The organism is Candidatus Thorarchaeota archaeon, from assembly GCA_021498125.1.
In the GTDB taxonomy this organism is placed as follows: Archaea; Asgardarchaeota; Thorarchaeia; order Thorarchaeales; family Thorarchaeaceae; genus B65-G9.
Genome location: JAIZWL010000005.1, coordinates 1 through 57,671 on the forward strand (window position 1 = coordinate 1; position 57,671 = coordinate 57,671).

The following is a 57,671-nucleotide window of genomic DNA, read 5'->3' on the forward strand; positions in this document are numbered from 1 at the left end:
GTGGGCTACTACAACCTCACCATCATGGTGAAGGTCATATGTGACCTGTGACCGGGAGTATTTAAACTCCTACAAACAATGTCCAAATATGTCCAAGTTTGGCGTAGCTGTTTGCGACCCTCCCGTATATTTTATTTCCGACTCTGAGTAAGCAGTCGGTTTTTCATTCATTGATAAACTGTGGCAACATCGGCCCAATGCATTCTCAGGGAGTAGAGATCGGGAATGCGCCCCACACTAAGAGAATGTAGAGCATCATGATGAAAACGGCGATCATCGTTGCGGACTCAAGCATATTGACCTTGGAATCATCCGTGATGGTCACACGAAGGATGAACAGTGTCGGAAATGCAAAGAACAGCAGTACGACTGAAAACAGATCGATGGGAATGACGTTCGTCACATTGAAGATGAGCGCGATGATCCCACCTGCGAGAAGCGTGTACCCAAAGATGATGAAGAAGACCTGCACGATGCCTCCGAAGGCATTGGAGAGGGCGACCTCGATCTTTTCCTTTTTGTGGCTGCTTGCGACAATGATGTACTCGGGTGCCCCGCCAAAGAGCACGAGAAGCAGTGCAGCATGGATAAAGTTCAGATGTTGTACCTCTGTGGCCCACTCGGCAAATCCGGCCAGCGCCTCACCACCGATCAGCGCACCTATGGCTGCGACGATCATGAAGATGGCGACCTTCTTTGGAGTCATGTCATGGACTGGTAGGGTCGATGACAATGCTTCCTCATCAGACTGTGGTTCAAGTTTGCCGTAGTACTTTGTGATCCGGTAGAGATAGACGATAAAGACTGCAACAAGACACGAGCCAAACATGAGCAGTTCGCCAGCATCGAGGCTCTTCGGGAGTAGTGGATTGGCCATCGCAAACACAAAGAGCATGAGCATTGTGAACCCAACTGCGAGACTGATGACCGCACCCATGCTCAAGAGATCGGAACCGACCCACATGATCGCATCTGGGAGCGTATAGTTTCCATGCTCGTCCTTTGGCAGCACAAGTGTATATATGGCGAAGACCAGAGAGTTGACGAAGATGGTCGAGAGTGCAAGTACCCACGCCATCTCGAAATTACCCGCCAGCAAGAGAAACGTAAGGACGGATAGCTCGGGAATCGTGCTGGCAAGGCTCGCATAGATCCCGGACACATACTCTGTCAGGTTCTTGTGTGTTGAGATCCCTTCTACCGACTGGACAAATGCCTCGCTAGAGCCAGCTATCACAAGGACACCCGCGATCAGTTCTATTATTCGTAATGGTGCTTCTGGGACAATGAGACCTAAACTCTCAATCCCCATAATTGCAAAGATCACAGTAATACCTATTGCAAACGATATCTGCCACAATGCTGGCTTCATAGTTTGGCACCTTGTCCGTATCGAACATGTCCTATTATTAAATCTCTCTGCATGGTCTCCGAGATCTGTTTCATGGGAACGCATGATGGTTCTTGCGCAAGTGTAACGCGGAGCCGGATTTGAACAGAGGCCACGTGTGTGAATACCAGGGCCAGCTCTTTCGGAGATATGCAACTAGTCCAATGCAGAGCAGTAGTCCAGTACCAACAAGCAGGACTGCAAGATTTGGCAGAGTTATCGGATCAAAGCCGACGTATTCATGACCAAGTGCCAAGTCTACCATCATAAGGTTTCCAAGAGTTAATGGGTTAATGCTTACAAACGGTCTCAGCAATTCTGGCAGGTTTGGGTAGGGGATTGCGATACCTATGAAGTAGTTAACGAGCACGATTGCGATCCCGACATGAGACGCTGCTGATTCGCTTTTCACAACGGATGCAAGGATGAGTCCAATACCTGCGGAAGTAATTGTGACAGTCGCTGCTATGAGAAGGATCTTCAGTATGCCAAGGGCACTAACTACAAACTGCGCACCCATGAGCACGCCTAGCAACACAACGACACCTCCCCCAAGGCCTGCATATACTAAGACGGTCAGGATTCGCCCACTACATTCGAGTAGAGGGTTGACTGGCATTGAGGCGATCTTTGCATAGAGCCCATGTTCTCTGTCTGAGGCTATTGATCCTGCCAGATTGCTTATTCCTATCGTCATGATGGTGAGGGTCACGAGGGCAATGACTACGTATCCTTTTACCATTGGCATTACATCTGGGGGCACATCTTGGAACATTACGAGAGGAAGAATGATCAGGAAAAAGATTGAGGTACCTATCGCCGAACCGAAGATCGCCTTGTCTCTCAGAAATATTCTCGTGGACCGTTGGAAAGATATAATTATTTGATTTAATCTACTCATTAGGTACCGCCTCCATCGGATAGTCTGTCAATTTGTAAAAGACATCTTCAAGAGTTGGAGGCCGGGCGTCGAGGCGCACGATCTCAAAACCCGAACTCTTAAGCCGCTCAGCAATTTTAGGAATTATTTCTGCCGGGTTATCACACAGCAGAGAGATTGATTTACCATGATCTACCACACTGCTCCTCTCATCGACACTGGCAAGTGTTGTCACCAATTCGGGTGTCTTGGGACGCGCATCAACAATAATGGAACTCTTCAATCCGCTCAGCGCCTTGAGGGAGTCCGGTGTTCCTTCTGTCACAATCTGCCCGTTGACCATGAGACCTATCCGTGATGCGATCTCCGCGTCCTCCCCGATATGGGTGACCATGAGTATTGCAGTTCCTCTTGCTTTAATCGTAGTGAGCATGGAGAGAAAGTCACGTCTCACTGAGGGATCGAGGCCTGTCAATGGTTCATCAAGCAGCATGACTCGTACGTCTTTCAGGAATGCGGTAGCGACCTCTAGTTTCTTCCGCATTCCTCCACTGTATTCGCCGACTCTTCTATCCGCATCATCTTCGAGTCCTGTTATCTCAAGTAACCATGAGATACGATTTTTCTGTTCTTCTCTCGTGAGACCTAAGAGACCCGCAAAGTATTGTAGATTCTCTCTGCCCGTGAGAAAGTCGGAACAGAAGTTCTCTTGCGGTACATAGCCAATATTGTCCCGTATTGCCCTGAGATCTCTTCGCATTTCGTGACCTGCAATCTGTACTGTGCCCGAGTCAAATGGTCTTGTCCCCGCAATTATGGAGAGAAGTGTGCTCTTGCCTGAACCATTAGGGCCCATGAGTACATAGAACTCTTTAGGATCTATGCTCAGGTTAACATTCTCGAGGACCCGAGTTCCATTATAGCTCTTGTAAAGATTAGTCACACGCACGACCGATTCTTGTTGAGATGTCATACGAATGCAGTGCATTCAAATGCACTTAAGGAATGGACAAGTTCTGTGTTACAGAACAACTGTATTAATTAACATGTCTTGATGCGTATGCTAAAAGTGGGGTAACACAATGGAAGAGATCCAGAAGGTCCTCGAAGCTCTGAGAGTGGTCGAACGTTATGAGGACTATCTATTCAAGAGAGCTTGGGCGAAAGCGTTGATTGCAATTGGAATCGTAATTCCACTTGGTGCGCTAGTCAGCATGAACGCACTCCTTATTGCTACCATCACAGGCGTTGATGAACTCGTCGTGGCCTTATTTGCCCAACTGTTGATAATTATCATCGGCATTGGGTATGTTGTTCTCACCTTCTTTGGGGCTTGGAAGACCTTGAAGGGCCATGTAGACAAAGCCACGAGAAGATCCCACGTTGGTCCATTGATTGGCATTATTTGGTTTGTATCATTTCTCATGGTCAGTTTTGTGCCGGAACGAGTACAAGGCCCCGCTCTACTCTGGGGTGCTAGTGTAGCCTGTATTTTATCATTTTTAATCCTTAGATCGAACGATTCACACTTCTTTGGTCATCTGCTCCTCACTCTCGGGCTCGCTTTGGGAATAGTTTCACTTCCAATTCTTTTCATTGGTGATCTTGCACTTGCAAAGTACACTGCACTCATAGCGTTCTCTGTTGGTTTTATTATTGCAGGATTTCGAATGCATCAAGTTGCAACAACTGCTCTTGCGCCCCCGGATAAAACGGCCTCGTAGGTGAACTCTCTATGAAGGGGCCTCTCGATCTTAGTGATGATGAACGGCTCTTTCAGGCGCAGCCACGTTTCTCAATTATATATTTACTTTTTCTCAAGAGGCGGATTGGTTTTGTAGAGCTTGTCCATCTCCTCGGGCTGACCCCTGGGAATTTGGACCATCATCTGAAGAAATTGGAGAGCGGAGGTCTCATAGAGACAAGGCGGGTCCTGTCATGGAAGCCTCTCGTTATTGTGGAGCTCACTGCAAAAGGTGCTGATGCGTTTCGCAGGTACGTGAGCAAGCTACAACACCTGCTGTCACAGATTCCAGATACTATGCTTACTGATAGGGATTTTCCGTCTTCTCACTCCTCTGATTCGGAAATGTGAATATTATTTAATTTCTCCACGTGTGCTGATCTAATGGTATGACTTGGATCTTGAATGATTGATTGTTGGGCGTGTCACAGTCATCAACAATCGACCATCGTTGTCATGTGTCGAGGGAGATGGCGAGAGAGTATGACCGTATGCATTGAAGCTTTGAAGAGTGGATGTCTGCGGTGTGATAGGCTGTTGTTCGAGTTCTTGATACGAGGACGCGCTGACACCAAGGACAAATGATCCCATCCAGTCGGCCATCGGTGGCATTTCGCCTTTTTCTATCAGTGCCCACCACAACTCATCAGTGAGTCTATTGCTTATTGGAACTGAGAATTCATAGTGAGAGTACATTGCGCCACCTGCAAGGAACGGTGTACCATTCTCATCAGGTACTGCAACTATGATGTACAGCGGGTTCCCTGTCGCCTCTTCTAATGCAAGCCCATAGGTGGGGTCCGTATGCACATCCGCAACTAGAGCAGCTCTTCCCGCTTCCGAATCAGTGCCTTCCAACTCCGCAAGAATCTTGCCGATATCTTTCAAGATCACCCATTCAGAAGTATTGAGTGCAGTACCTGAGAGTTCTTTCTCGGAGATCGTCTTCAGGCTCAATGACAACCACAGAAGATCTTCAGTTCTCGATATGAGTGAGATGTTGTCTATCCCCCGTTCATGGAAACTATCTATCATCATCTTGCATAGCGACGCCAGTCTGGTATAGAGTTCAGGGACTGGCTCAACGTATCCGGGAGGTGGATTGTGACCGCCATAGTAACGCGAGTACGACTCTTTCACAGACAGTATCGTATCATGTCTGAGTTCGGTCCATGTGCCAAGACAGGTCGCTAGCTGTTTATCCTGCCATTGCGGTACCATCATGAACGACGGATTTCCCGCCTTGGGCGTGTCGAGGAGCGTCTTGAAGGAATAGAGCCAGAGCCAGTAGAGGTTACTAGTCCACGTATCTATTGTACAATTTGAGATTTTTTTCTTCAGTAGATCCATCTGAGCAACATAGTTAACATACGACTTCTGATCATCAAGAAGCTCCCATGCTCTTTCCGATCCCAGTGCAGCCATGATGTCCAGTGCCTTAGGCAGATCTCGAAACGGTACCTGGTCGTGAGTGAGTTCGCTGAACACATACGAGTCTGGGACAAACCTTTGGCCCATGAATCTGAGACCTTTTGTTGCATTCATGTCATTAATGTCACTCAAGAAGCTGGAGAGTATCTGGGGATCTCGGCAGGTCTTTGCCGTCTCAATGAAGACTCCTAACTTGTACGGGTCCATCAACTCAGTAAAATTGTGAGGGTCATTGTATAATGCCTCGATGATGACTTGATAATCGTACGGTGTGAGATCATCACTCGTGCCCACAAAGAATGAGGTTGTATCATACACGGTCATCCATTGTTGTGTAGCATTTGCGAGGCCGCCCTTGTACACTGAACTCTGCTGCTGCTGTAATGCAATACATAGGAGGATTGCTTGGGCGGTCTCATTACGACCACGTTCGATATTTTTAGCCTCATACAAAGGCTCGAAGTCTTTTGGTTCAAGGCGGAACGCTACTCGTGAGTACCACATTACTGCTTTGAAATATTGTTTGAGCTTTTCAGAACGGGTGTAGTGACCGCGAGGAATGAACTGGCTCCAGTCGGTCTTTTGGTTCATGAACCACTGATTGTTGAACCCTGATGCACTATTTATCAAATATAATACTGGGTTGACCCATTCTGCTACTACCTCGGGGACTTGCCATGATGAATTCAGAAGTTTGGCTGCTACCGCAAAATAGGCGACATTCTTTTTCGCATAGTCCTTCCATAGCGGTTCAGTGATCGTATTATATTGTTGTAATGACACCTCCACCATATGAAGCGATAAATTGTATAATATACTTTTGAAATGGGTCTCTTCTATTTCTCTGAGTGTGAGGTCGTATAGCACATGATAGGCATGAAGAACAGAGTCAGTTGTGACAAAAGAAGGCCTATTCATTTCATAATTATATTGATAGACGTCGTAGAACATCTGAAATCCGGAGCGGGTCGCCACAAAATAATGATCTGCAATGGCCTGTTTCTCCTCCTCATTGAGATAAAATGAGTCAAGGTTCATCACATTTGACAGATCGGGCGCAAGTTCGTATTGGGGGGCATTGAGTGTATAATTGGTCTTGTATTCTGTGTAGTTTCCAAAGTGCCTATGATCCATCGATATGTTAAGGGGTTCGTAAGTCGTCTTTGAACTGGTAGTGGGCGATGAGGGCGAGGAGCCTACCATTGCACCCATTAGCATTCCTATTGACCCCGATACAAAAAGAATTATAATAATTACGATTGCCCAAGTACGATCAGCTATCTCCTTTTCTGACAAATTAGGACACCTTTCTTTCTTTACCTAGAATATTACCATTACTTTGCTATTAATCTCGTTGTGTATTTGATAATACGTTGTTTGCGCTAATAGTGATTTGGCAATCCTGTTTGGAAAACCTCAATAGATGGGAGGTCATCATTTAGTTGCAGGATGGTGTGGCTATGACAAATTATCTTCGAGATATTCCTCCCGGACCGGATCCCCCCAGTCAGATCAATGTGGTCATTGAAATAACACGGGCCTCCAAGAACAAGTACGAGTACGATACAGAACACAACGTCTTTCGTCTTGACCGTGTGCTGTATACCTTTGCTCCCTTTGACTATGGGTTTATTCCGCAGACTCTCGACTGTGACGGGGACCCTCTTGATGTGATCCTCTTCATTAACGAACCGACATTCACTGGCTGTCTGGTGCATGCCCGACCAATTGGGATTATGGAGATGGATGATAATGGCCGTATCGATGACAAGATCATAGCCGTGCCTGTGAAGGACCCGTATTATCGAGATGTCAAGAGCATTATCGATGTGCCGCGGAGTCTTATTGAGGAGCTCAAACATTTCTACGCTACTTACAAGATACAAGAGGGCGGCCATACCGAGGTTCGAAAGTTCAAAGAGTTGAAGGATGCCTTTGAGACCATCACCCGTTGTATTGCAGATTTTCAGAAGGTCGAGAATGGTGAGAAGCCGGACTGTTGATCCTTCCCCTTGTCGAGCCTGATGCTCCTCGATGGTGCGAACATGAAATTAAATTATATACTCTGTGGAGCCGTCTGTAGTCTCGATTCTCTCCTGAGCAGCAGCAACATATTCCGGATTGATGTCGATCCCCACGTAATGACGACCTAATGACTTTGCTACGACTGCCGTCGTGCCACTTCCTACAAAGGGGTCAAGTACAATCCCATCAGGTGGGCACAACAGCTTCACAAGTTCCCCTATCACGAATTGTGGATAGATGGCGGGATGCTTGATTCCCTTGATGGTTTCGACGGGGCTTTCTATCACATCTCGTTTCAGTCGGTTCCCTAGAATCCTGATGATCGTGAATCCCTTTTGTTCAATCTGGGTCTTACGACCTCCCTCCTGACCACCAAATGCGGGCGCATGAATTCCACGGATCTTCATTCTGAACCCGCTGATCTTACCGCTCTTGACCTCTTGGATCACTTCGTCTAATTTTCTCCGTGCGGTCGCTTTCTCTTTGGGCGAGAGGTCGCTCTGCTCAATGAGCGTATAATACTTCTGCCCTATCCGTGATCCATTCTTTGGTCTTTTCTTGACGAAAGTGTGTTCCGCGAGAAACTCGTCAAGGTTGAAATAATATTTATCGGATTTTACAAAATCAAAGAACGGTTCGGTCGCAGGAACAAGTCGCCGTTTGAACTGACGAGGTGTAGGATTGAGCTTCACCCATGTGATCTCGTTGACAAGCTTCACTGGTTCACTGTCCATCGCCTCGATCGCAAATCTCCACGGGATCAATTTCAACGATTTCTTGACGTACTTATCACCGATATTGAAGACTATGTGCCCGCCGTCATGGATGATTCTGACGCATTCGTGAAAGACTTGCAGCAGCCGTGCTATGTATTTGTCAGGTGAGGTCTCACTCCCGATCTCTTCAGGAACGCCGTAGTCCCTCTGTTGATAGTATGGCGGTGAGGTGATCACAAGGTCGATTGATGCATCTGGGATCTCTCTCAAGACCTCAGTACTATCTCCTACAAGTAATCTGTTCACATACTGATCCCTTTGTTCATATGGCATCATTCGCACCAAAGATTGTACATCTTCACGACATGAATGAACGTGGTTCATTTAATAACTACTATCTTCAGAAGACTGTTCTCTTAGTATTCGCTGTTTTGCAAGTAGGTCCATATTGTTTTATTACGACCTCCCACGTTCATGTTTGCCGTTGGCATGAATTTAAGATCGCCTTACATAATTGATGAGTGTTATCTTGAACTGCCGATCTGGGACTTTCACGACCGAAGCGAAAGCTCTTTAGAGGGGTTACATACTCGACAGAGGCCCTCTTGAAAGGTAATCGATACAGACAGGGCGGATTATTCATGACAGATCAAATTCAATGTAAAGCAGTAATCTTTGACTTCGACGGGACGCTCGCTAATAGTATGCCATTTCTTGAACGCATCGGTGTCAATGTCATGATGAAGTACTATGGGCTTGATCGAGAAGAGGCTACCAACAGATATCGGATCACGACCGGCCTGCCATATGAGCATCAGATCAAGATCAATTTCCCGGACCATCCGAAGAACGAAGAAGCGATCGAGGAGTTCGAGCGACTTAAGATCGAGAAGATATTTGACCAAGAGCTCTTTCCGGATACCGTACGGACTCTCTTCGCCCTGAAGGAAAAAGGCATCAAGATCTTCGTGTCCTCCTCGACATTTCAGTCAACTATTGTCAGTTATTTCGAGCGCCGCAATCTAAGAACTCTGTTCACGGACATTCTTGGTTACAAGCCCGGTTTCGAAAAAGGATCTGATCATTTTAATTACGTCCGCGACCGTCATAGAATTCCTCTTGAGGACGTTATCTTCGTTGGCGATTCGCTCAAAGACTATGAGCGCGCAAAAGGATATTGTCGCTTCATCGCTATGGTGGGACTGTTCTCAGAGCAGGACTTTCGAGATGCTGGTCATAAGGGCCTGATCGTCCGAGAGCTCTCGGCCATACCTCCCGCTCTGGCCCCGGTTGAAGTGACTGCTTAATCTTTGGTCACGCTCAGATTTTTACGACTGTCATCCGTTCGAGTACTTGCTTGATCTTTTCTTGGAGATGTTCGGGCACAGTGACAATGTTTTCCTCAGGAAGATCTTTCAGCACATGGAGGATCTTTTCGAGCGAGTTCTTCTTCATCTGTAGACAGATTGCGCCCTCAAAGGCGGGAATGATCGTCTTGTCCGGATGAGCCTTCTGCAGTTGTTGCACCAGTCCCATCTCTGTTCCAATGATGAATGTCTTCTCTGGCGACTCGGCTACGATGCGTACCATGTTGCCTGTCGAGCCGATCATGTCGGCTGCATCCTGAACTTCAGGGGGGCATTCTGGGTGGACAATTGCTATAGCATCAGGGTGTTCCTCTTTGGCCAACAAGATGTGAGCGGGATCGAATTGTTGATGGACATAGCAGTGACCTTTTGGCTCGATGTCAATAATCTCTATACCTGTCTGACGACGAACGTACTCAGCAAGGTTCTTGTCCGGTCCGAAGAGAACGGTCTTGGCACCTAGTGATTCTACGACCTTGACAGCATTACTGGAAGTACAGATGATATCACATTCTGCTTTTGTCTCTGCTGTTGTGTTAACATAGACAACGACTGGCGCATTAGGATACTCTGCTTTGCGCTTACGTATTTTTTCAGCGGTCAGCCATGCAGCTAATGGACAGAGTGCCTCCGTTGCGGGAATATAGACGGGGATGTCTTTTACTAGGACCGCTGTTGTCTCGGCCATGAACTTGACCCCCGCAAAGATGACCATATCATACCCAGCAACCTCAGCAGATTTGCGAGCAAGCTGAAGTGAATCTCCTACAAAATCAGCGATCTCTTGGATCTCAATTGGTTGGTAGTTATGAGCTAGCAAAAGGGCATTGCGTTTTTCTTTCCATTTCAGGACTTCTCTCTGAATATCACTCAGCTCGTCTGCCAAGATGTGACACCAATCCTCACGCGCAGATTTGATTTATAATGAAGTCTTTAGAGGCAAAGTGCCGATCTTTTCTTCGAGTCTTTCTTATCGGTAGTTGTGCCTTTGCAATCAGTCAAGCTTATCAATCAGTACGCATCCGTTCAACTTGGTGCGACTCATGAGAATTAAGGCCGTGTTACGAGATACTACGATTCTTGGAATGGAGCCCGGTTCACGTGAACGGGTGATTGCTGCTGCTCAAAAGAATACGAATCGGATCGTGAACCTACACAGTCTCCTCAAGATTATGGGTCTCAAACTCAGTGACCGCGTGCAGGTGCTAGAGATACTGGAGAAGGAACATCTCTCCATTTGGCTGGCGAACGAGGGTGATCAGCACGTCATATATCTGAGCGATGGAACTCCCCCTGATGATCCCGACTTCAGTGGCTATAGATGGATCTGATTTAGAAACTGCTCCTTGCATTTTGGGTCGCGAACAACGTATTAACTAGTGCTCCCAGTTTTATAAAATATTGGAGAAAGGTATGATTTATATGTTGAATTTTGTTATTTCTATCCCTCCTCTTAAAAAATAACACTTGATGCGTAAACGCCCTCTCGTATCGCCCCACGAGGTACAACTATGACAATTGAGATAGCCCTGCAGTTGTTATTTCCATTGATCACTTTCTCTCTAGCATTTGTTGTTGTGATTCTTGCAGTCATTAGGTATTTGGTTATCATTCGTGATGTTTTTACTGATTGGCTTCTTGGTTGGCTGACGGTAATTGTTTTTGCCGCACCCGCTATAGTTGTAGTGTCATTTGATTTTAATCTTATTTATATTCCGGGGGCTCTTGGAATGGTGATCGGTTTCACCATTATTTTGAATGGTGTCAGGACCAATGGCTTGAATCGGCTTCCACTTAAGTATTATTTTATAATTTTTGCTGTAGTAGTTGTCTATTCAACGATCTCTTATCTCGCACATTTTTCCGCTGTCTTGTATCTCGTTCCGACTCAATATTATTCGGGCATCGTGGCTATTCTCTCTATTAGATATCTTTTTAAAAATCAGAAGGCAACGCCGACCGTCAGGGCTATCCTCGCTGTTGATCTTGGGGGCTGGGCCGTTTTTTCATTTCTCTTCCCGTTTCTTTTATTATTATTCCCCTCATATGTCGAGATAGTGATCAGTATCCAAGCACTCATTCTGATCAAATTTGGAAGTGTTCTCTTCGGATACATATTGCGAAGATATGACCATGAACTTCGTTCGCAATACAAACTCACCAGTCTCATGGGAAGCATTGTGCGACATGACATTCGTAATTATTTGCAGGTGGCCATGCAGGGGATAGACTTGGCCCGCTCCGATCCTGAAAACATTGAGACATGGTTGACTACGGTTGATGAGAGTCTTCAACGTGCCACCGCATTCGTGAATGACATGCGTAATCTCACAGTCGAGATGACACGAGCAGAGAAGCAGCTTACCGCGATCCATCTGACCGATGTGATCGATGACGTACTACATGTTTCTCATCGGTCACGTACCCTTGAGGGGTTCCAGATGCGCGTGTCTGTGTCGGATGACATATTCGTCTATTCGCATCGACTGGTCAGGCAGATCATTGTCAACATAGTAGATAATGCGATCAAGCATGGGGCCTCCTCACTTGAGATTCATGCAGATGCTTCAAACAATCATGTGGATTTCGTGATCGAAGATAATGCGGGAGGCATCTCATCCGACATCTTGGAGTTCTTTAATGCATCCGAATCGATCTCTCTCTCCTCTGCTCCCGGCTACGGACTGGGAATTATTATTATTCGTGCCCTTGCACCGATCTGCAACGTTCAGTTGCATGTTGAACTGACTGAGGATGGAACTGGGACCCGCTGGATCATGAGATTTGAGAGGATTGCCTCACACATGGAGGTCCCCTCATCTCACTCATGATCATGTTCATCTCAGGCTGTGTTCTCTCCAAGTCGGCACATCTTGATCTCACGTGGGGCGAAATCCAATAAAATTGTATTATTTTCAATTGGAATTTCAGTCAGAGTCGAACCATCAATTTGAACGCTCCTCGCCTCAGAAATTTTTGAGGCCAATGCGATTGATGCTCTCTGAGGTTCTGGTGTGAGATTATAGAACGTGGCGAGAATCGCTCCCTCACGGACACGCAGGGAAGATACTCTTACGGCCGGATTATCGACCGTAATGATCGGTTCGAGTAGACTCGGGTCTGCCTCTTTCTTCTCCAAAGATATGGACAGTACCTCTTCAGCAGACGAGTCAGCATAGTCTGCGCTCAGTGTGATGGGTTGGTCCTTGGAATGAATTACGAGACCATAATGGAATTCGTATTCGGCTCCGAGTTCTTGAGCACCCGGGGTCTCCTCAGCAGGTCCTGCATGGATCGGCCTCTCTGGAAAATCGGACCGCGAGAGCCACCCGACTGAACGGATCATTGTTAGGGCAATACGGTGACCATCCACAAGCTCGACCTCGGGCATACCCTTGTTGAAAATCGTGATGCCGTCAGTACCCTTGGGATCCTCGACGCGGATGAATCGCTTCTGCGGTTGGACTCCGGAGGGCATCTCGGGGTATGAGGAATGTGTTCTGTCCAGTTCGTCTGGTGCCGGAATCTTCTCGGGGTCGCCCTGTCGTTCAATGTACCCGAAATGAGTTGCTGTCTGAGTGACCTCCGAGCGAAACGGAAGATCAAAACAGATCCTTAGCCGATGATCTCTTGCAAGGTTAGTGAGTCTGGTGGTGATGTCTATCCTACGGTCCTCGCTGTAGAATCTGAAGCGTGTATCGATCCTAAGTTCGACCTTGCCCGTGCGCTTCTCACGCTGCTCATCCAACCCGGCGAACACTTCAAGGTCCATCTCTTGTCGGATCTCGGCCACGGCTGGGCCATTGATGGTGATCTCTCGCTTGACTCGCTTCACCTTCGCCTTTTCGGGCAACACACGCCCGAAGGTGTATTCGTCGCCTCGGTCGCCAAAGTCCTCAAAGACATGGAGATGATCGTATCGTTGACCGCTCTCTTTATTGAGCAGGATCAGAGTGCCGTCTTTGTTGAAGTGAACTTCGTAAAATCTGTTAGAGACTCCATCTTCAGTGACCTGCCAGTTCTCATCGGAAACCTGTGGTCTGTCAGCAACTGGCCTAAGGCTCGAGAACGATAGAGCAGGGAGTGGTAGGCATGTGGCATACCTCTTTTGCGTCGGCCGGGCCGCCACAACATGAACTCTCTTGTAGCGTCCACTTCCGATGATCTCACGCGCCTGTCTCTTCATACCCTCTATGTCGAACTCCCCGATCTGTTGCGTGTCTGCGATCAGTCTTAGTTCAAGAAGTCCGGGTTCGTCGCCATCAAAGAATTCTACACCATTGATGTAGAAGCTGGTGAGCTTTCTGCCAGTTATCAGTTTCATACCCATCTTGGCAGTTCGTAGCCCAACTGTCATGTCCATGAAGATGCTGTCGCTTAGTCGTAATGCTTGCACCGGGTAGATCTTGCCATCGGGGCCGCTGATGCCGTTGACTGTCACGTCTCCCGGTTGCGTGAACTCCACATACAGAGGGATATGTGAGACCCCTGTGGGATTAAAGACTATGATGGCCGACTCATCGGAGAGTGTAGAGGTCTCGATGATCTCCCGAGTCGTGCGATCGGTAATGCTCTCGGCGATGGTCTCGGCCCATGAGAACCGGGTCTTCATCTCATCATGAGTGCGATCGATCGAGCATCCGCAGATCGAGTCGTGAGGATGATTTCGTAGCAACCACTTCCATGCGGTCTCAAAGAGTTCGGTGGGATAGTCCGCACCGAGGTGTAACCACAGATATGTGCTGATGGGCTCGACTTTCTTACAGAGTAGATCTTCCACTCTCTGATTCCAGAGCTTGATCCACATCCTTGCAGAATATGTGTCTTGGAGCAACGGCGCTCGTGCAGGAGACCTCATCTCTCCCTCATAGGCGGGAGGCGTGTAGTGCGCCTCGTCGATTGCCTCTCTGAGAGCACCGACAAATTCTTTGAGACCTCCTAGTACGATGTCACGACCTTCTTTTCGAAGTCTTGCGACGTGCTCTTGAACAAACGGTTGAGGAAAGAGATGGTCTGATCCATTCATCAATTGATATATCGGAAACGGAGAGAAAGGTTGCAACTCTTCAATGACCTCATCAACTCTTTCCTTGAACTCGTCATACGCTTCAGGGAGTCTTGACACATTTCCATATCCTCCCGGCATATACACTCCGAGAAGAGAGACCTGAGAGTTGGGATGTGATCTCCACATGAATGGGACTGTCATTATTTCAGGAGGTACTCCCCTCCACAGTACAACCGAACGCAGTGATGTGAGGTCTCCAAAGATTTGTGGGATCGCACTTGTGTGACCGAACTGGTCTGGCAAGTATGCGATGTCCATAAGTGGGATCTCCATGCGCTGAGAGAGGTCGTGACTGTACTCGAGATTTCTTATGAGGCTCTCTCCTCCGACAAGCCATTGATCCGCCAAAACGTACCATGGCCCTATTGCAATCTTGTTCTCGCGGATCGCCTTGAGTAGATCTTCTCTTCTTTCAGGTCGGATCTCAAAATAATCTTCAAGAATGACGGTCTGGCCATCCAACATGAAATGATACTCTTGCTTCTGGAGGATTTCTAAGAGGTTGTCGATGAGATCGATCAGCTTGGCTCGAAATATCTGAAATGGCTGATACCATTCTCTATCCCAATGAGTATGTGGTATGATGACGATCTTCTCTTCCACGATGGAAACCTCGTCTATGATTTTATATTGTGAGTTAAGTTTCTATCCGTTCAGACAAGCTAAAAGTGTAGGCCATTTTTGCCGATATCCTTAAGAATCAAATCTTCACAACTTCCGTTCGTGAATCATTACGATTCATATGCCGGTCTGGCGGAGCAGCTTACGCGAAGGACTGCAGATCCTTTTTACAGGGGTGCAAATCCCCTGGCCGGCTCCATCTATTTTTATTTCCGTCCCGTCCCTTTCAAAGATCATGAGTTCGTGTCTGCACGGTTAATCCCTATTTTAGGGCCGCAAAGAGGTGATATTTAAATTATTACTGAACGCTCTTCTACTATTACGACTTTTAATCGAGCGGTGATCAGCGTGTGCTAAGATTTTAATAACTATCTGAGGAAAATGGAGAATGCACGCTAAATGAATACTTGTCTATTTAGAGTGTAATTCACTATTCGAGGTGTCGCGAGTCTTGGGAGAAGACGTTGAGAACTCGGAATCGAATTCAGAAGAGACCTCTGAAAACGAGGAAGAACACAATAAGATGTTTTTCATTTATGGCGTACACATCAATGATGTGAAGTCAGACATAAGAAAATTCGTACAGCCGGACGCCGAAGAAGAGGCAGAACTGTCGTCAGAACAGACCGGAAATATCTTATTGATCTCTGGTTTCTGGGGCGTTTTTATATTGTTTCTTTTTCTTGTTGGGGCCATGATTGTTGGAGTATTGCAGGGAAATGCTGGAGCGGACATGTTCATCGTCACATTGATAATTTCGGGCTTGTCGATCATTTTATTTCCGATACTCTGGTTGACTGTCACAATAGTATTTTCGATCTTTACAGTTGGTGCCTTTTTCAAGCGTCGTCATTTTAGTATAGTAATAGTCGACCGACGAAACGAAACCTTCGTGTCAAAATTACTGATGGCCGTCGTGATGCGCGGTGGTGTATTTAATGCAACCACCGATGATCCTGAATTTGACGATTGGGTGAGAGGCGCATTGAGGCTCTACTCACGAGTCGCCTATCTTCGTGTGACGGCTGTCATTTTGGCCGTTATCTGGGGAATACTCGAAATCGATCAACGATTTGATCTTCTTCATCTGGTCTATCAAGTCGATCTTTGGCCCTTTAGAATCATTATGCTGTTGCTATTTCTGCCATTGATTCTCTATGGGGATCTCTTGGTATGGAAGATCAGGGGACATTATGCGGAAGGCGATCTGATCATCTATCGACTGAAAGCATCCAGTTCACGGTTTGACCCTGACGTGCCACTCTCGGACACGATGAGTGACTTCTCATTTGGTTAGAAGTACTGGCCGTTGTCGGTCCTCTTGATTGGTGGCAGAAGAAGATTCTGACTGCCACCGCGTATTTTTTAATTCGCGCCTTTACTTTGACAGTAGTTTTTAATAAATAATTCATGCGACATGTATTTGCATGCTATGTTCTTCTAGTTCTAACTGAAAAGACGCCACCATGTAATTGTTTTTTATCTCGGCAGAATGATTATATTGTGCATAGTTTGGTCAGGTTAGTAGAGGAGTGGAGACTGGTAACAGAAAATAGAGAACAACAAGATTTAGAAACCAAAGAATCCGGCGAGTCTGAAAACGTGATCTCTTTCGAGATTCTTGGTGTACCCTCATCAGCAGTACGAGATGACATTAAGAAATTTGCATCACCTATTGAGAACGAGGATGGATCTATGACTTCCGAGTCAGTAGGGGAGATCAATGTGACTTCGGGAATCATTACCATTTTGGCTGGACTTGGTTCGGGACTTGGTGGAAGTGGAGAAGGTATCCTTCTCTTTCTTGTTATTTTATTTATAGTGATGAGCGTCTTTTCGATCGTCTGGGTTTTTGTGATGATCGCCTTCTCAATTTTTACATTGGGCGGCTTTTTCAAGCGACGCCATATCACCGTTGTATCAATTAAAAAAAGAGATGATTCCTTTGTCTCTAAACTTGTTGTGGCTTCGGTTCTTCGAGGTGGGGTGTTATATGAAAATCTGGGCGATCCCGATTTCGATGACTGGCTCCAAAGAGCTCAGAAACTGTATCAAAAGATGGTGCATATTCGTTGGGCTGGATTGCTTGCCGGAACGATCTGGGGCATTGTGGAGATTGCCTTTAAGGGGTATAACATTCTGCATCCTACATTTCACTACGACCTCTGGCCTTTTAGGATTCTAATGGTCTCACTATTCCTCCCGATGATATTCTATAGCGCTTGGATCGAACTGAGACTCAGGCGTCACTATTCCGAGGGCGATCTGGTCGTTCATCGATTAATGGCCTCCGACCCCGTTTTCAATCCCGAACAGCCTCTTCCGGGTGCTGGTCCGTCAGGTCAATTGTCCGCAGATGCTGACAAGCGACTTTAGGGATTGGACTCTGCGGTAGCAGTCATTTCAATGGCTGTTACCGCTTTTCGTCTGATTTAGTAGGGCCTGAAAAGATTAATGTGGACTCAGATATAACACACCATATCTGTGAGCCGTTGCCATCATTGGTTCTAGGAGAGACTGATGATCGCTTGATCGGTCGGCCCGTAGAATATCTCAAGCTTGGTTGGTGATTGTGGGATGGAGAGTACGCCAGTGCATGAAGAACAATTTACGAAGATCTCTGGGACGACCTACCATTGGTACAATATCTTTGGGGTCTCAGGATCAACAGTTCGTGAAATGATCCACGAGTTTACAGGTGGGGAGCAGCATAAAAAATACATTTTAACACGCTGTTGTGGGAAGGTAAGGGCCGGAACTGCACTTGGTCAAGAGTGTCTGGGAGCTGATTGTGGAACAGGCAGTGGCGGTGATTGTGGCGAGGGTCTGTGTTTTTGCCTGCTGTTGAGCATGCTCATGATGGTCGTGGTCACCATTGTCTGGGTGGCCGTCATGGTCGTGTTCTCGTTCGTCACTGTTGGGGGATTTGTGAAGCGTCGATACAGGACTGCAATATTCCTCGAAAAGAAAAGCCATACATTTCTTGCAAAGATCTCATTGGCCGTTGCTCAGCTGGGTGGTGTTCTCGACTATCCAATTGGTGTACCCGACTATGATCATTGGGTTTCAAGGACGGTGCGACTATTCAAGTATCTCAAATATATTCGTCAGCTAAGCCTTTTCTTGGGCACGGTCTGGGGTTTTAACGAAGTGTATTTCAAACTCAAGAACATCTTTGATCCAACTTTCCACTATAATCTCTGGCCCTTCAGATTTGCAATGGTGATCATCTTCATACCTCTCATCTTCAGTAGTCCTATTCTAGAGATTAAGATTCGAGAGGCTATCGATATCGGTGAAGGTCTTATTCATGATGTTATTGCAATGCATCCCGAATACACACCGTCATCTATGGTATCCATATCTCATTCCTATCGGAGCTACTCGATGAGTGATGAATCTGATTCCTATGATGTTGATAAGGAGTGGGATTTGTCGAATTAGCAAGAGCCTCCGCCACGGACACTTGACCTGAGATACCTCTCACCTCACAGGACGAGCCCATAAGACCTAACATTGACGATGTTAGTATGACAGGTCGATGAGCGATCAGATTCCCAATATAGCGACCCAGTTGCTGTCCAGTGTCATTGGTGTACAGCCTCCCATCCCTGATGATCACGATATGCAGCTCGTGAGTATGGAGGCTGTGCGTATTGCAGCCTTAGAGTCCGCAGTGGCTCTCCGAATGAGAGATGCAATGCCAGCTCATCCCTCAGTATTCACACGACTCTCCCATCGTGCGGAGCTTGCTGGCCTTGACACGAAGACGGTTTGCTCCTTGACTGCTGAGATACTTCAACGAATCGACTTGGACAAGTCCGCTCATCAGATTGATCGATTGACTAATCGGAAATTCGCTGATCTCTTGGCCTCGTTACATTCTATAGGGTCTCATCTTCATCCCACACACGGTAAGCAATTAAAATCTCTGAGGCCTCAGGGTCTGTTCTATACTCCTTCTGAGGTGACGGATTTTATTGTTGATCTGGCCTTTGCTCCATTTTCGGCTGAACATTCATCCTCTCTCTTAGACGATGATCCTGATGCGATGGAACAGATGCTCTCCCTATCAATCCTTGATCCAGCATGTGGTTCTGGTGGGTTCCTTGTGTCGGCGTATCTTCATCTTTTTGATCTTATCAGACGGGTTGAACCTCAGTCTGATGATTCCCTGTTGAGAGAGCGCATCCTACCGAATCTGTACGGTGTTGACGTTGATGCCGCAGCGCTTGAGGTTGCAAGGGTTTCCCTGCTCACGATAGCTGGCCTCGATCCTGCAAAGGCCAAGTCTCTCAGACTGAACTTACGACAGGGTGATGCTCTGATCTCAAGATACGGATTGGCTGGGACCTCGGACTATTCCCGATTGATTGAGGCGAGCGACAAATGGTTGCCCTTTGAGTGGCGCAGCGAATTTCCTGAGATCTTTCATAGGTCTCCAGAGGGCTTTGATATTGTTGTTATGAATCCACCATACGAGCGACTGAAACCCAATTTCGCAGAGTTCCTGAGAGAGCGATTGGTTCAAGGAAGCCGCAAGATTCATACTGAAGAATTCGCCCGGTATCGCGAGCAGCTCTCCCGACTCGTCACCTATTTTCGACGATGCTTTGACTATCATCTCACGAATCGTTATACCTTAGACACTCATAGACTATTCATCGAGCGTGCACTCAATCTACTACGACCCGGTGGTCATCTTGCAGTCATTGTTCCCACGAGCATACTTGGAGACCTCTCTTCACAGCCCTTGCGTAGACACTTGCTGTACGATAACTTGCTTGTGGATGTCTTTGAGTTTCCCGAGACCGCTCGTGTCTTTCCGGGAGTGACCCAAGGTGTGACGATCTTTCTTGTGGAACGTGGTAACAGGACCGAGTACACACGCATCCGTGCTGGTCTTGATCGCTTGAAGACGGCTCTTACGGTCGAACCCTTGAGAGTGAGCATCACGGATATCGAGCGGGTGATGGGGCAGTCGGTCAAGATTCCTCTTATCAGTCCACGCACTTGGAATGTGTTCGTTCAGATCCACCATCATCCACCACTCTCCGAATACACGCAGATCCTCAATCTTAGAGGCGAGCTTGATATCACGATCGATCGGGAGTTCATCACGTCACACGATACTGGTGTCCCCCTCATCAGGGGGTCTCATATTGGTCGATTTAGATTAGGTAGGTCGAGCAAGAAGAGACGGGAGTACGTGCAGGTAGACGATTTTGCTTCATCACGTTCTTATTCCCGACGGATGTCACATATTCATCGCTATAGAATTGCAGGACAACAGATCTCAAACCGGGGTCAACGCTGGAGACTGAAGTTTGCTCTCATCGAGCCGGATCGTGTGTTGGCGAACTCATGTAATTATATTATTATTAGAAAAGATGATATGCGTTCATTACTCTATCTTCTTGGAGTGCTGAACTCCTCTCTTCTAAATCTGCGATTCAAGGTCGGAAGTACTAACAATCATGTGTCAAACCGGGAGATTAGCGAGCTTCCCCTAGTTAGCCCATTTGAGACCGATGGTGACACAGCTCAGGTGATCGACTCGATCGTAACAGTAGTCGAGCGTATCCTTAAGGCCGATGACAATCTTTCTCTCTCTGCTGAATTGGACGCGCTGGTCTTCAAGTTATATGGGGTGGCTTCCGGAGATGCAAAGAATGTCCTTCACGATCTCGGGGCTGGTCCTGATGAAGTGTCGCGTGTGACAGGTCTGTTATTGTAGTGTCAATGCATCAGGGATAGCTATATTGCCCACGTGATGCAATGTCTCTTTAGTTGAAGTCTTTGTTGAAGACAAGTCGAGTGTGTCTGTGATGTTGGAGAGCCTTTCCGCTATGAAGAGCAGTGAGTCATTACTGTTCAATCACGTTTCTCCCTCTCTTAGTAGACTCGATCTTGAGATCATCCGTTCTATACCTCCCGGTGGCAACTGGCAGAACATCCCGCTTGAGACCGCAAAGAAGTCCTCCCGGATCATGCAAATTCGTGCGAGCGGCGGCCGTACAACATACTACGGACGACTCAGACCGGACATGCCCTCCTACACGGTGAATACGTATTTTCATAGGCCCGGTAATGGCTCGTTCATCCACTACTCGCAGGATCGGATGATCTCTCTTCGTGAGGCAGCCCGTCTTCAATCGTTCCCTGACGCCTTTGTATTTCAGGGAAGTCTGTCTTCTATTTGCAAACAGATAGGGAATGCAGTCCCTCCCCTCCTTGCTCGTGCTGTGGGCCTGACCTTGAAGACGGGTCTGACCGTTGATCTCTTTGCTGGTTCTGGTGGCCTGTCACACGGTCTCAAGGATGCTGGCCATGACGTTATCGTGGCTGCGGAGATCAATCCGGCAATGTGCGAGACCTATGCGCTCAACCATCCGACTACTCAGATACTTCAAGTAGACCTGTCAAATCACAAGGACTACTCGTTAATGGTCGAGACCGTTGAGAATACTCTCCATGGTCGTTCTCTCTCTCTTCTTGCGGGTGGCCCTCCGTGTCAGGGCTTTTCGACCGCTGGACATTGGAACCGCCTTGACTCGCGTAATGATCTCGTATCTGTGATGTTACAGGCTGTTGCTGATCTTCGTCCTGAGCAGGTCCTCATTGAGAATGTCTTGGGGATCAAGTGGATGGCCAAGGGAGTCTTTCTAAAACATATTCTTGCCACCTTGGCTAACCTTGGATATTCCACTCATTACTCGGTCCTACGAGCGGAACAGTTCGGAGTACCGCAACGCCGGCGTCGTGTTGTCATTATTGCAGATCGTGATGGGGACCTGAACGAGTTTCCCTCACCTCTCTTCCAAGCGGTCCCTAAAGGAATGAGGCGTCTTGAAACACTGCCCGCTTCCGATCTTCCTCCACCCATCTCTGTTGAGGAAGCTATTGGCGATCTCCCTCCGGTAACTCCTGGAGGTGGAGAACATACTATCTCCTATAATTCACTCTGGAGGGTAAGCAACTATCAGCAGTTGATGCGTGGCGAATTATCATTCGAAAAATTCTATGCCTCGAAAATCTAGACGATTATCTATGATCACACGTGTACTAGAGGTGACGTGGTACACGTATGGATCTTGCTAGTACACGTGACGTAGTGCAATGCTCACACAACCGCGAAAATGGAGGGACATACCCTATCACAAATAACAATTTATTGACGGTATCGGTTGAAAAATAGATAACTGCCTTGATGACTGGAGAGAATGACAATTTGATAGTATCCGCAGCGCTCATTGACCTACATGGTCCAAAGATACTAGCTCAAGAGTCATTTTACCAGTCTGCCCCAAGTGTTGAATTGCATAATCGTGTCCTTGAACAGTTCTATGAACTTGCTGTTGCAGTGTCCATGGATGAAGTTCTCGAACTGAATGTTGCGGATCGTCATTGGCTCGTCACACGACTTGATGATGTCTCGGTCATTGTTGTTCAATGTCATGACTCCACTCCCGACACTCAGGATATTACAGCTCTTCGTGCCCTCAAGAAGGCTTTCATGTGGAAGATGGGCGATGGATCAATTCGTGAATACAAGGCGGAGTTTGTCAAACTGGTCCGACGCCATCTTGTGCGCCCGGCCAAGTTTGTGATTATAACTTCAGCGCACATAGGTGTTGAAAATCATTCGGGGAAGGCCACTCTTAGCATGGTTTCTGAACCGGGTGGCACTACTCGCGAACCAATTAGAGTTGGACCATATTTGGTCTCAGTGAAGCATTGTGATTTTGAGACCTTTCAATGGACTGATGATTTTCTTGACGCGACCGGTTTTGGACTTGTGGTCTCTCCTGATGTTGATGAGGGCTTTTATCACAAGACGACCGAGACGATCCGTTCACATCTCCCCTCTGCCCTTGTCTTGGTCATTCCCGGTTCTGACGATGAACTTGAATTTGCTCGGCAGATCGAGGATACTCTGGACGCACAACTCTGTGACTCGGTTTCTGAGGACTCGATCAATCTGCTTCTGACCCTGCTGGCCACTGCAATGCTGACCGATATGCATCCCGAGCTTGCCCGTAAGACATGGGCCATTGAGAAGATCAACTATGAATCACCGATCTCTGAGATCGAGCATCTGGGACATCAGGCGTTTATTGTCACAGAAAAGCAGACTGGCACTGCTGTCTTTACATACTACTACGAGCCGAAGTCAAAGGTCATTGAGAGAGCCCCCAATTTAATCACTGCTATTTCCATGTTCAAATTGGACTATTCTGGATCGAATAAGACCTCGGTCTTCACGACTGGTACTTTGAATTTTATAATGATCGAACACGATGAGCTGGTCTTCACTCTGATCACAGGCAATCGTGATGATGTTGATGAGCTGAGGGAGAAGTTCTCATTTCTGCCGGATCTTTGGAAAGATGAGAATCCGGACGATCTGCAATGTGTTGAAGATGATCTGTACAAGTCCCCACCTTTTACGTTGAAACTGTTAGCAACTCTCCCGCCAGAGTATCTGCTGCCTCGGATGGTCCCGTACCGGGTCAAGGAGATTGAATGGGATCGCTTCTCGTCCGAGATGGTGAAAGATTTTCTTCAGGCCGTATGGAGCAGTCTAGATGGTCATATGGATCTAAAGCGGCTTGCGTATGGTGGTGGTCCTCAGATGACGTTGGGTGCAATACACCTACTTCGCCGTCTTGGTGCCATTGACCTCAAAGTCGTCATTCGCCCCACTGATATTCTGGAGAAGGGACGGCCTCCAACATCTGAGGAGCGCTCGCTCTATTCAAATCTAGACAAGCTACTTGGTGTGGTGGACGGGACACGAACACTCAGTGAGATCGCACAGCAGGCAGGGATAGACAATAATGTTCTTATTACAGTCTTCACTGAATTATACAAGCGTGGTATTATTCGGATTCGTAATTGAACGAGTACGACCCAAAAAGCTTCATAGCCACGTTTTACGCGGTAAGAGTGAAGCAAGTGGTACTGAGACCCTCTTCGTGGTGATTAAGACATGATTCACAATGTGATGCTCGTGCAGAAGAGTACAGGAGAAGTCCTTGCACGAGTTCGTTTCTGGAAGATCGAATTCACAGAACGACATGTCAAAGAATTTCTCATTGGCTACAATGATCTTCTCAATACTGAGGGTCTTGCAGAAGATACTCCCATTTACGTGGAGCAGCACAAAGTGTTCCATAGCCCTGTACGAGATGATATGCTTCTCATCTTTGCGACCGATGGGCGTGATGAGGATCGTACTATTCGATACAAGGTCCGTGAGAGCGCAGCACGTGTTGAGACCAGTCTTCGAGGAAATACCCTGAGTTACATCCGTGACAACCTTGATGACATACTTGGCGAGTTCGTCTTTACTCATTTCAAGGTCTCATTTGTGGGTTCAGGTGGTGTCGGGAAAAGCACACTCCTTCGTCTTCTCTTTGGGAAGGAACCAGCCCCCGGTGGCTACGTTCCCACGATCAATGTGGCCGTTGACTCTTCTGAGACCATCCAGTTCGGTACCTTCTTGGTGACGATCTGGGACTTTGCGGGACAGGCCGTGTTTCATGATCTCTGGGGATTCTATTTCCAAGGTACAGATGTCATCTTTCTCGTCACAGATAGCAGTTTCCGAAATGTCATGCAGACCAAGTCTCTGCTGAGAAATATCAGAAAAGAGGCTCCGGCTGTTCCCTTATTCATCATTGCCAACAAGCAGGATCTCCCCGAGTCAATGCGCGCAGAGAAGATCCAACGATTGCTTGGTGCGCCCACATTCCCGATGGTCGCCACTGATAAGACCCGCAGAGAGGAATTCATCAGATTCATGTTGGAGGTGGCTGCAAAGACCGTAGGGGTCGAGCTTCCAAATAGGCCTCTGAGTGAGATGATCACTGTACGCCGCAGGACTGAGGAGGTCTTTCCGGATCAGTCTGCCTCTCCCACCCATGCCGAGACCGGCTATGAGACCGTACCCTATGAGGAATCCGCTCCACACGATTCACAATCTGCCACTCAATCACAGGGCTCCGCAAGCACTTCAGGCTCGACCACGACACAGGCCACTGAGGCCATGGACGCTTCTGTTCCCGCAGCGGTTGTGAACGAACCGACCGAGGCGGAACTACTCCATCTAATGGTACTTGTTCATCATGAGGGACTCCCACGTATCGCATTTGAGTTCAAGTATACTGATGATGCGATCGAGGGACAATCCGTTGCGTCGCTCATTTCCGCTCTGGACTCGTTTAGTGGAATTGATGCCACTGCGGAACCCGGTGCCAAGACCGATGCTCTTGAGACCATCCAGCACGAAGGCAACCTGATCATGGTCGAGAAGTCTGCGAACTTTCTCATTGCGGTGACGGTGACAAATACCTCCCGCGAGACCGAGACCCGTCAGGCAATGTCCTCGATCCTAATGGACATGGAGTCTGAGCATGCTTCTGTCTGGGATAATTGGGAGGGCGATACAACTGTGTTTGAGACCTCGATCTTCAAGGTCCTCTCGCTCTTTCCCATCAAGGGAGTCGGTCTTGATTATCTTGTTCGTGCGAGAGAGGCTGGCAAACCTCTGCCCTTCAAGAACCGTGAGGTCGGAAAGGCCATTGTCGAGGTCCGATCCGCAGTTGATGGTAACACTACTGTTGGAGGCATTGTCAGAGAATTAGACATGCCACGCGATGTCGTGTTCGGCTGTCTTCAGATACTGGCCAAATACGATTGGATCGACTTCCATGTCGATATCACTCCTCGAACAGTGCTTGTGAAGAAACGGGATGTACCCGTGGACCTGCAAAAGATCTATGGGCCTCCAGTGGTCAAATTCGTAAATCTGTGCGATGGTACTACTGCTCTAGAAGATGTCGTTCGCAAGATTCCCGAGATCAGTCTTGCTCCAATGAAATTCGTCGCACCGAAGTTGGTGCTTCGTGGCGTCTTGGAAATCGTTGCTTGATGCGCGCATGACTGAGAAAATAAGATCTAATTATACACACCTGCTTCTTAAAATAATAAGATTTTATGATGTAGTGAAGTGAGGCTAGAATATATCTTATTTTTCCTTTGTTTTTCTTTTTATTATTATTATTCATGACAGTACTAAGTCTTGATGATGATTCGTTCTGATGGTCTGGGGATCTTAATTCCACGAGGCTCTTGTTCTGTTGGAGTATGAACCATTATCCTCTTCCCGGTGCATTCCTTGACATATGCTTGAAGCTGTGATGCTGACGAATGAGCGCTAAGGCGTGCATACTGAACTCGACATTGATGTTCCTCAAAGCCGTGAAGCAAGTTCCAACCCGGTGTGCGCGGTGCAAGGTATCCACAGAGAACGATCGCCGCTTTCGGATTGTCTCGCTGTTGTTCAAAGTGTTCTCTTGCAAGACCACCATTCATCATTCCTCCGCCGGCCACCAGAATGTCATCCTCATGGAGTTTTGTCTGTCCCGACTTTAAGGCATGCCAATGTCCTTCATACCCGGAGATCTTTGTCACCTTCTCGGCCAGTCCTGCAACAATTACGTTCTTGGACTGTGTGGCACCAATCTGTTCGAGAAGTGTGAGCATCTCTTGAGACCTTCCAACTGCAAACGACGGGATGACGATCGGCCCGTGGTTCTTGACGATCTCCTCCATCTGATGGATGACCTGAGTCCGGTTGAAATCTTCGCGCCCCCAATAGGTCCCATCAAAGATCACATAATCAGGATTAGTTGGTAACGAGGCGCCCGGTAAGATAAGCGACTGGTCGAGATTAAAGTCTCCAGTGTACAAGATCTGGACTCCCTCGATGTCAAAGAGGTATGCTGCGCTTCCCGGGATATGTGAGGCCTCTAATGGTGTCACGACTATGCCGGGTGCGACTTCGCTGCTCTTCCCGATCTCGAGTTCAACATGATTCCTGATTGCCCGATCGATGTTGCGTCGATTGTATCGTGACACGAGATCCGTCTTGTCCCTCTTGCGAGGCGGAAGTGGCGTACCCACATTGAGCGCGTCCTCAAGAAGAAGTCGTGAGATCGCAGCGGTGAGTCCTGTTGAACACCACTTGCCCTCGAACTTGTCGTACAGGATCGGTAGTCCTCCAACATGGTCGAGATGCGCGTGGCTGATCAGAACTGTGTCGATCATCTCCAGCTCTGGCTCCCACCACGGAATCCGTTGATTCGCCACTGACAGACCATAGTCCAGTAGCACGCCCCCAGTGTCCGTCTTGATCAGGATGCCACTGTGGCCGATACGCGGCCCGCCCAGAAAAATGATCTCAATCTGTTTTGTCTTGGTCGAGTATGCAACAGAAGACATGAGGCCAACACGAAGTTTCTGTGGTATCATCTCAAAGATGACCGGATCCATCGCCTCAATAGGCGGAGGCTCGGGGAGGTCTTGCAGCCGGACTGGCAGTATCGTCCCCTCATGTGACTTGAAACCGGTCTCGTCATAGACTTTCTGAACGGTATTGATCGCATCGGCCACGGACATATCGTGAGTGATATGCTTCTGGGCCTCGGTGTTCACTTTTTTCTTGTAGATGCCGTGCAGCTTCTGGGAAATCCCATCTGGGAGCCACTCGCGTGTCAGTTTCCTCACGGTCTCGTAGGTCCGATCTCCAAGAGCCTCTTCCAAGTAGTTTGAGTACTTGCGAAGCGTGGCCACAAAACGGTAATCGTCTTCTTGAAGGATCTCCGTGATGTCCACACCGAACTCCTCGCATGGCTCCTTGAATTTTTCCGGTAGCCAGAGCGGGCTCCCAAGAAATTCGACCCACTCTCTGAACTTGTCAAGTAGTGGTCGCCCCTCATACCCCTCAGCCAGCGAGATGATGACGATCGCCTTTCTCAGCCAGTCTTCGATCGTATGCCTCGAATAGCCCGAAGTGAGTGAGAGTCTGTAGACATGACGGAAGTCCTCTCTATTGTAGGCCCCAAGGATTACACCATAGACAAGCAAGATTGCCGCCTTTACAAATTCGTTCTCTGTGAGACCTTTTGTTGTTCCCCGTAGGACTCTCTCAAGGGCCACGTTCACAGCCCGCGCTTTTTCCAGACCCTCTACCTCTGCGCCCGAGGCCTTGAGGATCTGAAACGGCAAGAGTTCACGGCTCTCACCGAAACAGCCCTCCTCATCAGGTATGGCCCTTCCCGCCAGTGCTGATCGAGCATCCTTGATTCCTTGCTCAAGAATCTCTCTCAGAATCTTGTTCGATACCTTGGGAATAATCTTCTTGTCTATGTCCATAACTCTCACCAAGTCCCTGGCGGTTCGTGGCGTGTGCCTGATGATGCGTTCTGCCTCTTAAATCAAAGGGTCTCAAATGCCCTAACTGGTGATCATGCTATCTTGCGGATCTAATTTCTTATTACTTAATAATCTCAATTGTGGTCGATCCACACGATTTGAGATCTTCTTGACCGCCTTCGACTCATTGGATGATTGGTATATACGTATCGTACATTATCTTATAAAGCAAAAATGGAGAGATTAGTATTGCAGTTCGTCGTCGGATTCTTCCATCAAAGGACGTAAGGATTTGATCCTTTGATGAACCAAGACACGCCAAGTCTAATGTATTCACACTTTCACCACACGGATTTCACGAAGCAGATCGTCGTTGTGGTACAAGTATCATTGAGATATCTGTCACGTGAGAAGATACATTCATACTTGGATGGAGGTTCAGTATTATGAAAAAGACGGCAACACTATTACTTATGGCCATACTTCTACTGAGCGTTTTTGCGGCAACTAATTTTGCCTCTGCTCAGTCGACTGATCCATTCACGAGAGTGACTTGGAAAGTGGTCGATGAAGTCAATGACTTCGAACACACTGAAGAGAACTCTCAATGGATCTTTGGGCCTCAGCCCACCATTGTCATCACGTATGCGGAGAATGGTACGGACATTGCTGACAATGACTATCTTGTCAATGTCGGTACAGATCTGTACGTGAACATCACTATCCCCAGTTCGTTCTTGGGTGAGGGTAACTCTCTCGACTCACTACTGTTCTGGGGATCTGGTCACGCACCAAGGTCTCCGATATTCGTGCTTCAGTACAATGCTACGGCTGATGATTGGAACAAGTTGTGCTTCTCGTACGAGGCAGGTTCCCAAGAACCAACTCCTAGTGAGTTCTTGACCCTGAATGGTACGGATTCAACCTACAAGGCGACCTCGGACGGTTATGTGATCACGTTCGCTATCTCCTTTGTGATCGATGTCGGCCCCAGGATCTTCTGGACTGGTATGCAGGCAACGGATACTGATGGTCGGCCTGTGACCCTCTCATGGCTCTCCCGAATTCAACGAGGCGACTTTGAGAGCCCACCAATTGGACTGGGTGTTAAAGTCGATCGGATCCTCCAAGGATTCCCCTCATTCTACTACGCCAAGGTCACAGACGCAGCTGGTGAGATCCTGCACTACGTTGGTGTCGATGATCCATATACCTTCACCGTTCAGGCGAACGAGCAACTTGGTGAGGTCTTAGTACCATTCACGATACTGACGTTCGATCCTGACTATCAGATCAATAACCCGATCGTCATGCCCAATGACCCTTACAGTCATACTACTGGTTGGACTCCCACCAATCTGTCCATGCCCTGGCTAAACTACATCTACAATAGTTCCGGTGCTTTTGCAGTGGCAGGTTATCTGACCAATATCAACTGGCATTGGAGCTACGCCTACAATGTCTGGGTCGTGACGTTCAACATAACTCTGGATCAGAGCATTGACATTAACAAGTTCTATGTGCTTGAGGACACATCAATTGAGAGCAGTGGCGGTTCGGTCTCTTGGACTGGTCACTTCACGAATATGACTGATATGCATCCAAGTGAGTATGAGGTGGGTGCGACTATAACTCCTGACCCATACTTCTGGACGGTCAAAAATCTTGAAGATGTACGACTAGTTCCGCGACCCGAGATCGTGGAACACAATACAGTTCGTCTTGCCTTTGAAGACCAGTTTATTGAGGGAACTGTCACCAAGGATGGCGAAGTTGTAGGACATGTCCTTCAGGGCGATGTCCTGAACGTAAGTCTTGATTTCTTTGGGGACGGTGGCAAGGTCAACGGTAGCTACTATGTCCTTGTAAACAAGACTCATGCCTTCGAAGACGAGTTAGGTAATCCTATCGATCTTGATGGCTATCTCGTCTACATTGACCGCGACAATCTGACCTTGTATGTCCAAGGCTCTGGCTCTGGAAATAACGAGACCACTTACTGGACCACGATCGTGGTTCATTCAATGACGCTCGATTTTGAACACAATGTGAGTTATTCCAATTCTACAGCTGTGACAACTTACATGGACAGTGACCGTAATTTCATTCGCCAAGATACTGTCACTACCAGCTCGATGGTAACAGTCCTGGACTTTAAGATGGTCATCGGTGAAGACCATTCAGTGATCTGGTTGACCTTACGCTTTGAGTCGAGTGCGCCATCGATGAAAGTCGATACTGCATTCGTCAAAAGTGGTTATCATGTCACAACTCAGGCTAATGTGTCGTTATCCGGCTCTGGCATCTGGCAATTGTATCCGCCACTTAACTGGTCTAACGCAGACACTAACATAGATGTCATTACAGATGATATTCTCTGGACTCCGCGGCATTTCGTACTCGGGACCGTTCGGTTCTGGCAGGCTCCGAAATGGACGGTGACCGAGGATGGTGCTATCGATCTTGATGGTAACGTCTACACCACTGAGGACCAGTACTTTGTGAAGCGGACTGGTACGTGGCATGACTGGGGCAACACCACCGTTCAAGGCATGGGTGTTGGTGTCATGTTCGATCCATCCCCGCTCAAACCTGGTGACGAATTCCATTCCTATAGTTGGATGGGCGTTGTAGATTTCATCATCGAGTTTGAGGCATCAGAGAACTTCTACTGGTTCCACGCTGACGACTTCAGTCCGGTCAACTCGACCGAGATGGCGGACATTCAGGACACGCTCTGGGCAAATATGACGGAGGACATTCCGATGCCCGGGTACGAGTGGGTCGCATGGCTCTCGAAGAATCGCACCATTGATCTGAGCGAGTTCACGGGGCTTGACGGCAACACTTGGAAGACCTCATGGTTTGCTTGGGGCACAGAGCAAGCATTTCGAGTATCAACGACAGCGACCAGTACTACTTGGGCTGCATTCAGGGCTCGATATGCTGGACTGCTGCTCTTCAAGGATAGTCCTAATGGTGCATCAAAGAGTGCTCCTGACTTCAGCATTGAGAACGGGAAGGTGGTCACAGATGAAGTGACACATGTGGTTCTCATCGACAGTGTGGAATCGATCGAGCTTCGTAAGCCGTTCGGTGCGACCAATGATACTGGTAATGTGCGTGTCTCTCCTGAGACCGAGGTCTCATTTGGTATCTCGATCTATAATGTCAGTGTGACATTCTTCCCGCTACAGGTCGCTAATGCGGATGGCATTCGTGGACCGTGGCAACTGCGGCAGTCCTATGAGGGTTCGTTGGGTCTTGACCCCGCCAATTTCGATAGCTGGATCTCTCATGGCAACGTGACTGAGATGGCCTTCGATATCACCTTCAATGTGGACATGGTGAATTATGACCCCGATGATCCGACCACTTGGAACCATGCGGTCTCCTTCAAGGTCGATCAGCAGTTTGGCACATGGCAGAGTGATGAGTTCAATAGTACCGTGTTCGATGGGTACGGTCTAGCTGTGAACTTCTTTGGTATTCTTGGAACTGGTACTCGAACTGAATACAAGGCTGGTGACACTCCAGTGACCGATCCAAACAGTGCAAGTGTGAATGCGTCATACTACCAGTTCGGAGCGGATGACAGTCCGTTTGCCAACGTGTCGATGGGAGGTCTGCCCTACACGTGGGGTGGTGACAGCTTCTCAACCACTTACATCTCTGGATCATCAACAGCACCCATCGGAGCATTCAGTGTTATCTATGAGAACCAGAATGGTGAGACCATCACCGACTGGGAAGTAGAGGCGTCGATGCTCTTCATGACTGCTGGATATGACCATTGGAGTGGTAAGGAGATCCGGTGCGATCCCGTCTTTGTGTCGTACACCAGTGCCTCACAGACACCTCCGCCTGCGACCACTACCACGACCACTACCACGACCACTACTGGAACGACCTCGTCTACAACTAATCCTCTACCTAGCACTCATACCGGATTTGGTGTTGACACGTACGTCCTTGTTGGTGGTGGACTGGCTGTCGTTGTAATTCTGCTTGCCTTAGCTCGTCGCAGAAAATAGGTCCCCTTTGAGGGATGCTTCGGCATCCCTCTTCTTTTTTTTATATTCGTGTCATCTTGTGAAAATCAGTCCTTCTATTTTGCAGGTTCCAACAATGACGTGGGCAAATTTCTTTATTGTAAAAGAAGTCGTATGATCTCTTCTGGGAACGATTCCTGTACGGTTGAAGGATCACTGAGGTAGCTGTTGTCAAGTGGAAAGACAAGGCTCCAGCTTGAGCGTTGATACTCGAACATTGCACAGGAGGCATGACCAAGAGCCAGCCACTGTTCAATTGAAGGAACTCCGCCCATGACCAGGGAGAGGAAGAGGGTGCCGATCATTGGCGGGAGAACGACCGTGATGCTGTCGTTGCGATGTTGTGACACTATCTTGTTCATCGCCTCGGCAATCCGATTCTCGGCCTGTTCGATCGACTCGCCATGGTGTGGGACGAATTCCGGGTTTGTCCACATCGCACGGATGATCTCTGCGGTCTCTTTTTTGATAGGACCTTTGCCTCCATGAGCCACTTCGGCAAGATTGTCCACTTGCTTGACCTCAACGCCGAACTCATTGGCCAAGTGTTCTGCTGTCAGACGCTCGTCTGAAGTTGGTGGGGTATAGACTCGCGATGTTGACGTTATCATTCGTGAGTGCACAAGATCATCCAGCTGGCCAACACCTCTCTCTGTGAGTGTTTTATTGTTGGTTTCGGCAGGAATCACTATGTAGATTGTCGTGCGAGAACCCATGATAGGGCCCTCGTCGCGCTCTTGAATGAGGTCGAACATATCGCTCAACAGGTGGCCACCATGAAAGCTTAATAATCTTCTCGGCCAGTGATTGAGCATCTCACAATCAATGTTTTATGTGGATTTGTAGAAACTATACTGAGGCTGTAACCTTGCGAGTGACTGCTGCTAAGTTAAGAGACTTTGAAGGAAGAAATTGTTTCATCTGCGGAAAAAATCTGTTAAAATACAATATCCAAGACCTCGCCTATGCGGAGACCCATACTGGTCGATCTGTCAAGGCCAAACCAGAGCGCTATTATCTATTTGCCTGCCCGAATTGCGGGAAGATCGCTCATAAGAGATGCTGGTACAACGTAGCCGAACAGAGGGTCAAAAAAGGCCTCTTTGGAACGAAGGGCTACAGGCTTGTCTGTCCTAGTTGTGGATATGAGGTTGCGCCACTCAGAAAGAACCGTACTCCTTGGACTAAAGGCTATCAGATTCCGGGTCATCCCGACAGTGAACTCCTTGAGATCTTTGTTGCCGATATCCGTTCTTACAAGACGGGCAAATTGTTCGGGTCATTAAGTCGTGCCATCAGTGGACTCTTTCGAGCTGTGGGTCTCGGTTCCCTGACGGATCCCGAGCGTAGTGCTATCGCCCGTGCTGCTGCAAAGGTCGGGCGGACAATGGAAGAGGTTGCCAAGGATGTCTTCAAGATCGAGCTGCCCAAAGAGGGAGACCACGAGATCAAGGCGTTGACCTGCCAGAATTGCGGTGCGCCTTTGCCGATGCCCGGTCCTGGGGAGTCTGTTGTGGTCTGTGAGCATTGCGGAACGGCTCATATTATTGAATGAAGACAACCTAGAATCAGATAAATATGGTAGAGTAAATTCCGAATCTATTGGAATGAATCGGAGGCTATTTTATTATGCCCAAATATCTTGAATTCAATCAGGAGACTTCACAATTCCACGAGACCACCCGAAGGTCCAGTGACGATAGTATCCTTCTCGTGATCGATGAGACCGAAAAGAAACTCATCATGACGGTACCTGCTCATATCACGATGATTGTCCGTCGTGCCGCTGAACGACAGGCTCGGGGCATCACCAAGTCTGGATTTCTGTGCAAAGATGGTGGTCGTTATGGTCGCGGTCACGAACTTGAGGTTCTTGGCGAGGGTGGCAAATTACCCGACCGACTATTACACAGTCCTCGTGAAGTCTATTAGATTATGCGCTGCTTTTAGATCGGGAGTCCTCTAGCTCCCGATCATGATTTCTTTGCAGTCTTTCTCTGCATCACTTAAAGTGGTGACTTGTCCGTATTTGTTTTTGGATTATTATTTATCCATTGTCTTGAACGCTTGTTCCTGGAGGATTCCTGATACCCGCTCTCTCACTCTGACCGTGATCTGTTTCTTATCCGAGCGTTTCAGGCTGATTTCTTTGAGATTGGTGAACTCGGTATCAATGGTCTCTGAACAAGAGCAATCAGTATATTGCTGTTCGGTTCTTCTCTCAACAGTAGGATGTTCGGGCTCGGACCTCTCTGCTGAATGCTGCTCCCCAGTAACTTACTCTGAATGGTCGCGCCCGCCGTGGCATTAGGCCATCTGATGAATGCATCCACGCTGTAGTGATCAGACCCCTTGTTTGCGTCGGCCGTATCTCCCACGGTAGAGTTGATCAGGAGTCCGTTAAAGAACTGGTTCACAATGATGTAATCAATCCGCTCTTTGAGATCGTACCAGTGACCAAACGAGTATCCCGGGTCGGTGGGGTTCAGCGTACGGAATACGTCGGTGAAATTATGCACCTTCGATGAGAAGTTTCCGTAGACCGTGTCATTTGGCTGGAGCAACATCTTCAGGGGACCGTATCCAAGATCATCTCCCGCAGGACTGAGATTGCCCGTGTCATCCGGTGAGTAGGCGTTGAGGTCCCCCATGTAGACGATCGGCACGTTCCCAAGGTCGTCCATGTAATTGATGATCCCCTCGGTCTCGCGCTCCCGGCGCATCTGATTCGTGTCCCCCTGTGACGCCTTCAGGTGGCAGCCTATGAAATGGACATCCGTCCCGTTGAGCCTGATCACGGCCTCAATGAAGTCGTGGGTCACCCAGTAGTCCTTCCCGTTGTCTAACTTGACCTTGGGGATCTGTGTGAACTTGACGATCGGAAACCTGCTCAGGATCGCCTCGCCACTCGTGTCGTATGAGATCCCCTGTGCTGTGTACCCAATGTATGGATAGGTGTCATTGAAGTACTCGTTGAACTCTCGCACCACGCGGTTGAGGAGTGCATTCCCCTTGTCATCAAAGTTGCCTGTCTCTACCAGCACCATGATGTCTGGATCCTCTTCCTCTACTACCTTCTTCCACTCCGGCTCAGATCCCGACTCGTAAATGTTGTACGCCATGATCTTGACCGGTCGTGTGTAGACCTCTGGCACAGTCGACGTGTAATTGACCGTGAGGACCAGGCTCTCTGATCCCGTGTTGCCTGAATCGTCTGTCGCTCTGCACACCACTAGATGCTGTCCTGCATTCTCTCGCGTGACCCGCCAGAGGTAACTCTGCACCGTGGCTTGTATAGCCCCGTCAATGATGATCTCATAGCTGGTGATGTTTCCATTATCCTGTGCGGTGAACGTGATGTTGACAGTCCCTGTAACGGTCGCCTTGTCAGTGGGTCTCAGGATCGTAACTTCCGGCGGGGTCGTGTCCTCTCCCGTTTCGGTTGGGGGACTTGGCGTGTTCAGCATTGTGAGCGCAAGCCCACTGATCACTATTGCCACTATTACGACGCTTGCCAAGATCATTATCTGCTGACGATTCATGGTCACCATTCTGAATCTGTGTTCCACAGTGTAAGAATCTATCGCTCTCGCGTTGCTCCGTATCCGGTCGCCTTATTCCCTTTATTTTGCGTATGGGTCTCTCTCTTGTCTGCGATCTGCATGAGACCTGTCGATTTTTCGAATCGCAGTGCACAACTAGAGGTTTTTGAGATCGGGTGCACAAAGCGACCACCATAAACCTTATTTTCCCCTTTTCGATAGAAAATACCTGCGGTTCAAATCAGACTACAAGTAGGGTTGAAACAAACATACTAGACTATAGTTCACGTGTGCGGTGAAATGTTCAAATCAGACTACAAGTAGGGTTGAAACTTGTCACACGTGCAGATCTCACGCTGTTATTCTATGAGTTCAAATCAGACTACAAGTATGGTTGAAATATAGTGAAGGATTAGAAATTGTCTATAAAGAATGGATTACGAAAAAAAAGTGAGAGGCGAGCGATTCGATGAGAACCGCCCGTTAGTGATCGATTTAGTCTATTCCCAGGCCTCATTGCTCTTAGGCAAGAGCGAGGGATCAGGATCAACGTTAACGTATTTTTTGACGACCTCAACAATGTCGGGGAAGTCGATGCCAAGTTCCTTGATCAGGTCGAGAGTGGGCACGCCGTTACGAGTCCAGCCGCGTCTCTTGTAGGCGGCATCGGTGAGAAGTTTGTATCGTTCCTCACGGAACTCGCGTAGTTTGATCCTCTTCTCAGTCGTGCTCATGCCAGAGATATCGACACCGAGTTCTTTGAGTTGCTCGTCGTAACGATCCTTGCGGCTTTCGTACTCCCAATCAGTGACAGGGCCGACGCTTCGGTAGGGTGGATTAGAGTCATGGAGCCGGAGACCCTTGCCCTGGCGGATGTTAAAGATCCGCTGGAAGTTGTAGACGCGCTCGGAGTCCCTGACGAGATCGTCAGGAGTGGACTTGCGGCCGGTCACGGCGGTGAAGAAACGAGCGTAGAACTGGAGGTGTTTGGGGACCTTAGCGGGTTCGTCCGACTCGGCGTTGTCTGCGGGGACAACATCATTCCATGGAAGTTTGCACAAGCCATTGAGCCCGAACCAAGTCCGCCACATGGGGAACCAATGGAGCGCCTCAGCCTTCTGTTCAAAGGTCGGCATGTAGTTATGAACCATGTCAAGGAAGATCAGCCACGCCTCATCGTGCTGTGGGCCCTTGAGTGTGAGACCGTAGCCTCCCTGCTGAGCAAGGCTCTCTTTGGTCATGTACTCGCTGTATTCGAGACCCTTGTGTTCCATGCCGATGTCCTGCATGAGCTGTTCATCGACGCCAAAGTTCTCAGCAAAGTACTTCTTGAGATAGGCGATCCCCTTTCCAAAGTGGACACCGAAGCCCTTGCCCTCGGCGATCTCGTGAAGGACAGCAGCGGCCTCCTCGGCGGCACCCCACGTGAGTTTGTGGCCGCCAGTTGCTTTCTCGTCAATGTATCCCTCAGAAAAGAGTTCCATGACGAAGGCCATTGAGGTCCCGAAGGAGATCGTGTCAATACCGTAGGTGTCACAGTAGAAGTTGTACTCTGCGACCCAGTGTGGATCGAAGACGCCGATATTGGAACCGCAGCCGGCGATGGTCTCGTATTCCGGACCATCAACGATAACCTTCTTGCCCTTGAACGGGCCGGTCTTGGGGACAAAGCCCTCAATGCAATGTGCACAGTTAATGGCGCACGCAGCCCAGCAGCCGTCCCAGCCCTTGCCCGTGTTGGTGAAGATCTTTTCCCAGACATCATCGAACAGTGCCTTGGCCTCGGGATCGCTTCCAGTGCGATAATTTCGAGTGGGGAAGAGATCGTACTCGTTCATGATCGAGGGGAGGTGGCCAGTGCCAACGACGCGCATGTGATTCTGCTTGGGGTCAAGTTCGATGATCTCCTTGGAGTGTTCACGGGAGACCTTCTTCATCTCTTCAGGGTCGGCGGGGTTGTTCATGTCCATCGTGATCTTGGCCTTCTTTCCGACAAGAGCCCTGATCCTCTTGTCACGGAAGACGGTCCCTATGCCGCCGCGTCCCGACTGCTTGTAGCGTGTGATCTTTCGGCGCATGTCATACCAGCTAAAGTTCAGGCAACTCATGTACGCATGAGCGGCAGCAGGGCCTGTAGAGACCACCGAGATGTCGCGGCCCTTGTCGGCGGAATGTCGCTCTGTGAGAATTGCAGTCAGTTCGTGTGAGTATTCTGGAAGATCGGAGGCGTCGAGGATCTGAATCTTTCCCTCATCACCATCGATAAAGATGTAGACATCCTTGTCAGCCTTCCCTTGGATCTCCATGGCATCGAATCCTGCAAACTTGAGGTAAGGTCCAAAGTATCCTCCAACATTACTGTCGATGGGGATCCCGGTCTCTGGAGAGATGGAGGTCACAATTGATTTTCCTGCACCCGGATATGCTGGCACACCACCAAGTGGTCCGCACGCGATGCAGATCTCGTTTTCCGGATCGTCCCACTTGACTATGCGGTCCTTTGGGAGACTGTTCCACATCAACCAGAGATCAAAACCCTTTCCGCCCGTGAAGGTCTTCTTCATCTTCTCATCCACGGGTTTTATCGTGATCGTATTGTTCGTGAGGTCGATGTAGAGCGTCTGGTTTGCATAGCCCCGGTCGATCTTTGGAATCTCATATGTCATTTCCTTGATCGCCAATAATCTCACCTTTCAACGCTCTGTCTTGAGGCAGTGATGGTCGCACTTTCGCTGCTCGTCACATTTGAGTCTTCTGTTTTGTCACTATATTTGATCTCTATTGTCATCTATCGAGTTATTTCAGAATCGTGGTGATTCGAATTGATTGCTTGGCTCGGTGATGCCTATACTTTGTCCAAGTCATTCTGTTTTACAAAAATTTGACTGACCGGCTTATTTAATATAAAATATTATCCGAAAATGATTAAATATATAGCCATTGCTGATGATATTCCGATTCATATCAGAAGGCTTGGGTAGATTGAATGGAGTGCATGACATGGACGTTCCAGAATTTCTCAAAAAAATATTTATGATTGGGATTTGTATCGGGCGAACCACTCTCACAATTGGGACTGACATTTTGAGACTCTGTCGCGAGTTCTCGACGTACTCTGAGAAAACCGTCTATTGCCGTAGCCCTCCGGAAGCATGATACGCCATGGATACTCATTAGTCATATAATGAATACGGGACTGCTGGAAAATACGGGCATCACGAACGCTATAGCAGTGGCACTCAGGGTGGTTGATAGGCCATGGAATCTTATTTATCAACTCCGGAGTACAAGGTTGTTGCCGGAATTGGAAATTCAGACCGGGATAGCTGACGCCATCCGAGAACATAAAGAACTGTGGTGGATCATCGGTGTCATCAAGGATACTTGGTTGCTGAGGGTGCCATGCATTAGAGATGCGATGAGCGAGCGCTTGCACCATATCGTTACGGCCCTCAGTAAGTATTACGATTCTTGGGTGATTATTGGAACGATAAACGGTACTTGGTTGATCGATACACCTGCCATCCGAGATGCTCTGCGCAAAAATGTCGAGGACCTTGCCGTTGACATCAGAGAATACCCCAAACCAGGTGTGGTCATTTCAGCACTGACTGGTACAGAGATCCTTGACGATCCTGTCATCAGGAATGCTATTTTTGAGGTTATTAGGGAATCCACCGAACCATGGCAGCTCATTGCTGGGCTTAAGGAAGCAGAATTGTTAGAGGATGAAAGCATTAGGGATGCGATGAACGAACGGATTCCTGATATTGTTGCTGCCATTAAGAAGTATGCACATCCGATATATGTCAGAGAACATATTAAAGGTACATGGCTGTGGGACGATCCAGTTATCAAAGAGGCTGTGGCTGAACGTAATAACGAGAAATAAGAACCGCATTACTTTGTGATTATTGTTCCAATATGTGAAGATGTTTTTTGTGATGACCGTGTGTTGCGAAGACTTACTGGTATGAACGAATCCAAGTTGATACTTATTTTGATGAGGCCGTTTTCGTCAAAGAATCGTACAGAGCAGAAAGACGGTCGAATAATTAACTCTAAAGTCATTGATAGAGAACAGTACCATGTATTGGAATACTTGCAGATCAATCAAATATACGATAAATCTGGAAATCTATCAGTCTTCTATTGACCAACTTTCATGCATGGGTTCTCTTTTGACCGTTATAACCTCAATTCCATGACGCTCTGCATAGGCACAGACATCGACTGAGCAAGCAAAGGTAATATATTTAATTATAGGATCTACTATCTTTTCTCGTTTTTCTAGGAACTCGACTTTTTTGAGAAGTGTATCGATGTCCTTTTTGTTGAGAGCATTTGTGAATTCAATAATCAGTGGAGGCTCTAGTGAGATTACATTGATCTCAACTGGTGACCCCTTGCTAAACACAATGCCATCAGAATCAAAAGCAGCATAGTGCATACCTTTAGCGTTGAACTCTCGTAATATCTCAATGATTGCTGTATCAACTGCCCGTTCAATTCCCCTGCTGAGGACCTCTGTGTGCTTTTTCAGAGATTTAACAAGGTAATCGATTTGTTTAGTGAATCTATTTTCCATACTCTGCTGAGATTTGATTAGTTCACGAACAGAAACGGTGAGTTCAGCGATCTGCTGGTCGTTTCTGTCAATGCGTTGGAAGACGGTCTTCTGAGACTCGATGAGTTCAGCGATCTGCTGGTCGTTTCTGTCAATGCGTTGGAAGACGGTCTTCTGAGACTCGATGAGTTCCTGAATTGAAGTCGTTAGACGTCCAATTGCTTCAGTGTTGTTTTTTGTAGTGTGTGCTGTTTGAATAGTTGCTTCGGCTAATTGTTTGATTATTTGGGTTATAGTTGATTGGATCTGCTCTGAATCATCAGGGATTGGTGATGTTTCAAAGACCGGGGGCTCTTTTTCTTTATGCATAATTGATCTACACACATTATTCTATGAATTGTTTTCTCTATTAATGTTCTTGCTAGAAGATCTCTGAAAAGCCAATGTAAGAGCGATCTTGAGAAGTATGGGCACTCTTAGAACAGAATCCAAGAATCTTATAGTTCTATCCCGAGTTGATAGTTTATGGTTATTGGTTTTTCAAAAAGACTTGATTTGTAGTACGGTATTTGTAAACCCGGGTAATCAGTGTTTAATATTTATATATTCTGAACGGTTTAAAAAGTTTAAAAATGTAGGAAAATCCGATAATAGACGATGAGGATGGATGAAGTCGTTGTCTTTATATCTGCTTTTGCTAGAAATGAGATAATTCGAAGATTGCTCATTATGGCCTCTGAAATGTAGATGATTATGTATATGTCCACGCGATTTAAATTATGATATTATCATATGTTGAATAATAATTAATAACATAGTAGTTTCGTTTAGTTGTTTTATAATAACACACCTTAATTATACTAAATTAATTTCGGAAATATTATAACGAAATGTTGCGGATGCGAGCTGGTGGTTTTAGTTTGGGCTACCGACAGATATGGAAATTTCTTATTATATCATTATTTGTTGTGACCGCTATCATTGCTGCAATGGATCTCCGTCTTTATTTTTCACAGGAGAGTTACTTGATCACTAGTGATAGATCTTATGACTCGGTTGTTAATGTGACCTACTCACTGAAAGGAGGACACTCTTATGACCTAGAGTTCTGTGTGGTGAACACAAATACCAATTATGGCGAAGTTTTAGCACCTATTGCGTTCGTTATAAACGGAACAAAGGTATGGTCAGGCACACTTCAAGATACTTCTCGTCCGGGTACCAGTACTAGGAAAGGTGTGTCAGCTAAGGCTTCAGCGAAGTACTCGTTTCATGCAGATACAAACGTTACATTTTGGATAACTGGTGTCATAACGAAGGGCGAGTATTGGACTGTAACAATTTACAAAGATTTGCCACAGACGTTGAAGGACGATATCGTGAAGACATCTATTGCCTTGTTCGTTGCTGGAGTTTCCGCTTTTGTTTTGTTGATCGGATATGCCCAAAAGTACGGGCCTATTACGCTTTCCGGATCCTCACAACTAGAAGGCCCACCACGAACAGATGACCGAGTTGTACGATCACCACAACCCGCTGAGTCCCGGCCTGACATGGACTCGGAATTTAGAACATATGATGCTTCTGATGACGAATAATATTTTTTCAGTGGCCGTGATCACGCGGCCGCTTTATTCTTTTTTAAAATATGTGTGGTAATATTTTATAGATAAAATGCCGGATTTATTATAATAATGCGCTTTTGCTTACTTGGTACAAGACTCGACTTAACTCGTATATGTCCCGTGTGATTTATACTATTGCGGGTTCTGTGCGCATTTATTTCGATCATGGTTTCAAATCTGGGCGAATTTGGTGTTTTACAGATTATGGCTGATTTCGGTCATTCGATCGAACAAGAACTATGCTTTCCGTTCATATTTTGACCATGAACTTACGATTTGTAACTAGTGAATGCTATATAGCAATGTATCCTATAATAATCAATTACATTAATGAATCTAAGAAACAACGGGACTAATGTGGAGTGGGATCCGCTGACTGATCCATGATGTCGCTTGGAAGACCTGGCCGTGAAGGTGGGTGGTCAATGCGAGAAGAGCGACTGAACGACCCGAGCTCATGTGGTCACAGATCACAGGAAGGGTATTCGTACAACGAGATGGATCTCAGGGGATCTATGTCAACATCCGCGGCGGCTACGATTTTTTGGATGGACAGGGAACATACTCCGACTTTCTATGGCTCTGGATGGCAGATTGGGGTCGGGGAGATTATGTTTTGTGTACAAGGAGGTTAACACGTGACGGTTGAAGAGGTGACTACTAAGGAGAGCGAGCTCTTAGAACAGGGGCGGTCGCTCGTGATCGGCGGAGGGGTCGCAGGAATGCAGGCCGCTCTGGACATTGCGAATCAGGGTTTCAAGGTCTATCTTGTTGAGAGGACGCCCTCTATTGGCGGCAAGATGGCCGCGTTGGATAAGACATTTCCAACACTGGATTGTTCGGCTTGCATACTGACTCCGCGATTGAGCGAGGTCGCACGGCATCCGAACATTGAGTTACTGACATATTCAGAAGTGAGGCGCGTTGCAGGGAAGGCTGGCAAGTTCAGAGTTGAGGTCTTGCGAAAGGCACGGTATATCGATGAAGATGCTTGTTCTGGTTGCGGCGAGTGCGAGAAGGTATGTCCTGTGGAAGTTCCCTCGGAATTCGATGAAGGGCTTGGTTTTCGCAAGGCGGTCTATATGCCATTTCCGCAGGCGACCCCACACGTCTATACGATCGACAAGAGAGATCATGCCCCGTGTAGGCTTGCCTGTCCTGCTGGCGTGAACACTCAGGGTTTCATACGGATGATCGGCGTCGGAAAGTTCGATAGGGCGCTGGAGATCGTCCGTGACGCAATGCCCTTTGCAGGGACGCTTGGAAGAGTCTGTGTCCACTGGTGTGAGGGCGAGTGTGCTCGTGGAAACTATGACGAGAGCGTGAGCATTCGGAACCTGCACAGATTCCTTGCAGATAACGAGCGGAAGAGCGGAAGTATTGCACCCGTCAAAGCCGAGATCACAAAGACGGAACGGGTTGCGATCATTGGTGCGGGTCCGGCCGGGGTGTCCTGTGCCTATCAGCTTGCACGAATGGGTTATCCGGTCACGGTCTTCGAGAAGCGTTCCGAACCCGGCGGTCTCATGAGATATGCTATTCCAGAATACAGACTTCCACGAGATGTGCTCCGTGAGGAGATTGACCGTGTTGCGGAATACGGAGTAGAGTTTGTCTTCGATACCGAGATCGAATCGATTGAGTCCTTGAAGGAGCAGGGATTCAAAGCTGTTTTTGTGGCCACCGGCGCTTCTCAGAGTAGACGACTTGGACTCGAGGGCGAGGGTGCAAAGGGCGTGTATCATGCTATTGATTTTCTTGATGCCGTGGCACGAGGTAAGAGGGTGAAGGTTGGAGAAAGAGTCGCCGTTATCGGTGGTGGAGATGCGGCTATTGACTCTGCTCGTGTGGCTCTCCGTGAAGGTGCTAAAGAGGTCACGCTCATCTATCGCCGATCTCAGGTTGAACTTCCTGCGATTCCAAGCGAGGTTGAGGATGCTCGACGTGAGGGTGTCCGTTTCATGATGATGACCACGCCGACAAAGATCTTGACGGCAAAGGGAGACATCACTGGTCTTCAGTGCATTCGAATGAAACTGGGTGCTGAGGATCTCTCTGGTCGAAGGAGACCAATTCCAATCCACGATTCTGAGTTCACGGTCTCAGTTGATACGATGATCGTGGCAATCGGTCAGCAGGTTGCACCCTCCAAGCTTCTGGAGTCTCTGGAACGCACAGAGTGGGGCACGATCATGACTGATCCTTTGACCCTCCAGACGAATGTTGCTGGTGTCTTTGCGGGTGGTGATGTGGTCACCGGACCGTTCACCGCAGTCAAGGCAGTTGGTCAGGGGAAGCAGGCTGCGATCTCGATCGACAAATATCTGCAAGGGGAAGATATGACTAAGGGTCGAAACGGTACTCAATACAAACCTGCTGGGCCTCTTGTAGATGAGGCCACTTTTCTCACGCAACCTCGGACCGAGATGCCAAAGGCCAGAATTGCTTCCCGGAAGAACTCCTATGAAGAGGTCGAACTCGGGTTCACCAAAGAGGATGCGGTCCGTGAGGCTGGCCGGTGTCTTGGCTGCACGATTTGTTGTGAGTGTGGGCTATGTGTTGAGGCCTGCGACCGAAAAGCGATTAATCACTCCATGAAAGATGAGATCATCGAGCTTGATGTTGGCACTATCATTGTGGCGACTGGGTACAAGATCTTTGACGTTGGACAGTATGGACGATTCGGTTATGGGAAATATCCGAATGTCATTAATGCCCTGGAATACGAACGCCTCATCAATGCTGCTGGTCCCACCAGTGGCAATCTTCTCCGGCCAAGTGATGGAACGCGACCGCGTAAGATCGCATTCATTCAGTGCGTTGGAGCCCGGGATACGCAAAAGGGTGTACCAGAATGTTCGCGGATCTGTTGCATGTACGGGATCAAGAATGCCGTCATGGCTCGGGAGCACGATTCGAAGGCCGAGGCGACGATCTACTATGCGGATATTCGTGCCTTCGGGAAGGGTTTTGAAGAATTCTATGAGATGGCCCGAACACGCTTTGGAGTGAACTTTGTCCGTGGGCGTGTGGGTGATGTGACGGAAGATCCTGCTACAGGAAATCTCTTTCTCACAGTAGAGGATACGAAGAAGCATCAGCCGATGGTCGTCGAGCATGATCTGGTCGTGCTGAGCCCGGGAGTCCTTCCCTCTACTGGAACTTCTGAGTTGGCCGAAGAGCTGGGTCTCGAGTTGGAAGATGATGGCTTCATTGCCATCCGTGATGAGATCACCGCACCTGTTGACACGACGGTGCCGGGCATTTTCGCATGTGGTTGTGCGAGTGGGCCAAAGGACATTCCCGATTCAGTCACGGCAGGTAGTGCTGCAGCAATGCGTGCCACGATCATCTTGAGCCGGTTCGTACAATCACCGGACATGACCATGTTGGAAGTGAGTCCTCAGGAGCGACTCCATACCGTGTGAGCGGATGAAGATTCATTGGAGTATGCCGTTGAACGTTGTCGCGGCGGGTCGGGGAGTTACTTCCCCGGCAATGTCGCTTATTGAACGTCAGTTGTGCGAAATGGTACGTATCTGTGGCACGATTTGTCCGAAATGTGTCTATTCCTGAACTCGTTAAGGATATAATAACTCTCTGTGCTACTACAGCCGGGCCTTATTACAATTCGAAACCGTGGCCCGGTGGATCCCCGACTCGCAATCCTTCGAAGGAGACGATTGTCAATGAATGAAACGGTCTATACCCCTACCTCTAGCTTCGCAGAGGAGCTTGCAGCCATCCCTGGTGGCGAAGCTGTGAACAAATGTATTCAATGTGGTATCTGTACCGCTAGCTGTGCCGTTGCAAGATATTCCGATGAGTATCGGCCACGACAACTGATCCAGAAGATCCTCTTGGGCGAACGTGAAGAGGTCCTCAAGAGTACGCTTCCTTGGCTCTGCATGACCTGTAGGCTCTGTGAAGAACGTTGTCAGGAGGGTGTCAGTCCTGCGGAGATATTTCATGCAGTCCGAATTTTAGCAGCACGCGAGGGTCATGTTCCACAATCTTTCAGGCATGTTGTTAGTGCATTGATTAGGGATGGGTGGTTGCTGAATGATTCCTACACGGACTTTGAGGAGGATGACAGGGAGGATCTCGGCCTCAATACCGAGTTGGGTTGGAATAATGAATTTTTGAAGCGGATTAAAAAATTAATACCACTGGAGGAGAGCGAATGAGAGAGATACTGCTTTACACTGGGTGCACCACTCCAGTCAGACTTCCGGCTTACGAGGCCGCAACGATCGCTGTACTTGAGAAGTTGGGAGTGAAGGCCCGTGAGATGACCGATGTCACATGTTGCGGTGCTCAATACATCGAATCGATCAGCCCGACCGCGTTCGCAGCAATGAGCGGACGAATCCTTGCAGTCGCTGAAAAAGAGGGTCTCGATATCTTGGCGATCTGTGGAGCGTGTTCAGGGTCTCTCAAGATCACCAAGCACGAGCTTGACCACGACAAGCAGTTGCGTGATGAGATCAATGACATCCTGGCGGATGAGGGTCTCAAGTACACAGGAAAGGTACGAGTTCGACATCTCCTTCAGGTGCTTGCGGAGGACATCGGGTACGAGACAATTGAGCGTGCAATCGTCAAGCCCTACACCGGGTTGAAGGTTTCCGCTCACTATGGATGCCACGTGACACGACCGTTTGATATTGTGCAGGTGGACGATCCGGAGAACCCAACGATCCTTGACCGACTGGCCGAGATCGCAGGTGCTGAGGCTGTGGACTATGCTGGCAAGACCCGGTGCTGTGGTGGTCCCATGCTTGCGATGGACGAGTCACTTGCTACCAAGATCGGTCAGGAGAAGGTCAACAATATTGCAGATGTCGGTGCCGACGTTATACTCACCGCCTGTGAATTCTGTGACATTCAACTTACTCAGGTTCAATTCGACGATAATTTTGATGCTTCAAGGAGAATACCCGTCATGCCCATCACTCAGTTCTTGGGACCAGCTTTAGGAATTGATGAAGAAAGACTTGGATTTTCGCTCAACCGCATTGACCCACAAGAGGTCCTTGCTGCCCTTCAGGGGGGACAGGCATGAGATCGACAGCGGCACTTGTTGTTGGTGGTGGCGTTGCTGGCATGCAGGCCGCCCTAGACATTGCTGGTCAAGGGTACAAGGTCTATCTGGTTGAAAAATCACCTTCTATTGGAGGACGCATGGCTGCCCTCGATAAGACATTTCCCACTTTGGACTGCTCGGCCTGTATTCTGACTCCACGGCTGAGCGAGGTCTCCCGACACCCGAACATTGAACTCCTTACCTATTCAGAGGTCAAGAATGTCACGGGAGAGGTTGGCGACTTCAAAGTCGAGGTGTTGCGAAAGGCTCGTTACGTGCATGAAGATCGATGTTCTGGATGCGGTGACTGTGCCAGAGAATGCCCGATAGAGGTCCCGAACGAGTTCGATGAGTATCTTGGTTTCCGAAAGGCCATCTACGTAATGTTTCCACAATCGACTCCTAATGTCTACACTATTGACAAGAACTCTTGTATTCAATGTAAGAGATGCCAACGGGTCTGCGAGCGCGGTGCGATCGACTTTGAGATGCAGGATGAGACGGTCGAGCTCTCAGTCGGCGTGATCATTCTCTCAACAGGGTACAAGCTCTTTGATGTACGAAAATATCCACGGTTAGGATATGGTCGCTATCGTAATGTGATCACAGCCATGGAGTTCGAGCGGTTGATTAATGCAGCCGGTCCTACTCAGGGACACCTCATTCGACTCAGTGATGGCACGGTCCCAAAGAATATTGGATTCATTCAGTGCGTTGGTGCTCGTGACATCAAGAAGGGCGTTCCCAACTGTTCCCGAGTGTGTTGCATGTACGGGATCAAGAATGCTGTTATGGCCCGCGAACATGATGCAGAGGCAAACGTCACGATCTACTATGCGGACATCCGTGCCTTTGGGAAGGGCTTTGAAGAATTCTACGAGATGGCCCGAACACGTTTTGGTGTTAGTTTCATGAAGGGTCGTGTTGGTGAGATTGAGGAAGATCCAGTCACGAAGAATCTGCGCTTTGAGGTAGAAAACACCCTTACTGGTCAGATGCAGAACGTTGAGCACGACCTCGTGGTCCTGTGTCCCGGTCTCCAACCCGCTGAGGATCTTGATCAGCTCGCGGCTATGCTTGGACTTCGAACATCCAGTGACGGCTATGTTGAGACCATGGACTGTCTTGCCTCACCCTTAGAGACCGATAACCCGGGAATCCTTGTATGTGGTTGTGTTGATGGGCCGAAAGATATCCCTGACTCCGTGACCGCCGGAAGCGCGGCGGCCATGAGAGCAACTATTCTTCTCTCTGGAGGTGGAAAGTAGATGACTGAAAACGAGACCCCGCGTATCGGTGTCTTTGTATGCCATTGTGGTCATAACATTGCGGGCACCGTAGATGTTGTTCGTGTTGCGAAAGAGGCCGAAAAATTCCCGAATGTTGTATTCTCAACAGACGAGATGTTCATGTGTGCTGATTCGGGACAGGAACTTATCCGGACAAAGATCAAAGAGCACGACCTGACCCGTATCATCGTGGCGAGCTGTTCTCCGCGAATGCATGAGCCAACCTTCAGGCGAGTAGTAGAAGAGGGAGGTCTCAACAGGTACGTCTTTGAACAGGTCAATTTACGTGAGCATGTTTCTTGGTGTCACATGCATGAACCCGAGGCTGCAACGGAGAAGGCCATTGACCTCGTGAGGATGGCTGTCGCCCGAGCTGCAAAGCTGGAGCCTCTCCCAATTAAACGAGTCAAGGTGATCCCTCGTACTCTCGTCGTGGGTGGAGGTATCGCTGGACTGCGTGCCTCTCTTGATATTGCAGATCGTGGTTTTGAGGTGGTCCTTGTCGAGAAACAGGACAAGCTCGGTGGCAACGTAATCAAGTGGACCCACATGTTCCCATCAGATCGTACCGGTACAGAGGTTGTCGAACCACTCATAGAGCGAGTAGAGTCCCATTCAAATATCAAGGTCTACAAGAGCAGCCGAGTCATTGACTTTGAGGGGTACATTGGGAATTTCGAGGTCACAATTGAGTCACAGGGTCGCAAAAAGAATGAGACCGTAGAAGTAGGGGCTGTCATTGTGGCAACTGGATTCGAGGCTTTCAAACCAAAGGGCTACTACGGTTATGGTGAATCACCAGACATTGTGACGCTCGATGAGCTTCAGGCGATGCCTCGACAGGATCTTCTTCTTCGGCCAAGCGACGGAAAGCCTGCAAAGAAGATCGCATTCATTGGATGTGTTGGTTCACGAGAACCCGGTAAGAAGGGGCACGAGCACTGTTCGCGATATTGTTGTTCCGCTGTTGCGAAGGCCGCTGCGGACCTACGAGACCGGGTTGATGAGGCACTCGTTCTCTATCAGGATGTCCGTACCTACGGTCGAGGACATGAGGATATTCACAGGCTCGCACGACAGAAGCGAGTCATATTCAGCAAGTTCGAACCAGATGAGAAGCCCGAGGTCACAGTAACGGATGGCAAGATCAAGATGCGATGGCGGGACGTACTTGCCGACGACCAACTTGCGTTCGAACCTGACCTGCTGATTCTTGCATCAGCGATGATACCGCCATCAGATGTTGAAGAGACCGCGACCATGTTCAGTCTGACGCGAAGTGGTGATGGCTTCTTCAATCCAGAACACATCAAGCTAGCACCTCTCACAACGCACACTGCGGGGATTATGATCGCAGGAGTGGCACAGGCTGCAAAGAACGCCTCCGAATCGGTCATCGATGCAAGTGGCGCAGCAGCAAAGGCAGCATCACTCTTGGCACGGGGTGAGGTCGAGATAGAGTCCACGGTCTCACGAGTGGACCCGGATCTCTGTTCCTCTTGTCATACCTGTGTTGCGGCCTGTCCTTATGGAGCCATATCCATGGACGATTCGGATCCACCGATTGCTGTTGTGACAGAGGCCAAATGTCATGGGTGCGGAACCTGCGCGGCCGGCTGCCCCAGTGGTGCCATTACGATGTTTCATTCTACGGATGAGCAGATTCTCTCTATGGTTGAAGCGCTACTGGTTCCAAGCCCGATCAGCGGAGGTGAGTGATCCATGACTCAAGCAACAACAAAGACTACTACGACCGGTAATGACTGGGAACCTAAGATAGTTGCATTCTGCTGCAACTGGTGCTCGTACGCTGGTGCCGACTTAGCCGGAACAAGCCGTATACAATACCCCCCAAACGCTCGAATCATCAGGGTGAATTGTACCGGGCGGATCGACCCGGACTTTATTCTTGCAGCCCTTGAGATGGGCGCAGATGGAGTGCTGGTTTCAGGGTGTCACCCCGGAGACTGTCACTATACGAGTGGGAACCTGAAGATGCAGGCACGATGGGCGCTCTTGCGCAAGGCGATCGAGCAAGCGGGGATCGACCCTCGACGGATTCGATTGCAGTGGGCAAGTGCCTCTGAGGCCCAGATCTTTGCCGATGGGGTGACCCTGCTTATCGATCAAGTAAAGAAACTAGGACCTCTAAGGGGGCAATGGAGATGACACAGTTCAAGAGTTTCTTCCAGCAGAATCGAGGAGATATACGTAAACAGCGAAAGGCTATCACTGAGGCTCTCGCTCAAGGCCCTGCCACGATCACAGAACTGGCTAATCGAACTGAACTGCCTAAGGACCTGATCGTGTGGAATATCGTTGGTCTGCTCCGATGGGGCAGCGTGGAGATCGCAGGAGAGAATGGGTGCGAGCTGGTCTATGCAAGAAAGGAGGTCGCAAATTGACAGAACCCGTACCAGTAGCAATGGCTCAGGGCAGTTCATGTTGGGGCTGTTACCAGAGCTTGATCGACATTCATCTTCATCTGGCAGATGTTCTCCCGAAACTTGATATCAAGTTCTGGACCTGTGTCGCAGACTTCAAGCATCAGGACCTGGAGAACTATCCCGATGGCTCGATCGCGGTCGGCTTCTATGAGGGAGTCGCTCGGACCGAAGAGGACACGCACCTACTGAAAGTCATGCGTAAAAAATGCAAGATCCTTGTTGCTTTTGGAACGTGCTCTTGCTATGGAGGAATCCCGGGTCTTGCGAATTTCTACGACATCGAAGAGTGTTACGATGTTAAGTTCAGAGAGAACCGGACCGTGACCGGTGGTAAGGTCCCCTCAGAAAATCTTCCGCCGATAGAGCCCGTGATTCGTGCAAATAATACGATCGTCGACTTTGACATTTATCTGCCCGGCTGCCCCCCCACATCTGAACTCATTCTCAAAGCCGTGACTGCGCTCTTGAGCGGGACTCCCTTAGACCTTCCGCCTCATGCGGTCTGTCACTATTGTAAGAGAGAGAAGAAGGAGACCCCCATTCCTGAGATACTGCGACCGTATCAGGGTAATGCCGATCCTGACAGATGTCTTCTCGAACAAGGATACATCTGCATGGGCTCCGCCACCTGGGGTCTCTGTGAGGGCCTGTGTGTTAATCGGGGTGCGACTTGCCGAGGTTGCTTTGGTCCTGTGCCACCTATTGATTCGGACCAGGGCGCTGCGGGTATTGGCATGCTGGGCACTTACGCACCAATCGACCCTGAAAAGATCGAGAATGAATGCAAAGATCCTCTCGGTCAGTTCTGGCGGTTCACCTATCCCGCAAGTCGGCTTGGTCGAATCCGCATCAAGAGAGAGGAGGCTAAAAAATAATGACTGATGAAAGAATAATTCGCATTGATCCAGTCACGAGGCTTGAAGGTCATGGTTCACTGACAATAAAGCTCGGTACTGATGGAAAAGTCAGAGATGTCCAGTTTAATGTGTCCAGCACCCGTTTCTTTGAGAAGTTTCTCGAGGGCCGTCCAATGGAGGAGGCTCCACGGATAGCACCTCGCATCTGCGGGATCTGCCCCGTTCCTCACCATCTCGCCTCGGTCAAGGCGGTAGAGGATGCATGGGGGATCACTCCGCCCCCCGCTGCAATAAAGCTTCGCCGACTCCTCATTGAGGCTAAGCAACTCTCCTCCCACGCGATCCACTTCTATGCACTCGCCGCCCCTGACTTTGTGTTCGGCCCATTTGCAGATCCCGCTGTTCGAAATGTTGCTGGTGTGTTGAAGCATCTTCCTGATGTGGCTGTTCAAGCGATCAAGTTGATGCAGTTCGGACAGGAACTGTGCAAGACCGTCGGTATCAAAGCAATTCATCCGACTACTGCCATCCCTGGTGGAATGCTGGCCACGGTCTCAGAGGAATCGCGGGACTACTGGCTTGGACAGATTCCCGAACTTATGGAGAACATCACGAAGACCGTGGACCTTGCAAAGAAGGTCGTATCGGACTACATAGATGTGGTGACCAAGGTCGCAGTCACACCAACATACTATCTTGGTCTGGCGAACAAGGGCGTCCACGACATCTATGATGGCACCGTCCGTGTGATGGATCCTGACGGGAAGATCGTAGCGGACTTTAAGCCACAGGACTATCCTGATTATTATGGCGAATTTGTTTCGGACCATTCCTATGCTACTCATATCTATTACAAGCCTGTTGGCTACCCTAAAGGGATCTGGCGTGCCAATACGCTTGCCCGTTGCAATGTGGCTGACAAGATGGCCACACCACTGGCTCAAGAAGCATTGAAGGAGATGCGCGAGCTGGTCGGTCGGCCCTCTCATCATACCTTTGCTTACCACTATGCCCGTGTGATAGAAATGGTTCAGGCCGCTGAACACATCAAGAACCTGCTCGAAGATCCCGACATTGTGAGCACAGATGTCAAACTCGCAGATGTTGAACCACGCGCTGGTAATGGCGTAGGACTCGTCGAGGCGCCTCGTGGTACACTCTTGCATAATTACGAATGCGACGAGGACGGAATGATTCTCAAGGCCAACCTCATCGTTGCAACAAATAATAATATTGCAGGTATTGAGAAGAGCCTTCTCGATGCCGCGAGATTTGTCTTCGAACAACAGGGCCACAAAGACCTGAAGCTTCCAGAACCTCTTGTAAAACTCTAAGGAGACCTGACATGAAAATGACCGAAGAAATACCTGAAGGCCTGCTCAACCTCCTCGAGATGGTTGTGCGGTGCTATGACTGCTGACTATCATGCGGCGCTCACCTCGTCGTTGTCGATGAAGAGGGCCGCGAGATAGTACGGAAGGAGCTCGTGACTGGCGGTGGATGAAGGTACGGCCGCAAACTCTGGGCTGTACTCGACGACCTTGCAAGGGTCGCCGTCACCCTCCTTCTTTCCCCTTTGTTTTATTGCTTAATACTGTAGATATTCACTAAGAGATAGCAGTCGTGAAAATGTCGTTTATATTGTTTTGAAAAAATCGATCCATTTCATCGCTGGAACCCCTGCAACCTTTAGTTTTAGACAATCTTTAATATATTTGGACATAACTCCGGTACGGGCAATTCGTCCAAAATTATGGCCTCCGTTATATTCAGGTTTGTCTTCTATTTTTTCGCGCCCTGTAGGATATGGCTTTACATCAGTGGGCATCATGATCTTACGACTTGTTTCTGTAGCACGTTGTTTTTGCCACCACCAATTCCGATATTCAGCTACATACCGACATGGCTTAATAAATGGATTAAAAATAATTGGCTGCCCAGATAATACGTTTTCTAGTGCCCATGGATATAATACAAGAAGGTCTTGTTCTGTACATGCATTAGCGTTTACCTTAAACCGTGCACTTGGAACTTTTTCTTTAGACAAGAGATACCAACTTTTGAGTTCAATACCAAGGAGAGGGTCTGGATTATCTTTCTTGACAAGTCTAACATCCGGGAATATTTCCGCTTCTCTAATAAAATAATATTCTGTGTATTTGTCGTCCGGATCCCATACGGAATGTAGTTTATTTAATGATGCAACTATGTTTGTTTCAATAGCAGCAGCGATAAGGCTCCCAAGGGTGAAAATATCCGTTGCCTCGATTCCTGATATAGATATTTTAGCCTCAAAATAATTAGGTAGAAGAATCAGCGTCTTTTTCACATTCGTCCATAGAGAGAAATGTTTCCAAGCCGATGGCTCCTTTTCTGTAGGTTTCTTGGTCATGTTGCATCAATCGCTCCGTAGCCATTTTAAAAAGATTAACATTAATTTCCGCAGAATAACATTGTCTTCCAAGCTCAAGAGCAGCCACTGCACCCGTACAGAGACCACCAAATGGTTCCCATACGATATCATTCTCATCAGAAGTCGCTCTGATTATTAATTTAATTAACTCTAACGGTTTTTGATTGGGGTGTAATGCCTTGCCGCTCTTGGCCCACATTCGCTCGCTACTATGAAGCGAAGGAGTACGCCAAACGTTTGTGACACCTACTTCACAATAGAACTTTGAGCGCATTACTTGCCATTCGGCCTTTGTAAGGGGTCTGATCCCGTCTAAAGAGAAATACGGACGCCCTGAAGGATCTCCGTATTTATTTACATATTTTACCATTTTTGAAAATGCATCAGGTGGTGGAAAATAGAAGAGATGATCTTTTGTCAGATATTTTCTAGTTGCTGCATTCTTTACACCGCATGCCTCATTGGCCTTATATAACGGAATCCCGGAGCGTTCCCATTCGTGACGAAGCCATCTTTGCATAGAAACTTTTTCACCATCGATCTGGAATTCTGCTTTTTTTATGTACAATACACAGACTTCAGTGACTACCGGAAATTGACGTAATGTTTCTGTATTTGAGTTACCCGCGACGTGAGCAATTCCCTTGTCCCACACATTACAACTTACGTATTCCCAGCCATATTTTTCAAGGATAGGGTGTACTTTTGCCCAACCAATTTCGCGGTTCCAAAACCATAAGGATGTAAGTGGTGTAGCATGTTCTGACCATTTTTTTATGTGCGGTTCATACCATTCGGCAAGGTCGTGTGCAGTTCTAGGGTCTCCGGTCCATTGCGCAAGACCATAGGCCCCATCGGATATGATTACAGTTGGGGATGGCCATTTGTCATATAGTTCCATAACATCGCAGTTGTAAAGATGGACACCATCCTTTTCGACTGGATTATCACATCGGCCATCATTATCCAAAGGATCACACTCAATTAGTTGTACCAAGGAGCTGTTATCATTCATAATCCTCGTCTTTACCTTATTAACGCCACGATGGATTACTTGTGTATTTGATCACTTAGATGTACCAAGTTCCTCTTTACTTTCATTTAGTGGTTTGTTACTATTTTGTTTACTGCTCACCCACATGTAACCAAAGATCAATAGAAAGGTCACTAGTGCCATTACAAAGGTAAGAGTGCCTGACTCCAAAATGCCTGCATTTAGTGACTGGGGAATATCCTGAAAGATTCTCAGAGCGCAACTGTCCCCCTCGATGATCGTGCCATTGATACGTAATACTGTATCTCCAGTGGCATAGAATCTATACGTCATAGATGCATAAGCCGTAACCAGTTCATTGTTATCCGAATCGGATGTTTCAGATGAGTGAATTGATCGCGTGAATAGTACGGTTCCATTTAATTGAAGGCTGACTATTGCAGAGGCTGACACGGAGTCATAGTCTTGGTGTGCGACATCGATATCAACATCGTAATAGTGGCCGCCGCTGACGGTGATCATTGTTGATATGTTCTTATTTGGTGAACTTTCGGAATGGATAAGGTGTTCATCACGTAACGTAAATAGGTTCACAATTGAGACTGCACTGATTATCAGCATCACAACCGATATTAAAATAGAAATCTTCAAAATTTTCTTCTTGTTCATCATTTATCGACCTTTACATATTTAGTGACCACGAGAATCACAGATAATGTTTTTACGTACTGATAGACCCCTATAACATCAAAAAATTGTCTATACAAATTTGTTGTAATTATTTTCTTTTTTAAGCACGGATTTCATTAGTGGAATAATATTTCGAGCAATATTTTTATTATATCCCTTGATGGCTGAACGGGATTCGTCGCCAAAGCCTTTTTGTGAACTCAAGGATTTTGAAAGATATGGATCGACGAATTGGTCTAGTTGTGCTTCTACCAATTATTATCGTATCAGGTGGATTGGTTTTTTACGGCCTACAAGATGTGAACACTGGCGATACCGTGTCTTTCTCGATCCAAGATCGTACAGTTGACGATTTTGGATACGTGCTTCAGTATGACGCCTACCAGACTCGGAAAGGGGCAATCTCTGCTCTTACAGAGAGCAAGTATGATCTATTGGTCATGGACGGATATTATCAAGATGATGCATGGACAACTGAAGAGATCCAGACTATTTCGAATGGTACCGATGAGACCAGCACGAAGATTCTTTTGTGTTACATGAGTATTGGCGAGGCTGAGGACTATCGTCAATATTGGAACGAGTCATGGGACGCTGATCATAATGGTGTGCCTGATGCAGGTGCTCCCGATTGGTTGGATAGTGAGAATCCCGACTGGCCCGGGAATTACAAGGTTCATTATTGGGACTCGGATTGGCAACGGATTATCTTTGGGACAAATGATTCGTATCTTGACCAGATCATTGCACAGGGCTTTGACGGTGTGTATCTGGACATCATAGATGCCTACGAATTTTATGAGGACCAGGGTGTCGAGCAGGCGGCTCAGCTGATGGTGGATTTTGTTGCCGCTCTCTCACACTATGCTAAGACTGCACGTTCTGATTTTCTGATCGTTCCTCAGAATGGTGAACATCTGGCAACTTGTATTCCCGAGTATCTGGGATATGTTGACGGTATCGGGCGCGAAGATGTCTTTACCATGGATGACGAAGCGACCAGTGCAGCCTCACGCAACCAGACCATTACAGATCTGAATCTCTTTCTCACTGCAGGGAAGTTTGTTCTTATCGTTGAGTATCCGACCACTGCTCCACTGATCACCGAATGCTACGAGACCGCTCAAAGAAATGGATTCCTGTGTTATGTTGGTCCAAGGGATCTTGATGGACTACACGTGAATGCGGGTCATGCGCCTGATTGATGGGTCTTTTGTAGATGTGACAAGGGGCTATGCGTCCATTTTAAATCGAAGGGGACTGTGCAACGAATGGGTCTAAATCATGAAGGTCACAAAGGCTATCGTGCGGCCGCCCTCTGCAGCCTTTACGGGCTGCATCTCGGAGCATCCTCTTCATCATACTGTGAACCTGGAGAGGGCACTACAGCAACACGCCCAGTATGTCACGACCTTAGAAGAGCTAGGTCTCGAAGTGATCGTCTTAGAACCACAACCAAGTCTTCCAGATGCTTGTTTTGTTGAGGATACAGCAGTGGTCTACGGGAATCGTGCTTTTATCACTCGTCCGAAACCGCAATCCCGTCGAGACGAAATTTCCACTGTGAGACCTGTGCTTGAGCAGTACTTTGACTGTGAAGTGGCAGAGGCGCCTGCAACAATTGAAGGTGGTGATGTGATTCATCT

At 48.1% G+C, this 57,671-nt stretch carries 45 protein-coding genes and 1 CRISPR repeat array (1 of these 46 running past the window's edge); of the genes, 30 read left to right on the forward strand and 15 right to left on the reverse strand.

The window, feature by feature from the left end; genetic code table 11:
- Positions 1-205 precede the first annotated feature (205 nt).
- The 3 genes from K9W43_10970 to K9W43_10980 form a co-directional block, all read right to left on the reverse strand.
- Positions 206-1,372: a hypothetical protein gene (locus tag K9W43_10970; protein MCF2137741.1), complete on the reverse strand. Its 1,167-nt coding sequence runs from the start codon at positions 1,370-1,372 to the stop codon at positions 206-208.
- A 70-nt stretch (positions 1,373-1,442) separates the two neighbouring features.
- Positions 1,443-2,291, reverse strand: a complete 849-nt coding sequence (locus K9W43_10975; GenBank protein ID MCF2137742.1) for an ABC transporter permease — start codon at positions 2,289-2,291, stop codon at positions 1,443-1,445.
- Positions 2,284-3,243 (reverse strand): ABC transporter ATP-binding protein, encoded by a 960-nt coding sequence (locus K9W43_10980; protein ID MCF2137743.1) that lies wholly within the window; start codon positions 3,241-3,243, stop codon positions 2,284-2,286. Before K9W43_10980 ends, K9W43_10975 begins: the two co-directional genes overlap by 8 nt.
- 109 nt (positions 3,244-3,352) lie before the next feature.
- On the opposite strand from K9W43_10980, the gene K9W43_10985 reads away from it, so the two are divergent.
- Together K9W43_10985 and K9W43_10990 are read left to right on the forward strand one after the other, a co-directional pair.
- The gene (locus K9W43_10985) at positions 3,353-3,994 is read left to right on the forward strand and encodes a hypothetical protein (GenBank protein MCF2137744.1); all 642 of its coding nucleotides are present in this window, start codon (positions 3,353-3,355) and stop codon (positions 3,992-3,994) included.
- A gap of 11 nt (positions 3,995-4,005) precedes the next feature.
- Positions 4,006-4,365 (forward strand): transcriptional regulator, encoded by a 360-nt coding sequence (locus K9W43_10990; GenBank protein ID MCF2137745.1) that lies wholly within the window; start codon positions 4,006-4,008, stop codon positions 4,363-4,365.
- Positions 4,366-4,395: 30 nt separating this feature from the next.
- On the opposite strand, the gene K9W43_10995 is transcribed toward K9W43_10990, so the two are convergent.
- A complete protein-coding gene (locus K9W43_10995) occupies positions 4,396-6,741 on the reverse strand; it encodes a DUF3160 domain-containing protein (protein ID MCF2137746.1) in 2,346 nt (781 codons plus the stop codon).
- A gap of 146 nt (positions 6,742-6,887) precedes the next feature.
- Here K9W43_10995 and K9W43_11000 point away from each other — a divergent pair, with 146 nt between their 5' ends.
- Positions 6,888-7,448 (forward strand): inorganic diphosphatase, encoded by a 561-nt coding sequence (locus K9W43_11000; GenBank protein ID MCF2137747.1) that lies wholly within the window; start codon positions 6,888-6,890, stop codon positions 7,446-7,448.
- Between the two features lie 48 nt (positions 7,449-7,496).
- Here K9W43_11000 and K9W43_11005 read toward each other — a convergent pair whose 3' ends face one another.
- A complete protein-coding gene (locus tag K9W43_11005) occupies positions 7,497-8,522 on the reverse strand; it encodes a site-specific DNA-methyltransferase (GenBank protein ID MCF2137748.1) in 1,026 nt (341 codons plus the stop codon).
- A gap of 305 nt (positions 8,523-8,827) precedes the next feature.
- On the opposite strand from K9W43_11005, the gene K9W43_11010 reads away from it, so the two are divergent.
- The gene (locus K9W43_11010) at positions 8,828-9,493 is read left to right on the forward strand and encodes an HAD family hydrolase (protein ID MCF2137749.1); all 666 of its coding nucleotides are present in this window, start codon (positions 8,828-8,830) and stop codon (positions 9,491-9,493) included.
- 13 nt (positions 9,494-9,506) lie between these two features.
- Here K9W43_11010 and nadA read toward each other — a convergent pair whose 3' ends face one another.
- On the reverse strand, positions 9,507-10,439 hold the full coding sequence (gene nadA / locus K9W43_11015) for a quinolinate synthase NadA (protein ID MCF2137750.1): 933 nt from the start codon (positions 10,437-10,439) through the stop codon (positions 9,507-9,509).
- Positions 10,440-10,596: 157 nt separating this feature from the next.
- Here nadA and K9W43_11020 point away from each other — a divergent pair, with 157 nt between their 5' ends.
- Positions 10,597-10,884 (forward strand): hypothetical protein, encoded by a 288-nt coding sequence (locus K9W43_11020; protein MCF2137751.1) that lies wholly within the window; start codon positions 10,597-10,599, stop codon positions 10,882-10,884.
- 180 nt (positions 10,885-11,064) lie between these two features.
- On the forward strand, positions 11,065-12,384 hold the full coding sequence (locus K9W43_11025) for a HAMP domain-containing histidine kinase (protein ID MCF2137752.1): 1,320 nt from the start codon (positions 11,065-11,067) through the stop codon (positions 12,382-12,384).
- 11 nt (positions 12,385-12,395) lie between these two features.
- Here K9W43_11025 and K9W43_11030 read toward each other — a convergent pair whose 3' ends face one another.
- Complete coding sequence (locus K9W43_11030; protein MCF2137753.1) at positions 12,396-15,224, reverse strand: hypothetical protein; 2,829 nt, start codon at positions 15,222-15,224, stop codon at positions 12,396-12,398.
- Between the two features lie 469 nt (positions 15,225-15,693).
- On the opposite strand from K9W43_11030, the gene K9W43_11035 reads away from it, so the two are divergent.
- The 7 genes from K9W43_11035 to K9W43_11065 all read left to right on the forward strand — a co-directional run bounded on the left by K9W43_11035 (position 15,694) and on the right by K9W43_11065 (position 26,178).
- Positions 15,694-16,539 carry a hypothetical protein gene (locus K9W43_11035; protein ID MCF2137754.1) on the forward strand — a complete coding sequence of 282 codons (846 nt, stop codon included), beginning with the start codon at positions 15,694-15,696 and terminating at the stop codon, positions 16,537-16,539.
- 215 nt (positions 16,540-16,754) lie between these two features.
- Positions 16,755-17,618: a hypothetical protein gene (locus K9W43_11040; GenBank protein MCF2137755.1), complete on the forward strand. Its 864-nt coding sequence runs from the start codon at positions 16,755-16,757 to the stop codon at positions 17,616-17,618.
- A 216-nt stretch (positions 17,619-17,834) separates the two neighbouring features.
- The gene (locus K9W43_11045; GenBank protein ID MCF2137756.1) at positions 17,835-18,686 is read left to right on the forward strand and encodes a hypothetical protein; all 852 of its coding nucleotides are present in this window, start codon (positions 17,835-17,837) and stop codon (positions 18,684-18,686) included.
- A gap of 97 nt (positions 18,687-18,783) precedes the next feature.
- Positions 18,784-20,979, forward strand: a complete 2,196-nt coding sequence (locus K9W43_11050; GenBank protein ID MCF2137757.1) for an N-6 DNA methylase — start codon at positions 18,784-18,786, stop codon at positions 20,977-20,979.
- Positions 20,980-21,091: 112 nt separating this feature from the next.
- Positions 21,092-22,282 (forward strand): DNA (cytosine-5-)-methyltransferase, encoded by a 1,191-nt coding sequence (gene dcm / locus K9W43_11055; GenBank protein ID MCF2137758.1) that lies wholly within the window; start codon positions 21,092-21,094, stop codon positions 22,280-22,282.
- Between the two features lie 170 nt (positions 22,283-22,452).
- Positions 22,453-24,144 carry a hypothetical protein gene (locus K9W43_11060; GenBank protein ID MCF2137759.1) on the forward strand — a complete coding sequence of 564 codons (1,692 nt, stop codon included), beginning with the start codon at positions 22,453-22,455 and terminating at the stop codon, positions 24,142-24,144.
- Positions 24,145-24,234: 90 nt separating this feature from the next.
- Entirely contained in the window at positions 24,235-26,178 is a 1,944-nt protein-coding gene (locus K9W43_11065; protein MCF2137760.1) for a GTP-binding protein, read from the forward strand.
- 143 nt (positions 26,179-26,321) lie between these two features.
- Here K9W43_11065 and K9W43_11070 read toward each other — a convergent pair whose 3' ends face one another.
- Complete coding sequence (locus tag K9W43_11070; protein MCF2137761.1) at positions 26,322-28,463, reverse strand: MBL fold metallo-hydrolase; 2,142 nt, start codon at positions 28,461-28,463, stop codon at positions 26,322-26,324.
- A gap of 446 nt (positions 28,464-28,909) precedes the next feature.
- On the opposite strand from K9W43_11070, the gene K9W43_11075 reads away from it, so the two are divergent.
- Positions 28,910-32,497 carry a hypothetical protein gene (locus K9W43_11075; GenBank protein ID MCF2137762.1) on the forward strand — a complete coding sequence of 1,196 codons (3,588 nt, stop codon included), beginning with the start codon at positions 28,910-28,912 and terminating at the stop codon, positions 32,495-32,497.
- 113 nt (positions 32,498-32,610) lie between these two features.
- On the opposite strand, the gene K9W43_11080 is transcribed toward K9W43_11075, so the two are convergent.
- Entirely contained in the window at positions 32,611-33,270 is a 660-nt protein-coding gene (locus K9W43_11080) for a histidine phosphatase family protein (GenBank protein ID MCF2137763.1), read from the reverse strand.
- Positions 33,271-33,383: 113 nt separating this feature from the next.
- Here K9W43_11080 and K9W43_11085 point away from each other — a divergent pair, with 113 nt between their 5' ends.
- Both K9W43_11085 and K9W43_11090 read left to right on the forward strand, forming a co-directional pair.
- On the forward strand, positions 33,384-34,070 hold the full coding sequence (locus K9W43_11085; protein ID MCF2137764.1) for a hypothetical protein: 687 nt from the start codon (positions 33,384-33,386) through the stop codon (positions 34,068-34,070).
- 74 nt (positions 34,071-34,144) lie between these two features.
- Positions 34,145-34,447, forward strand: coding sequence for a hypothetical protein (locus K9W43_11090; GenBank protein MCF2137765.1), 303 nt, complete (start codon positions 34,145-34,147; stop codon positions 34,445-34,447).
- A 203-nt stretch (positions 34,448-34,650) separates the two neighbouring features.
- On the opposite strand, the gene K9W43_11095 is transcribed toward K9W43_11090, so the two are convergent.
- Both K9W43_11095 and K9W43_11100 read right to left on the reverse strand, forming a co-directional pair.
- The gene (locus tag K9W43_11095) at positions 34,651-36,057 is read right to left on the reverse strand and encodes an Ig-like domain-containing protein (GenBank protein MCF2137766.1); all 1,407 of its coding nucleotides are present in this window, start codon (positions 36,055-36,057) and stop codon (positions 34,651-34,653) included.
- Between the two features lie 234 nt (positions 36,058-36,291).
- A CRISPR array of direct repeats spans positions 36,292-36,457; the repeat unit is 21 nt; unit sequence GTTCAAATCAGACTACAAGTA.
- A 100-nt stretch (positions 36,458-36,557) separates the two neighbouring features.
- Positions 36,558-38,723 (reverse strand): aldehyde:ferredoxin oxidoreductase, encoded by a 2,166-nt coding sequence (locus K9W43_11100; GenBank protein MCF2137767.1) that lies wholly within the window; start codon positions 38,721-38,723, stop codon positions 36,558-36,560.
- A gap of 629 nt (positions 38,724-39,352) precedes the next feature.
- Here K9W43_11100 and K9W43_11105 point away from each other — a divergent pair.
- On the forward strand, positions 39,353-39,949 hold the full coding sequence (locus tag K9W43_11105; protein MCF2137768.1) for a hypothetical protein: 597 nt from the start codon (positions 39,353-39,355) through the stop codon (positions 39,947-39,949).
- Positions 39,950-40,198: 249 nt separating this feature from the next.
- Here the strand turns inward: K9W43_11105 and K9W43_11110 are convergent, their stop codons facing one another.
- Positions 40,199-40,993 (reverse strand): hypothetical protein, encoded by a 795-nt coding sequence (locus K9W43_11110; protein ID MCF2137769.1) that lies wholly within the window; start codon positions 40,991-40,993, stop codon positions 40,199-40,201.
- 551 nt (positions 40,994-41,544) lie between these two features.
- Between K9W43_11110 and K9W43_11115 the strand changes: the two genes are divergently transcribed.
- The 11 genes from K9W43_11115 to K9W43_11165 all read left to right on the forward strand — a co-directional run bounded on the left by K9W43_11115 (position 41,545) and on the right by K9W43_11165 (position 53,262).
- Positions 41,545-42,222 carry a hypothetical protein gene (locus K9W43_11115; GenBank protein MCF2137770.1) on the forward strand — a complete coding sequence of 226 codons (678 nt, stop codon included), beginning with the start codon at positions 41,545-41,547 and terminating at the stop codon, positions 42,220-42,222.
- A gap of 452 nt (positions 42,223-42,674) precedes the next feature.
- Positions 42,675-42,884, forward strand: coding sequence for a hypothetical protein (locus K9W43_11120; protein ID MCF2137771.1), 210 nt, complete (start codon positions 42,675-42,677; stop codon positions 42,882-42,884).
- 3 nt (positions 42,885-42,887) lie between these two features.
- Complete coding sequence (locus tag K9W43_11125) at positions 42,888-45,677, forward strand: FAD-dependent oxidoreductase (protein MCF2137772.1); 2,790 nt, start codon at positions 42,888-42,890, stop codon at positions 45,675-45,677.
- Positions 45,678-45,938: 261 nt separating this feature from the next.
- Entirely contained in the window at positions 45,939-46,436 is a 498-nt protein-coding gene (locus K9W43_11130; protein MCF2137773.1) for a 4Fe-4S dicluster domain-containing protein, read from the forward strand.
- Positions 46,433-47,314: a CoB--CoM heterodisulfide reductase iron-sulfur subunit B family protein gene (locus K9W43_11135; GenBank protein MCF2137774.1), complete on the forward strand. Its 882-nt coding sequence runs from the start codon at positions 46,433-46,435 to the stop codon at positions 47,312-47,314. The genes K9W43_11130 and K9W43_11135 overlap by 4 nt, the downstream gene beginning before the upstream one ends.
- Positions 47,311-48,603, forward strand: a complete 1,293-nt coding sequence (locus K9W43_11140) for a CoB--CoM heterodisulfide reductase iron-sulfur subunit A family protein (protein MCF2137775.1) — start codon at positions 47,311-47,313, stop codon at positions 48,601-48,603. Before K9W43_11135 ends, K9W43_11140 begins: the two co-directional genes overlap by 4 nt.
- Positions 48,604-50,343 carry a CoB--CoM heterodisulfide reductase iron-sulfur subunit A family protein gene (locus K9W43_11145; GenBank protein ID MCF2137776.1) on the forward strand — a complete coding sequence of 580 codons (1,740 nt, stop codon included), beginning with the start codon at positions 48,604-48,606 and terminating at the stop codon, positions 50,341-50,343.
- A gap of 3 nt (positions 50,344-50,346) precedes the next feature.
- Entirely contained in the window at positions 50,347-50,793 is a 447-nt protein-coding gene (locus tag K9W43_11150; GenBank protein MCF2137777.1) for a hydrogenase iron-sulfur subunit, read from the forward strand.
- A complete protein-coding gene (locus tag K9W43_11155) occupies positions 50,790-51,029 on the forward strand; it encodes a hypothetical protein (GenBank protein MCF2137778.1) in 240 nt (79 codons plus the stop codon). The genes K9W43_11150 and K9W43_11155 overlap by 4 nt, the downstream gene beginning before the upstream one ends.
- The gene (locus tag K9W43_11160) at positions 51,026-51,946 is read left to right on the forward strand and encodes a F420-nonreducing hydrogenase (GenBank protein ID MCF2137779.1); all 921 of its coding nucleotides are present in this window, start codon (positions 51,026-51,028) and stop codon (positions 51,944-51,946) included. The genes K9W43_11155 and K9W43_11160 overlap by 4 nt, the downstream gene beginning before the upstream one ends.
- Positions 51,946-53,262 (forward strand): Ni/Fe hydrogenase subunit alpha, encoded by a 1,317-nt coding sequence (locus K9W43_11165; GenBank protein ID MCF2137780.1) that lies wholly within the window; start codon positions 51,946-51,948, stop codon positions 53,260-53,262. The genes K9W43_11160 and K9W43_11165 overlap by 1 nt, the downstream gene beginning before the upstream one ends.
- A gap of 302 nt (positions 53,263-53,564) precedes the next feature.
- Here the strand turns inward: K9W43_11165 and K9W43_11170 are convergent, their stop codons facing one another.
- From K9W43_11170 to K9W43_11180, 3 genes are all read right to left on the reverse strand, one after another.
- Positions 53,565-54,257, reverse strand: a complete 693-nt coding sequence (locus tag K9W43_11170) for a hypothetical protein (protein MCF2137781.1) — start codon at positions 54,255-54,257, stop codon at positions 53,565-53,567.
- A complete protein-coding gene (locus K9W43_11175; protein ID MCF2137782.1) occupies positions 54,229-55,311 on the reverse strand; it encodes a site-specific DNA-methyltransferase in 1,083 nt (360 codons plus the stop codon). Before K9W43_11175 ends, K9W43_11170 begins: the two co-directional genes overlap by 29 nt.
- A 96-nt stretch (positions 55,312-55,407) precedes the next feature.
- Positions 55,408-55,857: a hypothetical protein gene (locus K9W43_11180; protein MCF2137783.1), complete on the reverse strand. Its 450-nt coding sequence runs from the start codon at positions 55,855-55,857 to the stop codon at positions 55,408-55,410.
- Between the two features lie 386 nt (positions 55,858-56,243).
- On the opposite strand from K9W43_11180, the gene K9W43_11185 reads away from it, so the two are divergent.
- Both K9W43_11185 and K9W43_11190 read left to right on the forward strand, forming a co-directional pair.
- Positions 56,244-57,230 carry an endo alpha-1,4 polygalactosaminidase gene (locus tag K9W43_11185; protein ID MCF2137784.1) on the forward strand — a complete coding sequence of 329 codons (987 nt, stop codon included), beginning with the start codon at positions 56,244-56,246 and terminating at the stop codon, positions 57,228-57,230.
- Between the two features lie 79 nt (positions 57,231-57,309).
- On the forward strand, positions 57,310-57,671 hold the start of the coding sequence (locus tag K9W43_11190; GenBank protein MCF2137785.1) for a N(G),N(G)-dimethylarginine dimethylaminohydrolase. The gene runs 394 nt beyond the window's last position; the window shows 362 of its 756 coding nt (coding positions 1-362); the start codon lies at positions 57,310-57,312; its stop codon lies beyond the right edge, outside the window.

Coding starts and splice junctions, on each gene's coding strand:
- K9W43_10970 (MCF2137741.1), bottom strand. CDS start 1,372: ATGAAGCCAGCATTGTGGCAGATATCGTTTGCAATAGGTATTACTGTG.
- K9W43_10975 (MCF2137742.1), bottom strand. CDS start 2,291: ATGAGTAGATTAAATCAAATAATTATATCTTTCCAACGGTCCACGAGA.
- K9W43_10980 (MCF2137743.1), bottom strand. CDS start 3,243: ATGACATCTCAACAAGAATCGGTCGTGCGTGTGACTAATCTTTACAAG.
- K9W43_10985 (MCF2137744.1), top strand. CDS start 3,353: ATGGAAGAGATCCAGAAGGTCCTCGAAGCTCTGAGAGTGGTCGAACGT.
- K9W43_10990 (MCF2137745.1), top strand. CDS start 4,006: ATGAAGGGGCCTCTCGATCTTAGTGATGATGAACGGCTCTTTCAGGCG.
- K9W43_11005 (MCF2137748.1), bottom strand. CDS start 8,522: ATGATGCCATATGAACAAAGGGATCAGTATGTGAACAGATTACTTGTA.
- K9W43_11010 (MCF2137749.1), top strand. CDS start 8,828: ATGACAGATCAAATTCAATGTAAAGCAGTAATCTTTGACTTCGACGGG.
- K9W43_11020 (MCF2137751.1), top strand. CDS start 10,597: ATGAGAATTAAGGCCGTGTTACGAGATACTACGATTCTTGGAATGGAG.
- K9W43_11025 (MCF2137752.1), top strand. CDS start 11,065: ATGACAATTGAGATAGCCCTGCAGTTGTTATTTCCATTGATCACTTTC.
- K9W43_11050 (MCF2137757.1), top strand. CDS start 18,784: ATGAGCGATCAGATTCCCAATATAGCGACCCAGTTGCTGTCCAGTGTC.
- dcm (MCF2137758.1), top strand. CDS start 21,092: ATGAAGAGCAGTGAGTCATTACTGTTCAATCACGTTTCTCCCTCTCTT.
- K9W43_11060 (MCF2137759.1), top strand. CDS start 22,453: ATGACTGGAGAGAATGACAATTTGATAGTATCCGCAGCGCTCATTGAC.
- K9W43_11065 (MCF2137760.1), top strand. CDS start 24,235: ATGATTCACAATGTGATGCTCGTGCAGAAGAGTACAGGAGAAGTCCTT.
- K9W43_11070 (MCF2137761.1), bottom strand. CDS start 28,463: ATGGACATAGACAAGAAGATTATTCCCAAGGTATCGAACAAGATTCTG.
- K9W43_11075 (MCF2137762.1), top strand. CDS start 28,910: ATGAAAAAGACGGCAACACTATTACTTATGGCCATACTTCTACTGAGC.
- K9W43_11080 (MCF2137763.1), bottom strand. CDS start 33,270: ATGTTCGACCTCATTCAAGAGCGCGACGAGGGCCCTATCATGGGTTCT.
- K9W43_11090 (MCF2137765.1), top strand. CDS start 34,145: ATGCCCAAATATCTTGAATTCAATCAGGAGACTTCACAATTCCACGAG.
- K9W43_11095 (MCF2137766.1), bottom strand. CDS start 36,057: ATGAATCGTCAGCAGATAATGATCTTGGCAAGCGTCGTAATAGTGGCA.
- K9W43_11100 (MCF2137767.1), bottom strand. CDS start 38,723: ATGACATATGAGATTCCAAAGATCGACCGGGGCTATGCAAACCAGACG.
- K9W43_11110 (MCF2137769.1), bottom strand. CDS start 40,993: ATGCATAAAGAAAAAGAGCCCCCGGTCTTTGAAACATCACCAATCCCT.
- K9W43_11120 (MCF2137771.1), top strand. CDS start 42,675: ATGCGAGAAGAGCGACTGAACGACCCGAGCTCATGTGGTCACAGATCA.
- K9W43_11130 (MCF2137773.1), top strand. CDS start 45,939: ATGAATGAAACGGTCTATACCCCTACCTCTAGCTTCGCAGAGGAGCTT.
- K9W43_11135 (MCF2137774.1), top strand. CDS start 46,433: ATGAGAGAGATACTGCTTTACACTGGGTGCACCACTCCAGTCAGACTT.
- K9W43_11140 (MCF2137775.1), top strand. CDS start 47,311: ATGAGATCGACAGCGGCACTTGTTGTTGGTGGTGGCGTTGCTGGCATG.
- K9W43_11145 (MCF2137776.1), top strand. CDS start 48,604: ATGACTGAAAACGAGACCCCGCGTATCGGTGTCTTTGTATGCCATTGT.
- K9W43_11150 (MCF2137777.1), top strand. CDS start 50,347: ATGACTCAAGCAACAACAAAGACTACTACGACCGGTAATGACTGGGAA.
- K9W43_11155 (MCF2137778.1), top strand. CDS start 50,790: ATGACACAGTTCAAGAGTTTCTTCCAGCAGAATCGAGGAGATATACGT.
- K9W43_11165 (MCF2137780.1), top strand. CDS start 51,946: ATGACTGATGAAAGAATAATTCGCATTGATCCAGTCACGAGGCTTGAA.
- K9W43_11180 (MCF2137783.1), bottom strand. CDS start 55,857: ATGATCACCGTCAGCGGCGGCCACTATTACGATGTTGATATCGATGTC.
- K9W43_11185 (MCF2137784.1), top strand. CDS start 56,244: ATGGATCGACGAATTGGTCTAGTTGTGCTTCTACCAATTATTATCGTA.